Annotated in this window: 55 protein-coding genes and 1 tRNA gene (2 of these 56 running past the window's edge); 14 read left to right on the top strand and 42 right to left on the bottom strand. The window is 69.6% G+C overall.

The window, feature by feature from the left end:
• Positions 1 to 585: the final stretch of a SulP family inorganic anion transporter gene (locus HF024_RS02280; RefSeq protein ID WP_247597260.1), read on the top strand. Its footprint begins 1,053 nt before the window's first position; 585 of the gene's 1,638 nt are visible here — the last part of the coding sequence; the start codon falls outside the window, past its left edge; it ends in the stop codon at positions 583 to 585.
• On the opposite strand, the gene HF024_RS02275 is transcribed toward HF024_RS02280, so the two are convergent.
• The 4 genes from HF024_RS02275 to alr are packed head-to-tail and all read right to left on the bottom strand — an operon-like array spanning position 582 to position 4,607.
• A complete protein-coding gene (locus HF024_RS02275; RefSeq protein WP_168688494.1) occupies positions 582 to 1,283 on the bottom strand; it encodes a class I SAM-dependent methyltransferase in 702 nt (233 codons plus the stop codon). The two genes, HF024_RS02280 and HF024_RS02275, sit on opposite strands and share 4 nt — an antisense overlap.
• Before the next feature lie 43 nt (positions 1,284 to 1,326).
• On the bottom strand, positions 1,327 to 2,364 hold the full coding sequence (locus HF024_RS02270; protein WP_168688493.1) for an alpha/beta fold hydrolase: 1,038 nt from the start codon (positions 2,362 to 2,364) through the stop codon (positions 1,327 to 1,329).
• Between the two features lie 40 nt (positions 2,365 to 2,404).
• Positions 2,405 to 3,454, bottom strand: a complete 1,050-nt coding sequence (locus HF024_RS02265) for a D-alanine--D-alanine ligase family protein (protein WP_281727828.1) — start codon at positions 3,452 to 3,454, stop codon at positions 2,405 to 2,407.
• Positions 3,432 to 4,607, bottom strand: a complete 1,176-nt coding sequence (gene alr / locus HF024_RS02260) for an alanine racemase (protein WP_168688491.1) — start codon at positions 4,605 to 4,607, stop codon at positions 3,432 to 3,434. The genes HF024_RS02265 and alr overlap by 23 nt, the downstream gene beginning before the upstream one ends.
• A 121-nt stretch (positions 4,608 to 4,728) precedes the next feature.
• On the opposite strand from alr, the gene HF024_RS02255 reads away from it, so the two are divergent.
• Entirely contained in the window at positions 4,729 to 5,115 is a 387-nt protein-coding gene (locus tag HF024_RS02255; protein WP_168688490.1) for a hypothetical protein, read from the top strand.
• Here HF024_RS02255 and HF024_RS02250 read toward each other — a convergent pair.
• The 3 genes from HF024_RS02250 to HF024_RS02240 form a co-directional block, all read right to left on the bottom strand.
• A complete protein-coding gene (locus tag HF024_RS02250) occupies positions 5,057 to 6,712 on the bottom strand; it encodes a cytochrome b N-terminal domain-containing protein (RefSeq protein WP_168688489.1) in 1,656 nt (551 codons plus the stop codon). The two genes, HF024_RS02255 and HF024_RS02250, sit on opposite strands and share 59 nt — an antisense overlap.
• A 145-nt stretch (positions 6,713 to 6,857) precedes the next feature.
• Positions 6,858 to 7,625 carry an SDR family oxidoreductase gene (locus HF024_RS02245; RefSeq protein ID WP_168688488.1) on the bottom strand — a complete coding sequence of 256 codons (768 nt, stop codon included), beginning with the start codon at positions 7,623 to 7,625 and terminating at the stop codon, positions 6,858 to 6,860.
• Between the two features lie 98 nt (positions 7,626 to 7,723).
• Positions 7,724 to 8,965, bottom strand: coding sequence for an AI-2E family transporter (locus HF024_RS02240; RefSeq protein WP_247597259.1), 1,242 nt, complete (start codon positions 8,963 to 8,965; stop codon positions 7,724 to 7,726).
• Positions 8,966 to 9,404: 439 nt separating this feature from the next.
• Here HF024_RS02240 and HF024_RS02235 point away from each other — a divergent pair, with 439 nt between their 5' ends.
• Positions 9,405 to 10,550: a toll/interleukin-1 receptor domain-containing protein gene (locus HF024_RS02235; protein WP_168688486.1), complete on the top strand. Its 1,146-nt coding sequence runs from the start codon at positions 9,405 to 9,407 to the stop codon at positions 10,548 to 10,550.
• Positions 10,551 to 10,726: 176 nt separating this feature from the next.
• On the opposite strand, the gene HF024_RS02230 is transcribed toward HF024_RS02235, so the two are convergent.
• Genes HF024_RS02230 through HF024_RS02220 form a run of 3 tightly spaced genes read right to left on the bottom strand, consistent with a single transcriptional unit; the run spans position 10,727 to position 13,990 of the window.
• Positions 10,727 to 12,640: a potassium transporter Kup gene (locus HF024_RS02230; RefSeq protein ID WP_168688485.1), complete on the bottom strand. Its 1,914-nt coding sequence runs from the start codon at positions 12,638 to 12,640 to the stop codon at positions 10,727 to 10,729.
• A gap of 49 nt (positions 12,641 to 12,689) precedes the next feature.
• Entirely contained in the window at positions 12,690 to 13,106 is a 417-nt protein-coding gene (locus HF024_RS02225; RefSeq protein WP_168688484.1) for a siderophore-interacting protein, read from the bottom strand.
• Positions 13,103 to 13,990, bottom strand: a complete 888-nt coding sequence (locus tag HF024_RS02220; RefSeq protein WP_168688483.1) for an RNA polymerase sigma-70 factor — start codon at positions 13,988 to 13,990, stop codon at positions 13,103 to 13,105. The genes HF024_RS02225 and HF024_RS02220 overlap by 4 nt, the downstream gene beginning before the upstream one ends.
• A 168-nt stretch (positions 13,991 to 14,158) precedes the next feature.
• Here HF024_RS02220 and HF024_RS02215 point away from each other — a divergent pair, with 168 nt between their 5' ends.
• Complete coding sequence (locus HF024_RS02215; protein WP_168688482.1) at positions 14,159 to 15,250, top strand: hypothetical protein; 1,092 nt, start codon at positions 14,159 to 14,161, stop codon at positions 15,248 to 15,250.
• 13 nt (positions 15,251 to 15,263) lie between these two features.
• Here HF024_RS02215 and HF024_RS02210 read toward each other — a convergent pair whose 3' ends face one another.
• The 21 genes from HF024_RS02210 to HF024_RS02110 form a co-directional block, all read right to left on the bottom strand.
• Positions 15,264 to 16,160 carry a DUF3995 domain-containing protein gene (locus HF024_RS02210; RefSeq protein ID WP_168688481.1) on the bottom strand — a complete coding sequence of 299 codons (897 nt, stop codon included), beginning with the start codon at positions 16,158 to 16,160 and terminating at the stop codon, positions 15,264 to 15,266.
• 111 nt (positions 16,161 to 16,271) lie between these two features.
• A tRNA-Ser gene (locus tag HF024_RS02205) sits at positions 16,272 to 16,362 on the bottom strand.
• Between the two features lie 94 nt (positions 16,363 to 16,456).
• On the bottom strand, positions 16,457 to 17,179 hold the full coding sequence (locus HF024_RS02200) for a DUF2510 domain-containing protein (RefSeq protein ID WP_168688480.1): 723 nt from the start codon (positions 17,177 to 17,179) through the stop codon (positions 16,457 to 16,459).
• Between the two features lie 92 nt (positions 17,180 to 17,271).
• Positions 17,272 to 18,750, bottom strand: a complete 1,479-nt coding sequence (locus tag HF024_RS02195; RefSeq protein WP_247597258.1) for a sulfatase-like hydrolase/transferase — start codon at positions 18,748 to 18,750, stop codon at positions 17,272 to 17,274.
• Positions 18,747 to 19,088 (bottom strand): DUF202 domain-containing protein, encoded by a 342-nt coding sequence (locus HF024_RS02190; protein WP_168688479.1) that lies wholly within the window; start codon positions 19,086 to 19,088, stop codon positions 18,747 to 18,749. Before HF024_RS02190 ends, HF024_RS02195 begins: the two co-directional genes overlap by 4 nt.
• Complete coding sequence (locus tag HF024_RS02185) at positions 19,085 to 19,441, bottom strand: DUF202 domain-containing protein (protein ID WP_085369890.1); 357 nt, start codon at positions 19,439 to 19,441, stop codon at positions 19,085 to 19,087. The genes HF024_RS02190 and HF024_RS02185 overlap by 4 nt, the downstream gene beginning before the upstream one ends.
• A complete protein-coding gene (locus HF024_RS02180; protein ID WP_168688478.1) occupies positions 19,438 to 20,901 on the bottom strand; it encodes a sulfatase in 1,464 nt (487 codons plus the stop codon). Before HF024_RS02180 ends, HF024_RS02185 begins: the two co-directional genes overlap by 4 nt.
• A 91-nt stretch (positions 20,902 to 20,992) precedes the next feature.
• Positions 20,993 to 22,006 (bottom strand): aliphatic sulfonate ABC transporter substrate-binding protein, encoded by a 1,014-nt coding sequence (locus HF024_RS02175; protein WP_168688477.1) that lies wholly within the window; start codon positions 22,004 to 22,006, stop codon positions 20,993 to 20,995.
• A gap of 64 nt (positions 22,007 to 22,070) precedes the next feature.
• Positions 22,071 to 22,859, bottom strand: a complete 789-nt coding sequence (locus HF024_RS02170; protein ID WP_085369893.1) for an ABC transporter ATP-binding protein — start codon at positions 22,857 to 22,859, stop codon at positions 22,071 to 22,073.
• Positions 22,856 to 23,656, bottom strand: a complete 801-nt coding sequence (locus HF024_RS02165; RefSeq protein ID WP_085369937.1) for an ABC transporter permease — start codon at positions 23,654 to 23,656, stop codon at positions 22,856 to 22,858. The genes HF024_RS02170 and HF024_RS02165 overlap by 4 nt, the downstream gene beginning before the upstream one ends.
• A 49-nt stretch (positions 23,657 to 23,705) precedes the next feature.
• Complete coding sequence (locus tag HF024_RS02160; RefSeq protein WP_168688476.1) at positions 23,706 to 24,938, bottom strand: ROK family protein; 1,233 nt, start codon at positions 24,936 to 24,938, stop codon at positions 23,706 to 23,708.
• Between the two features lie 136 nt (positions 24,939 to 25,074).
• Positions 25,075 to 27,429, bottom strand: a complete 2,355-nt coding sequence (locus tag HF024_RS02155) for a family 20 glycosylhydrolase (protein WP_168688475.1) — start codon at positions 27,427 to 27,429, stop codon at positions 25,075 to 25,077.
• Positions 27,430 to 27,570: 141 nt separating this feature from the next.
• The gene (locus tag HF024_RS02150; protein WP_247597257.1) at positions 27,571 to 28,086 is read right to left on the bottom strand and encodes a gluconokinase; all 516 of its coding nucleotides are present in this window, start codon (positions 28,084 to 28,086) and stop codon (positions 27,571 to 27,573) included.
• Complete coding sequence (manD, locus tag HF024_RS02145) at positions 28,083 to 29,333, bottom strand: D-mannonate dehydratase ManD (protein ID WP_085369896.1); 1,251 nt, start codon at positions 29,331 to 29,333, stop codon at positions 28,083 to 28,085. Before manD ends, HF024_RS02150 begins: the two co-directional genes overlap by 4 nt.
• A 1-nt stretch (position 29,334) precedes the next feature.
• Positions 29,335 to 30,735 carry a mannitol dehydrogenase family protein gene (locus tag HF024_RS02140; RefSeq protein ID WP_168688474.1) on the bottom strand — a complete coding sequence of 467 codons (1,401 nt, stop codon included), beginning with the start codon at positions 30,733 to 30,735 and terminating at the stop codon, positions 29,335 to 29,337.
• Complete coding sequence (locus tag HF024_RS02135; protein ID WP_168688473.1) at positions 30,732 to 31,601, bottom strand: sugar phosphate isomerase/epimerase family protein; 870 nt, start codon at positions 31,599 to 31,601, stop codon at positions 30,732 to 30,734. The genes HF024_RS02140 and HF024_RS02135 overlap by 4 nt, the downstream gene beginning before the upstream one ends.
• Positions 31,602 to 31,604: 3 nt before the next feature.
• The gene (locus HF024_RS02130; RefSeq protein WP_168688472.1) at positions 31,605 to 32,747 is read right to left on the bottom strand and encodes a Gfo/Idh/MocA family oxidoreductase; all 1,143 of its coding nucleotides are present in this window, start codon (positions 32,745 to 32,747) and stop codon (positions 31,605 to 31,607) included.
• On the bottom strand, positions 32,744 to 33,577 hold the full coding sequence (locus tag HF024_RS02125) for a TIM barrel protein (RefSeq protein WP_168690727.1): 834 nt from the start codon (positions 33,575 to 33,577) through the stop codon (positions 32,744 to 32,746). Before HF024_RS02125 ends, HF024_RS02130 begins: the two co-directional genes overlap by 4 nt.
• Positions 33,578 to 33,597: 20 nt before the next feature.
• A complete protein-coding gene (locus HF024_RS02120; RefSeq protein ID WP_085369901.1) occupies positions 33,598 to 34,473 on the bottom strand; it encodes a carbohydrate ABC transporter permease in 876 nt (291 codons plus the stop codon).
• Positions 34,470 to 35,471: a sugar ABC transporter permease gene (locus HF024_RS02115; RefSeq protein ID WP_085369902.1), complete on the bottom strand. Its 1,002-nt coding sequence runs from the start codon at positions 35,469 to 35,471 to the stop codon at positions 34,470 to 34,472. The genes HF024_RS02120 and HF024_RS02115 overlap by 4 nt, the downstream gene beginning before the upstream one ends.
• 12 nt (positions 35,472 to 35,483) lie before the next feature.
• The gene (locus tag HF024_RS02110; protein WP_168688471.1) at positions 35,484 to 36,842 is read right to left on the bottom strand and encodes an extracellular solute-binding protein; all 1,359 of its coding nucleotides are present in this window, start codon (positions 36,840 to 36,842) and stop codon (positions 35,484 to 35,486) included.
• Between the two features lie 144 nt (positions 36,843 to 36,986).
• Between HF024_RS02110 and HF024_RS02105 the strand changes: the two genes are divergently transcribed.
• From HF024_RS02105 to HF024_RS02095, 3 genes are all read left to right on the top strand, one after another.
• Positions 36,987 to 38,021, top strand: coding sequence for a LacI family DNA-binding transcriptional regulator (locus tag HF024_RS02105; RefSeq protein WP_085369904.1), 1,035 nt, complete (start codon positions 36,987 to 36,989; stop codon positions 38,019 to 38,021).
• Entirely contained in the window at positions 38,018 to 39,433 is a 1,416-nt protein-coding gene (gene uxaC / locus HF024_RS02100; RefSeq protein WP_168688470.1) for a glucuronate isomerase, read from the top strand. The genes HF024_RS02105 and uxaC overlap by 4 nt, the downstream gene beginning before the upstream one ends.
• A 92-nt stretch (positions 39,434 to 39,525) precedes the next feature.
• Positions 39,526 to 40,518 (top strand): NADP-dependent oxidoreductase, encoded by a 993-nt coding sequence (locus tag HF024_RS02095; RefSeq protein ID WP_168688469.1) that lies wholly within the window; start codon positions 39,526 to 39,528, stop codon positions 40,516 to 40,518.
• A gap of 15 nt (positions 40,519 to 40,533) precedes the next feature.
• Here the strand turns inward: HF024_RS02095 and HF024_RS02090 are convergent, their stop codons facing one another.
• Entirely contained in the window at positions 40,534 to 41,091 is a 558-nt protein-coding gene (locus HF024_RS02090) for a DUF1697 domain-containing protein (RefSeq protein ID WP_168688468.1), read from the bottom strand.
• Positions 41,092 to 41,095: 4 nt separating this feature from the next.
• Complete coding sequence (locus tag HF024_RS02085) at positions 41,096 to 41,881, bottom strand: NAD(P)H-binding protein (RefSeq protein ID WP_168688467.1); 786 nt, start codon at positions 41,879 to 41,881, stop codon at positions 41,096 to 41,098.
• 77 nt (positions 41,882 to 41,958) lie between these two features.
• Between HF024_RS02085 and HF024_RS02080 the strand changes: the two genes are divergently transcribed.
• The 3 genes from HF024_RS02080 (at position 41,959) to HF024_RS02070 (ending at position 44,200) form a co-directional block, all read left to right on the top strand.
• Positions 41,959 to 42,831, top strand: coding sequence for a sigma-70 family RNA polymerase sigma factor (locus tag HF024_RS02080; RefSeq protein WP_168688466.1), 873 nt, complete (start codon positions 41,959 to 41,961; stop codon positions 42,829 to 42,831).
• A 61-nt stretch (positions 42,832 to 42,892) separates the two neighbouring features.
• A complete protein-coding gene (locus HF024_RS02075) occupies positions 42,893 to 43,093 on the top strand; it encodes a hypothetical protein (protein WP_085369910.1) in 201 nt (66 codons plus the stop codon).
• Between the two features lie 63 nt (positions 43,094 to 43,156).
• Positions 43,157 to 44,200, top strand: coding sequence for a glycoside hydrolase family 6 protein (locus tag HF024_RS02070; RefSeq protein ID WP_168688465.1), 1,044 nt, complete (start codon positions 43,157 to 43,159; stop codon positions 44,198 to 44,200).
• Here HF024_RS02070 and HF024_RS02065 read toward each other — a convergent pair.
• From HF024_RS02065 to melA, 7 genes are all read right to left on the bottom strand, one after another.
• The gene (locus HF024_RS02065) at positions 44,194 to 44,898 is read right to left on the bottom strand and encodes a HEAT repeat domain-containing protein (RefSeq protein ID WP_168688464.1); all 705 of its coding nucleotides are present in this window, start codon (positions 44,896 to 44,898) and stop codon (positions 44,194 to 44,196) included. The two genes, HF024_RS02070 and HF024_RS02065, sit on opposite strands and share 7 nt — an antisense overlap.
• A gap of 26 nt (positions 44,899 to 44,924) precedes the next feature.
• Positions 44,925 to 45,881, bottom strand: coding sequence for a carbohydrate kinase family protein (locus HF024_RS02060; RefSeq protein WP_210724002.1), 957 nt, complete (start codon positions 45,879 to 45,881; stop codon positions 44,925 to 44,927).
• Positions 45,878 to 46,765 (bottom strand): carbohydrate ABC transporter permease, encoded by an 888-nt coding sequence (locus HF024_RS02055; protein WP_168688463.1) that lies wholly within the window; start codon positions 46,763 to 46,765, stop codon positions 45,878 to 45,880. The genes HF024_RS02060 and HF024_RS02055 overlap by 4 nt, the downstream gene beginning before the upstream one ends.
• A complete protein-coding gene (locus tag HF024_RS02050) occupies positions 46,765 to 47,715 on the bottom strand; it encodes a sugar ABC transporter permease (protein WP_168688462.1) in 951 nt (316 codons plus the stop codon). Before HF024_RS02050 ends, HF024_RS02055 begins: the two co-directional genes overlap by 1 nt.
• A gap of 13 nt (positions 47,716 to 47,728) precedes the next feature.
• Positions 47,729 to 49,048: an ABC transporter substrate-binding protein gene (locus HF024_RS02045; RefSeq protein ID WP_168688461.1), complete on the bottom strand. Its 1,320-nt coding sequence runs from the start codon at positions 49,046 to 49,048 to the stop codon at positions 47,729 to 47,731.
• 58 nt (positions 49,049 to 49,106) lie between these two features.
• On the bottom strand, positions 49,107 to 49,988 hold the full coding sequence (locus tag HF024_RS02040; protein WP_085369917.1) for an SIS domain-containing protein: 882 nt from the start codon (positions 49,986 to 49,988) through the stop codon (positions 49,107 to 49,109).
• Between the two features lie 120 nt (positions 49,989 to 50,108).
• On the bottom strand, positions 50,109 to 51,422 hold the full coding sequence (gene melA, locus HF024_RS02035) for an alpha-galactosidase (RefSeq protein WP_168688460.1): 1,314 nt from the start codon (positions 51,420 to 51,422) through the stop codon (positions 50,109 to 50,111).
• 109 nt (positions 51,423 to 51,531) lie between these two features.
• On the opposite strand from melA, the gene HF024_RS02030 reads away from it, so the two are divergent.
• The gene (locus tag HF024_RS02030) at positions 51,532 to 52,347 is read left to right on the top strand and encodes a DeoR/GlpR family DNA-binding transcription regulator (protein WP_168688459.1); all 816 of its coding nucleotides are present in this window, start codon (positions 51,532 to 51,534) and stop codon (positions 52,345 to 52,347) included.
• A 5-nt stretch (positions 52,348 to 52,352) separates the two neighbouring features.
• Positions 52,353 to 52,988, top strand: a complete 636-nt coding sequence (locus tag HF024_RS02025) for an NAD(P)-binding domain-containing protein (protein WP_168688458.1) — start codon at positions 52,353 to 52,355, stop codon at positions 52,986 to 52,988.
• Between the two features lie 26 nt (positions 52,989 to 53,014).
• On the opposite strand, the gene HF024_RS02020 is transcribed toward HF024_RS02025, so the two are convergent.
• Positions 53,015 to 53,773 (bottom strand): SDR family NAD(P)-dependent oxidoreductase, encoded by a 759-nt coding sequence (locus HF024_RS02020; protein WP_168688457.1) that lies wholly within the window; start codon positions 53,771 to 53,773, stop codon positions 53,015 to 53,017.
• A gap of 86 nt (positions 53,774 to 53,859) precedes the next feature.
• Between HF024_RS02020 and HF024_RS02015 the strand changes: the two genes are divergently transcribed.
• A complete protein-coding gene (locus HF024_RS02015; RefSeq protein WP_168688456.1) occupies positions 53,860 to 54,456 on the top strand; it encodes a TetR family transcriptional regulator in 597 nt (198 codons plus the stop codon).
• Between the two features lie 15 nt (positions 54,457 to 54,471).
• Here the strand turns inward: HF024_RS02015 and HF024_RS02010 are convergent, their stop codons facing one another.
• Positions 54,472 to 55,392, bottom strand: coding sequence for an NADP-dependent oxidoreductase (locus HF024_RS02010; protein ID WP_210724001.1), 921 nt, complete (start codon positions 55,390 to 55,392; stop codon positions 54,472 to 54,474).
• A 112-nt stretch (positions 55,393 to 55,504) separates the two neighbouring features.
• Between HF024_RS02010 and HF024_RS02005 the strand changes: the two genes are divergently transcribed.
• Positions 55,505 to 55,707: the 5' portion of a MarR family winged helix-turn-helix transcriptional regulator gene (locus tag HF024_RS02005; RefSeq protein ID WP_168688455.1), read on the top strand. It continues 298 nt past the right edge of the window; 203 of the gene's 501 nt are visible here — the first part of the coding sequence; it begins with the start codon at positions 55,505 to 55,507; the stop codon falls past the right edge of the window.

Here is a 55,707-nt window from a genome sequence, read left to right as displayed (position 1 = left end):
CCGGTGGTGAGCCTTCTCCCCCAGGCCACGCTCGCCGCCCTGGTGTTCGTCGCGGTGTTCGGGCTGATCGACATCTCCTCCCTCCGCCGCCTCTGGCGGATCAGCCGCCGCGACTTCGCCGTCGCGATCGTGACGATGGCGGTCGGCCTGACCGCCGGGCTCCTGCAGGCAGTGCTGGTGGGAGTGGTGCTGACCCTGATCCTGCTGCTGTCCGCGCTGAACAAGCCGCGCATCCGGGTGGTGGGTGGTGACGGTGGCGGTGGTGAAGGTGGCAGCGGCGGTGGCGGTGGCGGCGAGCTTGTCGTGACACTGCTCGCGCCGCTGTACACGGCGAGCATGCTGGCGACGGAGCAGGCGGTGCTCGAAGCCGTCGACGCCGCCCCGGGCACCCGCCGTGTCACCGTCGACTGCTCGGTGATGCAAGACGTGTCCGTGACGGTGATCGAAGGCCTCCGCGACCTCGACCGCGAACTCACCGGCCGCGGCATCACCCTCGCCCTGACGGGGTTCGCGCCAGCGGTGCTCGCGATGCTGGAACGCACAGACTGGTTCCGGATGCTGCGCGAGGCCGGGCGGGCGGGTTAGGCCACCACCGAGGCCACCGCCACCCCCGCGATCTGCGTGTTGAACGGCAGCAGCGGCGTGTGCACCCGGTACCGCTCCACCTCCACGCTTCCGAAGCCGGCCGCGCGCACCGCGTGTTCGAGGTCGCGCTCGCACGAGCATCCTTCGAACGTCCACGCCCACGGCCGACGGAACAGCCGCTGGGCAGCTCGGGTGAGTGTTCCGTCGTCCGCCGCCACGTGCTCCACGAAGCGGAAGGTGCCGCCCGGTCGCAGGATGCGCCTGACCTCCGCGAGCACGGCCGCCGGGTCGTGAACGGTGCAGAGCACCAGGGAGGAGATGACGGTGTCCACACTGTCGTCGGGGAGGCCGGTCTGTTCCGCCGTGCGTTCGCGCAGGTCGAGGTGCACGTCGTGGCGACCGGCCGCATCCCGCAGCGCCGGGTGCATGTAGCGGTTGGGTTCGATGGCGATGAGGGTCGCGCCGGGCGAGAGGTAGCCGAGGTTGGCGCCGACGCCGGTGCCGAGTTCGACCACCTCGGCAGGGAGGTCGGCGAAGACGCGCTGCTTCTGGTGCCGGAGACTGCGTTCGAGGGTCGGGCCCATCGCGTGGAAGAACGCCGCGTTGAACCGGCCGCGCCCCGGGTGCAGGTCGAAGCCGGCCGGTGCAGGGGCCGGTGCCGGGGTCGGGGCCGGTGCTGTCGTGTCGCTGTCTGTCATGGCTCCAGCGTGCGCCGCCGCCGCCCCGCGGTCAGGCGTGGAACTACCTCAGTTCCCCCGGCCCTGCCTGCTCGTGGCGGGCGGCGTACCACGCGGCAATCTGGGCACGCGACCGGAAGCCGAGGCGCACCCGGATGCGCTCGACGTGGCCTTCCGCCGAGCGTTCGTCGATGCCGAGGCTGGCGGCGATCTCGCGGTTGGTGCGCCCTGCGCTGACCAGCGCCGCCACCTCGTCCTGCCTGGCCGTCAGCCGTCCTGCCGCGGTGCGGGGTGCGCGCAGGCCGATGAATCGGCGGATCGTCGCCACGAGCGCGTGCGTGTCCCCCGCCCACGGCAGGTGCGACCGGCCGGGCAGTACCACGAGCTGCGCGCCCGGGATGCCGTCGGCGAGCGCCACCGCCTGCGCGACGGGCGCGGCTCTGTCGTGCTCCCTGTGCACCACCAGGGTGGGCGCCTGCACCTGCCCGACCACGTCGCCGATGTCGAGCGCGTAGCTCAGTTCGAGCAACGACCGGGCCGTGGATGCGGTCGACGCCGCCCGCTGGTAGCGCGCGAACGCCGCACGGGAACCGGCAGGCGCATCCGGAGCGAAGATGTCGGTGAGCACGTCGGAGCCGAGCCCCCAGTGCGACTCGACCAGCCCGAGCACGCTGTCGCGCACCTCCGGCGTCGAGATGGCGGCACCGGACACCCAGCCGCCGTAGAGCACGAGTCGCCGCACGGACTCCGGATGCGCGGCCGCCCACGCCGCGGCGACGGGCGCGCCCATCGACGCGCCCATCAAGTCGAACGGCTGCGGTCCGAGGGTGGCGGCGAGCGCATCCAGCTGGGCGAGCTCCTGCTGGAGCGAGGGCGGGCGTCCGGACGGCGCAGACAGCCCGGTGCCCGGCCGGTCGTAGCGGACGAGCGTGCAGCCATTGGCCAGTCCTTCGTAGAAGGCGCGCTCCTCCGGCAGCTCCCAGCCGCGTTCGAGGTGGCTGAGCCAGCCGGAGACGTACAGCAGCGGGCGGCCGTCGCCGACCGTGGCGAACGCCATCCGGGCGTCGTCGTCGGTGGTCAGCCAGCCGATGCGTTGCTGCATGCCCCCATTGTGGTCCCGCCGGGCCGTCAGCGGGGTGCCGTCAGCGGGGCCCGAGCTCGACCGCCCGCTCCACCAGCGTTCCGAGCAGATCCGGGTAGCTCAGCCCCGCCTCCGCACAGAGCCGCGGGAAGTGCGAGCGCGCGGTGAGACCCGGCATCGTGTTGACCTCGTTGAGCAGCACCGTGCCGTCCTGCTGCACGAAGAAGTCGACGCGGGCGAGGCCGTCTGCGCCAATCGCCCGGAATGCATCTGCGGCGAGCTGCTGCAGTCGCGGGATGAGCGCCGGATCGACGCGGCCGGGAACCTCGATGGCCGGGCCGCGTCCGCTGTACTTGCCGTCGTAGTCGAAGAACGCGCCGTCGCCGGCGACCGTCACCCGCGACGGGCCGGTGGTGCGGGTCGCGCCGCCCGGCGTCCGGTAGACGCCGATGCTCACCTCGTCCGCGCGCACGGCGGGCTGCACCAGCGCGAGCGTGTCGTGGGCGAGCGCCGTCCGCACGGCGGGGGCGAGAGCATCCAGCTCGGAGACGAGGGATGCGCCGACGCTCGACCCTGCCCTGTTCGGCTTCACGAACAGCGGCAACGGCAGGCCGCGCACCGCATCCGGTAGCGTCCGCACCGCGTCGACCACGCGCGTCTCGACCATCGGCACCCCGGCGGCGGACGCGACCCGCCAGGTCATCGCCTTGTCCATCGCGAGCGCGCTGGCCAGCACGCCGGATCCGACGTACGGCAGCCCTGCGAGCTCGATCGCCCCCTGCACGGTCCCGTCCTCTCCGTAGCGGCCGTGCAGCAGCGGGAAGACGAGGTCGACACCGCGCCACAGCTCGGGGCGGACACCGCGCAGTTGCCGCAGCTGCCCCGGCTGCTGCCCCTGCCCCGGCGCGGCCACAGCGCCCAGCGCATCCACCTCCGCGGCGTGCCACACCCCGGCGCGGTCGATGCCGACCGGCCGCACCACGAACCCCAGCCCGCGCAACGCGGCCACCGCATCCCTGGCCGATCGCACAGACACCTCGTGCTCGGAGTTGGCGCCTCCGTACAGCACCGCGATCGTCGTGTGCGCCCTAAGCAACGCGCGCCGCCCCACGGTGCACCCGGTGGATGCGCCCGCCGAAGCCGGTCATGACCTCCTGCGGGATGGTGCCGGCCCACTGCCCCCACTCGGCCAGCACGGGCTCCCCCGCCTCCGGGTCGCCGAGCACGACCACCTCCTCGCCCTCGCGCACCTCGGCGCCCACCGGGGACGCATCCACGATCAGCTGGTCCATCGACACCCGGCCGACCACCCGGCAGCGTCGACCCAGGATGCTCACTTCCGCCCGGTCGCCCGCCGCGCGCGGGATGCCGTCGGCGTACCCGAGCGGCACGAGCGCCAGCACCGTCTCCGCCGGCGTGCGGTATTCGCCGCCGTACGAGACGGGCGTGCCGGGCGGCACCCTCCGCAGCTGCACGATGCGGGAGGTCAGCCGGACGACCGGCCGCAGGTCGTAGACGCGCCCGTCCACCGGCTGCACGCCGAACAGCGCCTGCCCGCAGCGCACCAGCGAGAACCGGGTCGCGGGATGCGCGAGCGCCGCCCCCGAGCTGGCCAGGTGCAGCACGTCGGGGGTGAGACCGGCGGCGACGGCCACCTCCACGGCCTCGCGGAAGGCGTCGACGGCGACAGCCGTGGCCGATGGATGCGGCTCGTTCGCCCTGGCGAGGTGGGACCACACCCCCACCACCCGCACCGTGCCGAACCGTTCCAGCTCGGCCGCCGCACCGCACAGGCCAGCCCAGTCCGTCGGCTCCGCACCGCCGCGCGACAGCCCGGTGTCGACTTCGAGGTGCACGCGCGCCGTGACGCCGATGGCCCTCGCCTGCGCGGCGACGGCGTCGAGCATCCGCTCGCTCGGCACCCCCAGCTCGACCCCGAGCCGGATCGCGGAGGCGAGGTCGGTGAGCGGGTCGGCGAGCCAGGCGAGCAGGCGCGCGGAGATCCCGGCCGAGCGCAGCTGCAGCGCCTCGTCGACCGTCGCGACGCCGAGCGCGGACGCTCCCGCGCGCAACGCGGTGCGCGCGACGGTCGCCATCCCGAGCCCGAAGCCGTCCGCCTTCACGACGGCGAGCACGGGCACCCCGGCGACCGCGCGCAGCACGCCGACGTTGTGGGCGATGGCGTCGTGGTCGACGGTGAGGGTGGCGAACGGGACGGCCGCGGCGACGGCGCCGGGCGGTGAAGCTGTCGTGACGGAGAGCATGCTCCGACGCTACGGACGCGCTGTGTGCCGCCGCGTCATCCGGTGGTCGCCGCAGCATCCGTCGCTCGATGTATTGCGGGATCGGTGGTCACATTCCGCACGCCCCGGCGGTCTTAAGGGTATGAACATCTCCGCGTTCCTCCCCCGCCCCCTGCACCACCGCGCCGTCCGCGAGCTGCGGCTGGCGGCCGTGTCCGGCGACGCCGACCGGCTGGAGTCGATGCTCGCCCCGGATGTGGCCGTCGTGGTCGATTCCGGCGACGACGAGCATCCAGCGCTGCGGATGGTGAACGGCACCTTCGACGCCGTCTCGCTGCTGCTGCACAGCATGGCGAGGAAGCCGGAGCTGGACGTGGTGGAGCGGCCGGTGAACGGTCAGGCCGGGCTGCTGCTCAGCGCCGGCGGTGAGACGACGGCCGCCATGACCGTCGACGTCACCGGGGCGCTGATCAGCGTGATCTGGGTGCGCCTGCACCCGCAGGCTCTGCGGCGCGGTCACCACGTGTGACCGGCTGCGGAGGCTCGACGCTCCGAGCGACCGGGCTGACCCTGTCTTCGAAGAAGAACCGGGAGATGCCCGCCCGCACCCTGCTGACCATCCCGAGATGCCCGCGCGCGTCCGGCCGTGCCTGATACGGTTCGCCGTCGCTGGTGTTCGCGAGCTTCCAGCGTTCGTGCTCGTCGAGCTGCTGGTGCACCTCGACGTACTCGCCGCCGGGCAGGCGCACGATCCGTCCGGTCTCGAAGCCGTGCAGCAGCAGTTCGCCGTCCTTCTTCTGCAGCGCGAGGCAGACCCGGCTGGTGACGGCGAACGCGACGAGCGGGCCGACGACGACCGCCGCCTGGTAGACGTGCACCACCGTCTCGATGCCGAGCTGGAAGTGCGTCGCGACCAGGTCGGCGCTGCCCGCACCCCACAGCGCGCCATAGAAGACGATCCCCGCCACCCCGATCCCGGTGCGTGCCGGGGTGTTGCGCGGACGATCCAGGATGTGGTGCTCGCGGGCGTCGCCGGTGATCCACTCCTCCACGAACGGGTAGAGCAGCACAGCGGCGAGGTACACCCCGACGACGGCCAGCGGCACGAGGATCGCGAGCGTCCAGGTGCGGCCGAGCCAGACGAACTCCCAGCCGGGAGGCACGAGCCGCAGCGCTCCGTCGAGGAATCCCGTGTACCAGTCCGGCTGGCTGCCCGCCGATGCGTCGCCGCCGGACGACGGGCCGTACAGCCAGATCGGGCTGACGGTCACGGTCGCAGCGACCAGGAACAGCAGCCCGGTCACGATCGCGAACAGCCCTCCGGCGCGCACGGCCGCGTTCGGCAGCACGGGGACGCCGACGACGGCGCGTTCCGTCGCACCCTCCCTGGCGAACTGCGGCGGCCGCTCCACGTACGCGATCCGGATGCGCCAGACCAGAAGCCCGACGAGTGCCGCCGGGACGACGAGCACGTGGACGGGGTACAGATGCTCGATGATCTGCCCGGGGAACTCGCCGCCGAACAGCAGAGCGGACGCCCACGTCCCGACCACCGGGATCCCGAGCACGATGCCCTCGACGATGCGCAGTCCGGTGCCCGAGAGCATGTCGTCGGGCAGCGCGTACCCGCTCCACCCTCCCGCCAGCGCCAGGATCAGGAGAAGGAACAGCAGCACCCAGCTGAGGCGTCTCGGCCGGCGGAACGCTCCGGTGAAGAACGTGGTCAGCAGCTGCAGGATGAGCGCGGCGGGCAGCAGCAGCGCCGCCCAGTGGTGCACCTGCCGCATCAGCAGCCCGCCCGGCACCTCGAACGAGATGGCGAGTGTCGACCGCATCGCCTTCGACATGGTCGCCCCACCGAGCGGGGCGTACGCACCGCCGTAGACGACCGGCGTGCTGGACGGCGCGTAGAAGAACATCAGGAAGACGCCGCTGACGAACACGACCACCACGCAGGCCAGCGAGACGACGCCGAACATGTTCGTCCAGTGCAGCGTGATGTGCCGCTGCCGGAGCTCGGCGGCGAGCGCGGTGAGCCGGCGCCCGAGCGCGGTCCGCGTGGCGAAGCCGGTCGCGGCCCTGTCGGTGATGGAGCGCCTGCGCGAGCGCCGGTCAGAGCGGGACATGATCGCTACCCACCACAAGAATCCTTTGCACGATGTCCTCCTGTCTCACTAGATAAGACAGCTGGGAGGGCGCGAATGTGACAGGTCGGGGCACACGAAGAACCCCCGCCCACCGGGATGGGCGAGGGTTCCGTGCGTGCGACGCTCAGTTCCCCCCGGCAGCGCCCAGCCACTCCTCGAAGCGGGTCGGCCCGATCCGCAGCGCTGTGATGGCCGGGTCGTTCCCCGGCACCAGGGATGTGTCGCTGACCACGCCGCCGTAGTAGCCCGCATCCGGGTCGGCCACCACGGTGCGGGTGTCGCCGCGCGCTTCGAGCACGCGGCGGCCGAGGTCGGCGAGGCGGAGCTGTTCCGGTCCGGCGAGTTCGGCGATGCCGTTGGTCGGCGGCCGGGTGGCGATGTCGGCGAGCGCCGCGGACACGTCGGCGGCGGCGATGGGCTGCATCATCACGGGCGAGAGCCGGATGGTGTCCCCGTCCGCCGCGCCTTCCGCGAGCCGTGGGATGAACTCGAAGAACTGGGTGGCGCGCACGATGCTGTACGGCACACCGCTGGCCGTGACGATGTTCTCCTGCGCGACCTTGGCTCGCATGTAGCCGATGTCGTGCATCCGGTCGGCGCCGACGATGGACAGCACGATGTGGTGCCCGACCCCCGCCGCCTTCTGCGCTTCGACCAGGTTGGTGGTGGACCGCTGGAAGAAGTCGAGCACGTCGTCGTCGGCGAACGACGGCGAGTTGGGGATGTCGAGGACGACGTCCGCTCCGGCGAGCGCGTCGGAGAGCCCCTCGCCGGTGACGCTGTTCACGCCCGTCGACGGCGACGCGGCGACCACGTCGTGCCCCGCCTGCCGCAGCAGGTCGACGAGCGGCCCCCCGATGAGTCCTGTACCGCCGATGACCACGATCTTCATGGCATTCCTTTCGCTGGATGGTTACACCAGCTCTGACCGGGCAGCGGGAACCGTTGTGACAGTTCCGCGCGATCGGGAGCACCTCGAAGAGCAACGCGTCAGGCGGGCGGCTCCTCCGCATCCGGGACGCCCCCTGCGCGCTTGGCGTCCTTCCTGTCCTTCGCCTCCGCGCGCATAATCGCGCGGGTCTCGCTCAGGTCGCCGATGGCCGCGCGCCAGACGCGGGCGCGCGGGTCGGCGTCGACGAGCACCGCGCGGACCAGCAGCGTCAGGGGGACTGCCAGGATCGCGCCGATCGCTCCGAGCACCAACGCCCAGAACAGCACGGAGAAGAAGGTGAGCGTCTGGCTCAGCGCCACAGCGTTGCCGACCACCTTCGGCTGCACGACCGACTGCACGACGGCGTTGATGAGCCCGTAGATCACGATGATCGCGATCACCGTCTCCCACCCGCCGGTGAGGTAGCCGAACACCAGCGGAGGCACGATGGCGATGAAGTAGCCGACGTTCGGGATGAAGCTGCACAGGAACGCGAGGATCGCCCAGAGCAGCGCGGCGGGCACGCCGAGCAGCCACAGCGCCAGACCGTTGATGACGCCCTGCACGATGCCGAGCCCCGTGGTGACGACCATGTACCTGCGCACGTTCGTCGCGAACGCCGAGATCGCGTACACGAGGTTCGGCTTTGTCGGCTTCAGCTGCCGCAACAGCGTCGGCGTGTACGCGGCGTCCGCCGGCATCAGGATGAGCATGGTCAGCACGATCACGCCGAACGACAGCAGGCCGAACGCGCCGCCGAGCAGACTGGTGAAGAAGTTGAGGAACTTGGACGGGTCGAAGCCGCCGGTGATCGCCTTCACGTCTTCCGACCCGATCCCGATGCTGTTCAGCCACGCCCCGACCTGCGCGCCGAACGCCTGCAGCTCCGCCTGATACTGGGGCAGCATCCCGACGAAGTCCGCCATCGCGAAGATCAGCAGCCCGGCGAACGCTGCCAGCAGCGCGAAGGTGGTCAGCGCGACCGCACCCGTCGCGATGCCGGCCGGTGTGCCGTGCCTGGTCAGCCACACCCGCACCGGCTGCGCGCAGATCGTGAGCACGAGCGCGAGCAGGGCGGGGGCGAGGATGCTGCCGATCGCGTGCATCCCGAACGCGGCGACCACGGCGCTGGCGAAACCGAGTAGGATGCGCACCCCGCGGCCGCCGCCCTGACCGGTCGCGCCTGCCCCGGCGTCTGCGTCCGCATCGGCGGGCGGTTGCGTCTGCTGCCGCGCGGCGCGGCGGTGGAACGGCCACCACCGCCGCCGCTTGCCGTCCGCCTGCTGGGAATGATTCGTCACGCGGCGCCTCCCTGCTGCCCGCTCGCGCTGTTTCAGCGCTTGCTGCGAGGGTATTGCGATCGCCGCCCGGCGTCTAGCGGGAGTTCTGCTCCGTGCTCTCGCTCGGCATCGCATGGGCCGCCGTCCGCGACGGCGAGCACATCTTGCAACGCTCGATCCCGCGACCAGCTAGGGTATTTCGCGCCCAACCTCGAACGGGATGCGTGGATATTACTGGCGGTGGAAGTGACGATTCGTTCACCAAGGCGCGGAAGGCGTCGGGCGGGACCCCGAGGCTCTTGAACGCGATTCGTTCGGTGTCCGGGATCGCGAGCCGATAAGTCTCACCGGTCGGAGTTGAACAGCCGGTCGGCAGCCGGGAACGGATGACCAAACAGCTCGGGATGGGCCCGGGAACCGTGGATCTCGAAACGGTCTCCGCCGCGTGTATGGTTCCCCTATGGCAGTAATCGACGGCTTCTGGTCCTATGTTCACGCTGACGACGATGCCGAAACCGGGAGAATCGCTCAACTGGCGCGAGATGTCGCAAGTCAGTTTGAAATGCTCACTGGAGAACCCGTACAACTGTTCCTTGACCGTGACAACCTCGTCTGGGGAGATGACTGGCGTCCAAGGATTGATGAAAGCTTGTCGTCTATCGCCTTCTTCATGCCAATTATCACACCTCGGTATTTCCAGAGCGCCGAGTGTAGGCGGGAACTCAATTTCTTCGCTCGCAATGCTGAGAAGTTGGGCATCAAAGAACTTGTTCTCCCCATTCTCTATGTCGACTTTGCCAACCTTCACAGCGAGCCGCAGACCGACGATCTCATGGCAATGGTCACCCGCTTTCAGTGGGTCAACTGGACAGACTTGCGATTCGCCGACCCGTCCTCGGGCGATTACAAGCGCGCAGTATCTGGGCTGGCGGAACGGCTGGTTGCAGCCAATGCCATGGCGGACAAGGCTGCGGCAGACGGAAGTGTATTGGCCGGAATCGAGGCGGCCGAGGACCTCGATGAATCGGGGACCCTGGACAAGCTTGGGCTCATGGAGGATGCCCTACCGGACCTGTCTGAGACGATCATCGCTGTAGGGCAGACAATCGAAGATATTGGCAACGCCATGGCGTCTGCCACCACGGACATTGAAGCTCAGAACGCCGCCGGAGCTGCAATAGCTGCGCGATTGACCGTAGCCCGACAGCTCGCGCAAAAGCTAAAGGCGCCTGCCGAGGAAATCAGGGACTATGGCAATCGATTTGCAAGTCGATTGCATGACGTTGACGAGGGCGTCCGTGTCATCATCCAACGGGCGCCAGTAGAGGTCAGCGAGAACCCCGAGGCTAGGGAGGAGTTCGTCCAATTCTTCTCGACGGTGCGCACCATGGTCGCTCAGTCCGAGATTGGCCTAGGTGCCGTCAAATCGATGGTCGATGCCCTCAGCCCGTTGGAGAAGAGTTCTCGAGACCTGCGCGCTCCGATTCGGACTCTTCGTGAGGGGCTGACCCTCCTAGTCGAAGGGCTTTCCGTCATGAAGGCTTGGATTGTCCTGATCGACGAAACTGGGCTAGAGAACATTCAAGAGGCCCAAATCAGCAGTTGAACAGCGTCACTACCACCGCGTCTCGTTAACCTATGCGCTGCGTAACTTTTGGTACGGCCGGGCCCTCCGCGCATACCATCCAGGCCGCGGTCGCGGATCCCGCGTCGCAGCCCGCCCTGCAGCCGCTGGCGGCGTACGTCCCCTGACGCTCGCTCCCGCGTCCGGAGTGGTCGGCGTCAGATCTCGACGTCACTGCCCATCGTCACCGTGCGCAACGCAGGCAGCCCGAACCGCGCGGCGGGGTCGGCGGCGTTGTGCGCGAGCGCGACGAACAGCGACCGGCGCCAGCGCACCATGCTGCTCTTCTTGGTGGTGCGGATCGCCCCGCGGGAGATGAAGTACGAGGCTTCCTTGAAGTCTCTGGCGTCGAGCGGGAGCACTCCTGCGTAACAGGCGGCACGGAGCGCGCGCGGGATGTCCGGCTTGTCCGAGAAGCCGAACCGGATCGTCAGGTGCTCGATACCGTCGTCGGTGTATCCGAGCTCGTCGTAGGTGAACGCCTCCAGCGGCGGCACGTGCGGCACGGACGCCGTGCTCATCGAGACGATAATGACGGACTCGTGCAGCACGTGGTTGTGTTCGACGTTCGCGCGGAGGGCGAGTGGCGTGCTGTCCTTGTTCGGGTGCGGGAACACCGCGATGCCGGGGACGCGAGGGAGGTTCTTCGCGCGGATGTCCTCGATGAACTGCTGGAGCGAACCCTCCTTCTTCTTCCTGTCCTCCTGCACAAGCAGCCTGCCGCGGCGCCAGGTCGTCATCACCAGGATGACCGCGCCGGCGATGAGGAGCGGCACCCAGCCGCCGTTGACGATCTTCGAGAGGTTGCCGGCGAGGAACGCCAGCTCGAGCCCGCCGAACACGATGGCGGCCGCCGCCATCTTCCACGGCCCCCAACCCCACAGCGGCCGGGCGACCAGCACGAGCAGCAGCGTGTCGACGACGAGGGCGCCGGTGACCGAGATCCCGTATGCGGTGGACAGCCGGTCGGACGACCCGAACGCGAGCATCACCGCCAGCACACCGATCAGCAGCAGCGCGTTGATGGCGGGCAGGTAGACCTGGCCGCCCTCGCGCCGGGAGGTCTGCCGCACGGTGAGCGGCGGAAGCAGCCCGAGCTGCACGGCCTGCCGGGACAGCGAGAACGCCCCGGAGATGACGGCCTGGCTGGCGATCACGGTCGCGGCGGTCGCGAGGATGACCACCGGCAGCCTGCCCCAATCCGGGATCAGCAGGAAGAACGGGTTGGCCTTCGCCGCCGGGTCGTGCAGCACCAGCGCGGCCTGCCCGAGGTAGTTGATCGTGAGGGCGGGGAAGACCAGGAAGAACCAGGCCCGCCGGATCGGCGAGCGCCCGAAGTGGCCCATGTCGGCGTAGAGCGCCTCGGCGCCGGTGATCACGAGGACCACGGCACCGAGCGCGATGAACGAGATCGCGGGATGGGAGAAGATGAAGACCACCGCGTAGCTGGGCGACAGGCCGAGTAGCACCGACGGGTACTGGATGACCATGCCGAGGCCGGCCGCGGCGAGCACCACGAACCACAGCACCATGATCGGTCCGAACAGCACACCGACCCGGCCGGTGCCGTAGCGCTGCACGAGGAACAGGCCGACGAGGATCACCGCGGCGATCGGGATGACCAGATGCGAGATCGCCGGCACCGTGACGTGCAGACCTTCGACGGCGGAGAGGACGCTGATCGCGGGGGTGATGATCGAGTCTCCGTAGAACAGCGAGACCCCCACGATGCCGATCACGAGCAGGATGCCCGCCTTGCCTGCGCGCTTCGCATACAGTCGCTGCGCCAGCGCGGCCAGGGCCATCACTCCGCCCTCGCCGTCGTTGTCTGCGCGCATCAGGATGCCGAGATACTTGATCGACACGATGATGGTGATGCTCCAGAACATCAGCGAGATGACGCCGAACACGTCGCCCTCGTTGGCGCGCACGGCCCCGCCGTCGAGCAGGAAGACCGTCTTCAGGGCGTAGAGCGGGCTCGTCCCGATATCGCCGAACACGACCCCCAGCGCTGCCACCGCGACGACCATCAGCGACCCGCGGCGGCCACCAGGATGACGGTGAGGCTGCATTGTCGTCACGTTACCCCTCCGCAGGCACGTGCGGAGGAATCTGCCATGCTCAGTTCCAGTGCCGCAGCTTGTCCGGATTGAGCACGACCCAGATCCGGTGCACGATGCGACGGTGGACGGCGACGCTGACGATCCCGATCACCCGGTCGCCTGCGTCGCGCAGGGCGAGCCCGGCCGAGCCGTTGATGGAGTGGATCGTCGTGGTCGCCACCTTCCGCGCATCCAGGATCAGTGCGAGCGTCTGCAGGGCGGAGGTGCGCCCGCAGGCGGACTCCGGCGCGGCGACCCTGCCGCCCGTGTCGACGATCAGGTGGGCGTCCTCGTGCAGCAGCGGGGCCAGCCCGGCGACCTCGCCGGACGTGCACGCATCCTGGATCGCCAGGATCGCGCCGATCGACCGGGCGTACACTCGCGCCGCCGACCGGGTGGGGACGTGCTGCCAGGATCCGGACGGGCCGCCCGTCATGCCCCCACCGGAGCGACGTGGCGCAGCTTGTCCGGGCTCATCACCCAGAGCAACTGCAGGATGCCCTCGCGCGACGCGGTCAGGGTAAGCACGGTGGTGATCGCGCCGTCCTCGGAGACGGTCACCGCCGGCTGGCCGTTGAGCGTGGTCCAGCCGATGCGCTTGCCCGTCCAGAAGTGGGTGGAGAACGCGGAGACGAACTTCGCCACCCGCGAGCGCCCCACCACCGGGATGCGGGCGGCCTGCTTCACGCCGTTGCCGTCGGTGTAGCTGACGATATCGGAGGCGAACAGCTGCTCGAGCTGCTCGACGTCCCCGGTGCGCGCGGCACTGAGGAACGCCTCCAGCAGTCGCCGCGACTCGCTGGCGGGAACCGTCTCGCCGCGACCGGACGCCAGATGCTTGCGGGCGCGGCTCACCAGCTGCCTGGCGTTCGCGGGCGACGAGTCGATGACCTCGGCGATGCGCTCGTACGGGTAGTCGAGCGCCTCCCGCAGCACGTATGCCGCCCGCTCGGTCGGCGACAGCGCCTCCAGGAGCAGGAGGCAGGCGAACTCGAGCGCCTCCGCGTTCTCGGCCCCGAGCGACGGGTCGGCCTCGGTGTTCACCGGCTCCGGCAGCCACGGCCCGATGTACGTCTCCCGCCGCGAGCGGGCGGACTGCAGCACGTTGATCGACAGCCGGGTGGCGATGGTGGTCAGGAACGCCCCGGGCTGGTCGACCTCGGCGGGGTCGACGGCCTGCCAGCGCAGCCAGGTGTCCTGCACGATGTCCTCGGCGTCGGAGACCGACCCGAGCATCCGGTATGCGGTGCCGAAGACCCGCCGCCGTTCGCGGCTGAAGATCTCCAGCGACTCGTCGGCCGCACGTGTTCTCCCGTTCATCCGTTCCCCGTCCCGTCTTCCGATTCTGGTCCGTCGAGCGCTCGGCGGGAACGCCAGGCACAGAACTCCTTCACCAGGGAGACCGGGGAGGGTGCCGGTTTGTGACACCGACGCGACGACATCCCCATTGATGAGTTTTTGTCAGTAGACTGTGCCGCGGACATCACGATGAGAGTCGTCAGCGCGCTGATCAAGACCGCGGCCGTCCTCGCAGTCGGGGGCGCGGGACTCGCGCTCGGCCTGGTGGCCCTCCGTTCACCGTCTGTCGACCTTGCGCGCGGCGACTACGAAGGCATCGTGGTCTGGACGAACGTTCGCGATGCGCCCGTGAAACTCAGAATCACCCTGCAGGAAGACGGCCGCCTCGATCTCTACGTCGTCTCGTCGTTCCCCCAGGTGCCGAGCATCGAGGATGGCCGCTGGACCGTCACCCGACCGGAGCAACAGGCGACCATGGACGGGCCACCCGTCTCCGCCATCGCGGACGTGGTGTACCTCCAGTTCACCTGCAGTTCGCAGCTCGACCCGTCCACCGTCCGGCTCGGGTTCACGCCCAAGGCCACGGTCACATTCACCGGCGGCGGTCGTTCGTGCACGAAACCCACGCAGTCCCAGACCGCGAAGGTGGAGCTCCAGGCCGACGGGCCACCACAGATCAACGCGGCCGGCGAGGAGTCGCGGACCTTCCTGAGCGGAGACAACCTCGCCTCCTTCTCGGCCGAACCGGTCGGTCGATGGACGGACGCGACGATCGACCAACGTGTCGCCCGCACGCCCCCGCTCCAATATGGCCAGTTCATCGACGGCTACGCACCACCCCCCGGAGCAGCCGTGCCCGGCCCGTTCTCCACCCTCGAAGCCTCCCTGGAGGGACGGACCTCCGACCTCGTCGACAAGACCATGCCGGACGAAGGCGTGGGAAACGCCCTCACCCAGTCCGTGACCTGGTCGCGGAGCTGGGCATCCACCGACCCGAAAGGCGCAGACCCCGCAACGCGCACCAGGCTCGACGCGACGATGGTGCGCTGGACCACCTCATCCGGAACCGCGTGGGTCCAGGGGCTCCTCCTCGCAGCGGGTGTCCTTCTCGGTGTCGCGACCTCACTGGCGATCGAGTTCATCCTGCCGAGCAGAACCGCAGCAAAGGCGGACCGTTCGCTCGACCAGGCGAGCGGCATCCTGGGAGACGCGAACGGAGTGATGAGGGAGGCGCGGAGCGTTCTGCGCAAGGCGCGACGCACGCCGAAGCCGCCGGGGTGATGTCATCCCTCAGCTACCGCTCGGCTGGCGCGGCCGCGGACAGGTGCGTCGGAGGCCACGTCGCGTTGCCCAGTGTCGCGTCGGGCAAGTCAGCCGGGTACGTCCAGGGCAATGCAGCCAGCCCGTACCTGCGACCCACTTTGGGTCGCGCGATTTTCACGGACACATCCCCTGTGGTGATGTCGTACTCGACGTCGAGCCGCTTGAGGATCGACGATGCATCCTTGGACGGATCACTGACCTTTGCTTGGAACTGTGTCTTCGGCGGCGTGAACGCGCCCATGCGAAGCCTCAGGACCAGCTCGTTGAGAATCGTCTCGCGAACGGTCTTACTGATCCAGTGGGCGGAGTCATCTGACACATCTATGAACTCGGTTTGAATGACGATTTCTGCGAGGTCGCCCCTCATCAGCGGCTGGCCGAGGTGGACGTAGTACCGTTGCCACCCGTCGATCCCCGGGATCTCGACAGGCAACAACGAGTGCCCGTCGCTGAGAATCGATTGCCGCGGCTTGATCGCGCCCGTCCACTGGATGAGGTCCTGGAAGATCTCGACGTTGTCCCGCCGCGCTTGGATCGTTATGTGCGAAACCATCCGCTGACGTCGAGGATTCACTTGGTCGAATTCGCGGGTCCGTTCAAGCCGAAGCCACCGGTAGCCCAGAGGAGCGTCTCGCTTTCGGAGGACCAAGAGGGCTACGAGAGCACCGGTGAGGGCTCCGAGAACGAAAACCAGGGCGATGAGCAGCGTCTGGAGAAGCCAGGTCGGCAGCCCTCTTCCCCACACCAGGAGCAGCGGAATCGCCGCAGCGCCGGTGACGATCAATGCAAGGAGGTTCCGCACCAGCGAGAGCCACGCGACCACCGACTGGAATGCCTTGCCCTCTGTCATCCGGACCTCCCCGGACATCCTTGCAGTCAAGGTGAGCATTTATCAATAAAATGCCGCAGGAGATCTGGGACGCTCGGACTCTCTGCGCGGAGACATGGCCGATCGCAGGATAGAACGAATTACTCAGTGCGGAGACGGTGGGATTTGAACCCACGGTGCCCTGTAAAGGGCACTCCACCTTAGCAGGGTGGTGCACTAGGCCGAACTATGCGACGTCTCCTGAGCGACCGTGAACGGACGCACGACAGCCATCATAACGGACGATTCAGGCGGGGTCGGACACCGACCTCTCAGGATGCGGGGCGCATCCGGGGTCAGGCGCCGAGGTTCTGCATCGGCAGGTCGTGGACCATCGTGGAGACGAGGGAGACGGTCCAGGCAATGGTGACGATGAGGGAGAGGACGTAGAGGCCGATGGTGACCCAGATCGGGGCGAGGCCTCGGCCGGGGGCGACGCGGCGGACGATGACGCTGCGGCCGATCACGTAGACGAGGGCGCTGAGAAAGGTCCAGGCCCAGTGGAACGGGCGGACGACGCCGATGCGTTCCAGTTCCCGGTAGTCGAGCCAGGAGAAGACGACGCTGAGGGCGTATGCGAGGAAGCCGATGCCGACGATCGCGAAGTACATCGGGCCGAACATCCCGAACGGGTTGCCATAGCTGGTGTAGCCGTGCTCGGTGGCGACGACGTCGAAATGGGGCTGGTAGAACGGCAGGAGGACGAGGCTCACGAACGGGAGCGCGACGACCAGCCAGATGTAGACGTTGTAGATGCGCGCGCCGTCGGCCAGGCGCGGGCGGACCGGGGCGTACGTCTGACCGTATGCGGGCTGCTGGGGGTAGCCGGGCTGCTGCGTGTATGCAGGCTGGGCGTAGACCGGCTGCGGCTGCACCGGCTGCTGCTGCTGTGCCTGCGCCGCGCCCGCCAGCGGCGCGAAGTGCGCCGTCCACTGCGTTCCGTCCCACCAGCGCAGCTGCTGGGCGCCGCTCGGGTCCGGGTACCATCCGGCTGGGACGTGTGCGTCGGTGTTCGTCATGCTCGCGGCTCCGCTCTGCGGCCCGTCGGCCGCCCGGCTCGTATGCTACCGCCGCGTCCTATGGATGCGCCGCATGGCACCCATGCAACCGCTCAGCCGATCCGCGCCTCCACCGCCGTCTCCGGCCGCACGCGCTCCGACTCCGGGATGCCACCGCGAAACGCCAGCCACTGGGCGAAGCGGTCGCCGCGGGCGACGAGTTCCCGGTAGAGGCGGAGGCGCAGGTCGCGGACCGTGGCCGCGTGCCGGGGCACGTCGATCGCGTTGTGAAGCTCGTGGGGGTCGGCGTCGAGGTCGTAGAACTCGTCGATGCCTTCGGGGTTGACGACCAGTTTGTGGTGGTCGGTGCGGAGCATCCGCTGGGCGTACGAGAAGTGGTGGCCGTGGAATTCGGCGATCAGCTCGTCCCGCCATCCGTGCGCAGGCTCGCCACTCAGCAGCGGGAGCAGCGACCGGCCCCGGCAGCCTGCCGTCGGCGCCCCTGCCAGGTCGAGGATCGTCGCGGTGAAGTCGAGCAGGTTGACGAACTCCGCACGCCGCCCCGGTTCTCCGCCCGGGATGCTGACGATGCCCGGGATGCGGTAGATGTCCTCGTACATCGCCGGGCCCTTGTCGTTCAGGCGGTGCGCCCCGGTGAACTCACCGTGGTCGGCTGTGGCGAACACGGCGGTCGTATCGGTGAGGCCGAGACGGTCGAGCTCGTCGAGGACGCGGCCGTACTGGTGGTCGATCATCGCCACGTATCCCCAGTACACCGCCGTCAGCTTGCGCCACTGAGCATCGTCGAAACTGTCAGCTCCCCAGTACGCGCTGTACGTGCGCTGCACCTCCGGCTTCCCCGCGAAGGTCTCCGACATGGATGCGGGGAGCACCACCTCCGACGGGTCGTAGCGGTCGTACCATTCGTCCGGGAGCAGGTACGGCAGGTGCGGGCCGAAGTAGTGCAGTGACAGCGAGAACGGGCGGCCGTCGTCGGCGAAGCGCCGGAGCATCTCGATGGCCCGGTCGGCGAGGTACGCCTCGAAGGTGGCCTCCGTCGGCTGCGCGAGCCTCGCAGCGATCAGGTGGCCCCTGCTGCCGTCGGCCGCGCTGGTGTACACCGGCTCGTGCGCGGCGAAGGGCGGGTATCCGTGTTCGTCGAGCCAGGCCGTGTAGTCCTCGTCGTCGTACGGGTTCAGTGCGCCGGGCAGGTGTCTGCCCTCGAAGCCGTACGCGTCAGGCCCGCGGTGGCGCCCGACGTGCCACTTCCCGACGTGGCCGAGCGCGTAGCCTTCGTCGCGCAGCGCTGCCGAGAACGTCGGCAGGCCGTCCGGCAGCTCTTCGCGGTGGCCGGAGTTCCATTCGTAGTTGCTGAGCAGCCCGTGCTCGAACGGGTGCAGGCCGGTGAGGAGGCTGGCGCGCGCCGGGGTGCAGATCGCGCTCGGCGTGTAGCAGCGCTCGAAGACCGTGCCCCTGGCGGCGATGCGGTCGATGGCGGGCGTCTGCACCGTGGGGTTACCGTAGGCGGGCAGGGTGTCGACGCGGTGCTGGTCCGCCATCAGGAACAGGATGTTCGGACGCGCCCCGCTCACGACGCCGCCCCCATCAGGATGCTGACGGCCCCGAGGATCGCCAGCGCGAGTGCCAGCGCCGCCGTCCCTGCAAGCACGGCGCCCCCGCCCGCGCGCGCCCCGGTGAGCTGCCGGTAATGCTGCAGATACCGCCGGTGCACAACAGCGAGCAGGGCCGCAGACAGCACGACCGCGAGCGCCGACGCGACATACCCCGCCATCCCCAGCTGCCCGGGGAGCACCCGGATGGATGCGCCAGACAGCACAAGAAACGCGAGGCACGTCCTCCGCCACGCCAGAGCCGTCCGCTCCGGCTGCAGGCCGGCGTCGTAGAGGACGCCGTCGCCCACGGCGGTCACCGCAGCACCACGCCGAGCAGCACGAGCACGCCGACCGCCGCGACCACGAGCGCCAGCGGCAGGGCGGAGACCGGGGCGGGCAGCGGCGTGCCGAGGCGGAGGGCACGCTCTGCGCGCATCCAGCCCAGCCACGCCTGGATCGGGACCACGAGCGCTGCGGCGATGAGGACGATGGATGCGGCCGTCCGCATCCCCTGCTGGAGGCCGAGTCCGAACGCTTCGAGCGCGACGCCTCCGGCGAGCAGGGCGAGCCCGGTGCGCACCCACGCGAGGAAGGTGCGCTCGTTGGCCAGGCTGAACCGCGCATCCGGCTCGCTGCCGTGCGCGAAGACCGCGGACGGGAAGCGGCTCACCGGCTCGCCTCTGCCGCGACCAGGCCCTCCCGGAGCAGCCGGGGTTCCGGCTGGCTCGGGTGCGGTTCGTCGCCGAGGTCGTGCTGCAGCCGCCACAGCTCGGCGGTCAGCTCGTCCCGGATCGTGGCGTATGCCGGGTCGCCCCACACGTTGCGGAGCTCCTCCGGGTCGGCGGCGAGGTCGTAGAGCTCCCACTCCGGCGGGTAGCTGAACCCGGACGAGCCGGGGTGGCCCATCCCGTCGTTGTAGAAGTAGATGAGCTTGTAGCGGTCGGTGCGGATGCCGTAGTGCGCGAGCGCGTGGTGGAACTGGTCGTCGTTCTCGTAGTAGCGGTAGTAGACGGCGTCGCGGGTGGGACGGTCCGGCTCTTCGGTCAGCTGCGGGAGGAAGCTGACGCCCTGCATCTCCGGCAGCGCAGGGGTGCCCGCCGCGTCGAGGATGGTCTGGGCGAAGTCGACGTTCGTCACGAGCTGCGTGAGCGGGGCGCCGGGGGCGATCCTGGCCGGGTAGCTCATCAGCAGCGGCATCCTGATGGACTCGTCGTACATGAAGCGTTTGTCGAACCAGCCGTGGTCCCCGAGGAAGAAGCCCTGGTCGGAGGTGTACATCAGGAGGGTGTCGTCGAACTCGCCCCGCTCCCGCAGACGGTCGATGACCCTGCCGACGTTGTCGTCGACCGACGCGACGCAGCGCAGATAGTCCTCCATGTATCGCTGGTACTTCCACAGCGCGGACTCCTCGTATGTGAGCCCTTCCGGCGGGCTGATCTTGAGGTCGTCTGTGGTGAGGTAGTCCGCGATCCGCATGGTGGCGTGGTGCGCGGCCATCGAGCGGGTGCTGTAGTCGTCGGTGAAGGTGCCGGGCACCGGGATGGGGTCGCTGTAGAGATCGGCGTGCTTCTCGTCGGGTTCCCAGGCGCGGTGCGGCGCCTTGTGGTGGATGAGCAGGCAGTACGGGCGGCCGTCGTCGGGGAGCGAGTCGACCCAGTTCAGCGCCAGATCCGTGATGATGTCGGTGGCGTAGCCCTGCACGATCTCGACGCCGTCCTCCGTGAGCACCTGCGGGTCGAAGTACTCTCCCTGGCCGCGCAGCACCGCCCAGTAGTCGAAGCCCTGCGGGTCGTGCCCCTCTCCCTCGCCGAGGTGCCACTTGCCGACGATCCCGGTGTGGTAGCCGGACTCCTTCAGCTGCGACACGAAGGTGGGGAGGGACGCATCCATCGGGGTGTCGAGGGTGGTGACGCCGTTGACGTGGCTGTACGTGCCGGTGAGGATGGTCGCTCTGCTCGGCGTGCACAGCGCGTTGGTGCAGAAACAGTTGTCGATGCGTCGTCCCGCCGCCGCGATCTCGTCGATGCGCGGCGTCTCGTTGACAACGGAGCCGTACGCCCCGACCGCGTGGGAGGCGTGGTCGTCGGTGAGGATGAGCACGATGTTGGGACGGCGAACGGATGGGCGCATGGGCGGAGGAACTCCCCTTCGATGGGTGCGGCGGGCGCGGAGACAGTGGATGCGCGGGAGGGGCACACGCGGCGCCCCTCCCGCCTGGCGGCTACTCGCCGGCCGTGGTGTAGAGGTCGGCGTCGTAGTAGGAGGAGACCTTCTCGGCTTTCTGCAGCTTGCCCGCCTTGACGAAGTAGTCGCTCATGCCGGTGAACCAGCTGTCGACGGTGCCGTCCTTGGTGAGCTTGTCGAGCTCGGCCGCGGTGAACACCTGGACGTTGGTGGCGTCGGCTTTCACGGTCGACTCGTCCACTTTGAGCTGGTCGGCGACGAGCTTGATCGTCTCGCTGCCGTTCTTCGCCCGGTAGTCCATCGCGTCGCGCAGCACGGCGTTGACCTTCTTGGCGGTCTCCGGGTGCTTGGTGACGAAGTCGACGCCGCCGACGATCGCGTTGGGGAAGCTGACCTCCTTGGCGAAGTCGGCGTCCTTGGCGAGCTCCTTCAGGTCGGGGACCTGCTTCTTGATGGTGTCGATCAGCGGGTACCAGAGCCCGGCAGCATCCACCTGCTTGGAGGAGAACGCGGAGACGATGGTGGACGGGTCCATGGTGACGATGTCGACGTCGGACTTGGACATGCCCGCCTTCTCGAGGGCGAGGGTGAGGATCATGTCGCCCGATGTACCTTCGGCGACGGCGACCTTCTTGCCCTTGAGCTGCTTCATGCTGGTGATGCCCGGCTGGGCGATCACGCGGTCCGCCTTGCCGACGCCGTCGACCGTCAGGATCTTGGCCTGGCCGGAGAACGGCATCCACAGGGCGCCGGGGCCGACGTATCCCACGTCGAGGTCGCCGGTCTTGAGTGCCTGCACCTGCAGGGGGCCGTTGGTGAAGGTGCTCAGTTCGGCCTTGAGGCCGTGCTTGGCCCACAGGTCTTCCTTGTCGGCGATGGCGACGAGGCTGGTGCCTGTGTAGTCGCCGATGTAACCGACCTTGACGGTCTCGACCGGGCCTGCGGCCGCTGTGCCGGAGCTCTCACCGGCGGAGGTCGGAGCCGAACAGCCGGCGAGGACGAGCGCCAGGGCGCCGGCGGCGATGCCGGCGAGAGTGCGTGAAATGCGCATAGTGGTACTCCTTCGGGTGGTGGGGAATGTGAGAAGTGGTGCGTCGTGCGTCTGGTGCTGCCGCTCAGTGAGCGACGGGCGTCGGCCTGTCCTGGTGATAGACCGAACGCCAGACCCGGTTGCGCAGGTCTTGGAACTCCGGGCTCAGCCGGACCTCCTCGGTGCGCGGATACGGGAGATCAATATCGACGATGTCGAAGATGCGGCCCGGTCGTGCGGCCATCACCACCACGCGGTTGCCGAGGAACACGGCCTCGTCCACATCGTGGGTGATGAAGACGACGGTCCTCTTCTCCTTCGACCAGGTGTCGAGGAGCTGCTCCTGAAGGTTCACTCTGGTCAGCGCGTCGAGGGCGCCGAACGGTTCGTCCATCAACAGGATGCTCGGGTCGACCGCGTACGCCCTGGCGATGGCGCAGCGCTGCCGCATCCCTCCGGAGAGCATCTTGGGCAGGGCGTCGGCGAACTGGGTGAGGCCGACGAGGTCGATGAAGTGCTGCGCCTTCTCACGCCGCTGGGCGGCCGGCATCCCGGCCGTGCGGAGGCCGAACTCGACGTTCTTCCGCACGGTCAGCCAGGGGAACAGCGCGTACTGCTGGAAGATCACGCCGCGGTCGGGGCTGGGGCCACGCACCTCGGCGCCGTTGACCAGCGCCCGTCCTCCTGTCGGCTGTTCGAGCCCGGCCAGGATGTTCATGAGCGTGCTCTTGCCGCAACCGGACGGTCCGACGATGGTGATGAACTCGTTGTCGGCGATGTCGATGGACACGTCGCCCAGGGCGACGAACTCCTCGCCCTTGAGGTCGAACGTCTTGCGGACGTGCTCGATGCGGATGGTGGGGTTGTCGCTCATCGTCGCTCCTGCCAGCTGGTCAACTTCTTCTCGACGGCCAGGAGGATGCGATCCATCGCCAGGCCGAGCACACCGATCACGATGAGGCCGACGAAGATCGTCGGGAGGTCGTAGTACAACTGCGCCTGCTGCATCCGGTGGCCGATGCCGTTCTGCGCGGCGATCAGCTCGGCGGCCACCAGGGTCGCCCAGGATGCGCCGAGGCCGATGCGCATCCCGACCAGGATGAACGGGAACGACGCGGGGACGACGATGCGGGCGAAGATCGTCCCGTCGCCGGCGCCGAGCACGCGGGCCGCGTTGATGAGGGTCTTGTCCACATTCACCACGCCCTGGAACGTGGAGACCACGCAGGAGAGGAACGCGGCGAGGAAGATCACCAGGATCTTCGGCTGCTCGCCGATGCCGAGGAGCACGATGGCCAGCGGGATGATCGCCAGCGGCGGGATCATCCGGAAGAACTGCACCCACGGCTCGATCAGCGAGCGCACGGTGGCGTACCAGCCCATCAGGAAGCCGACGGGGATGGCGAGCGCCGTGCCGAGCACGAAGCCGCTGAGCACGCGCAGCAGGCTGGCGCCGACATCCTGGAACAGGCTGCCGTCCGCCGCGAGCTGCCAGCCGCGGATAGCCACGGCGGGCGGGGTGGGCAGCTGGGGCGCGACGAGGGAGATCAGCCACCAGATCGCGATGCCGCCGACGAGCGAGACCACGGTGAGCACCAGGTTGCGATTCGAGCGCTTGCGGCCGGCACGTGCGGCGCTACGGCTGGCGATGGCGCCGGTGTTCTGGGTCATGGCGGTCACGTCGCCTCACCTCTCCGCCGGGGGGAACGGGGTGGATGGTTCATCGGATCTGTGCTCCTTTGCGGGATCGCGTACGAAGGGATGGTGCAGGTGCCGCCGTGGGAAGCAGCTGCGAGTTGTGGAAGGCGGCGACCAGGGCGCCGAGCGCTCCGGAGTCGTCGCCGAGGCGTGCCCGCCTCACCGAGGGGACGTGGCCGGGCAGACTGAGCGACTCGTGGTGGAACGCCTCTGTCGCGCGTTCCAGGAAGACCGGATGCAGGCCGACGACCTGGCCGCCGAGCACGACCTCGCTCGGGGAGAGCGCCGTGCCCAGGATCGCCAGCGTCCGTCCGACGACCGCGCCGACCCTGGCGAGCAGCCCGACCACGTCCGGATCGCCGCTCCGTGCACGCTGGGCGAGCTCGGCCGCCGAGGCCACCCCGAAGGGATGCGCGGCCGCCGTCAGCGCGCGGAGGGACGCGACCGTCTCGAGGCAGCCGCGCTTTCCGCACGAGCACGGCTCACCGTCCGGCTCGACCGTGACGTGCCCGATCTCGCCCGCGAAACCGGAGCGCCCGGACACGAGGGCGCCGTCGACGACGAGGCCGCCGCCGCAGCCGTCTGCCAGGCGCAGGTAGATGAGGTCTCTGGTGGGCTGGCCGAGCATCCACTCCGCCTCGGCCAGTGCGGCCAGCCTGGTGTTGTTGTCGATCAGGATGGGCGCGTCGAAGCGGGAGGTGAACGCGTCTTCGATCGTCGCCGTGATGAGCGGACCCCCGGCGAGCGTGCGGTGCTCTCCCGATCCCTCCTCCGGCCGCGAGACCGGGCTGGACACGCCGATGCCGATGCCCTGCAGCGCGTCGTAGTGGACACCGGTGCTGCGTTCGAGGTCGTCGAGCAGGGCGAGCGCCACCTCGACCCGCACCCGCCACTCCGCGCCGTGCGGGTACTCCATCGACCCGGAGGCGATGATCTCGTGCGACGCGTCGGCGACCGCCACATGCACGGCACGGTGGGTGAAGTCGGCGCCGAGGTGCTGCCCGGCCCGCGGGTCGAGCGCGAGCAGCTCGGCCGGCCGGCCCCTGCCCTCGCGCGAGACGGCATCGGTCTTGGTGACGACGATGGCCCGCGTGTCCAGCAGGCTTCCTGTGATCTCGGAGAGGGTCGTGCGAGAGAGCCCGACGAGCGGCGCGATCTGTGCGCGGCTCATCGCGCCCCTGTCGCGCAGCACGGCCAGCACCCTGTCTTCGTGGGTGCGTCGGATGAGTGCTTGCACTCCGACGGGCGATGTCATAGGTCGACCGTACGAAGCTCGATTTTTTCCGTCAACACTCCGACAGAATTCGGCGACAGAAAGTTTCGCAGCTGCGCCGCCCCGACCCAGGGCATCCGGAGTCGGGGCGGCGCATCAGTGCGACGTCAGGACAGCATCAGTGCAACACGCGTGTGACGACCTGATCGGAGCCTGCCCGGTGCACGACGATGGCGACATATCCCGAGCCGCTCGTCGCGTAACCGTGCGAGACCGTGGCGGTGAACGCAGAGTTCAGCGTCATCGCCGCGATGTCGGAGGTGCGCGCCGCCGTCAGCGTGACCGGAGTGCTGGTGCCGTCTCCCCAGTCGACGGTCGCGGTCAGGTCGGCCGCCGCCGCGCCGGGCGCGAGAACGGACACGTCGATGCTCGCGCTGCCTCCCGCGGCCGGGGAGAGCGCGGTTACGCGGGCGCCGATCTGCGTCTGCCAGGACACGTCGGCGGTCGGGAAGAAGTTGACGCCCTCGAGCGTCATCCGTCCGCCGAGCATCGAGACCCGGGCGAGGAAGTCGGCCTGGTCGCGGGCCGCCTGCGGGGTCCAGCCCACCTCCGCCGTGGCGAGCATTCGCGGGAAGGAGTAGTACTCGGCCTGGTCGGCTCCGCGGATGAACTCGCCCCAGAATGCGCCCTCGACACCGAGCACGCTCGCCTCTCCGATGCCGGACACGAACGTCGCAGGGTTCCACGAGTACGCGTTCTGCAGGGTGCACGGTCCGCCGCAGGCCCAGGTCGCCCCGAGCGGCTGCCGGGAGTCCTGCTTCTGCGGATAGTACGTCTTCGACGCCGGGGACATGATCACCTTCGCTCCGCGCTGGGCGACAGCGGTGCTCGCGGTCGCGCCGTTCCCCGTCCAGAGCTGGATGATCGAGCCGGTCGGCAGGTTCGTCGCGCTGGCCTCATTCCAGACGATCGGCGTCTTGCCGAGCGACGTCGCCGTCGAGGTCTCCGTGTCGACGAGATCGACGTATGCGGCCGTCGGCGTCGGCGCCTCGTCTCCGCCGACGTGGAGGTACGGGCCGGGGGTCATCGCCGCCAGCTGGGAGAGCACCTGCCCGATGAACTCATCGGTGGCGGGGTTCGCGTTGCCGAGCGAGGTGTTGCCGGTGTTCACGGGCAGCACGGTCTGGCCCGCTGTGAGCGCGGGCATCGACCCTCCGCCGTTCAGCTGCGGGATGGCGTGCAGCGCCGCCCCGGTGTGGCCGGGCATGTCCAGCTCGGGAACCACGACCATCCCGTTCTGCCCCGCGTACGCGACGATGCTCTGGTAGTCGGCTGCGGTGTAGTAGCCGGGAGTGCCGGGATTGCTGCCGGTCGCCGCCGTGCCGTCGAACTGCACGGCGGTGGCGCCGCTGACCCTGGTGAGCGCGGTGTAGTCGATGCCGGACGGGTTGCTCGCGGGGTTGGTCATCGCGATGCGCCATCCCTGATCGTCGGACAGGTGCAGGTGCAGCCTGTTGATCTTGAACTGAGAGGCGTGGTCGATGAGCCTCTTCACCTCGGCGACCGTGTAGAAGCTGCGGGCCACATCCACTTCGAGGCCGCGGTAGGCGAATCGCGGGTAGTCGCTGATGGTGACGGGGGGCACGGTCCAGGTCGCGGTGCGGACACTCGGCGCCTCGATCTCCGGCGGCAGCAGCTGCCGGAGCGTCTGGACGCCGTTGAGCGCCCCGGCCGCGGTGTCGGCGCCGATGGTCACCCCGGCCGATGTCGCGGCCAGCGTGTATCCCTCGGCGGCGTGGCCGGCCGGGGCGTTGCCTGCGGCGACCGCGACGGTGATCTTCGACGACGCGGTCGACGACGCGACCACCGGGAGCGCGAACCCGGTGGACCGTCGCAGCACCGTCGCGAGCTGGGTCGCAGGCGCGGTCCCCGAACCGGAAGCGACGATCACCGTACCCGCGGTGACGGCGAACGGCGCACCGCTCCCCCTGCTGACGCTCACCGGCTGCGGCACCAGCGCGAGCGCAGACCGGCCGGGAACCCCGTAGACCTCGAACTCGGAGATCGAGTACCCGTAGACGGACTTGCGAGTGATCCCCTGCATCCGGATGTACGACACGGCGCCCGCCGTGTTCAGCTGCACGGTGTCCGTGCGCGCGCAGGTGTCCTGCCCGGTGTAGCTGGCGGCGTTCGTCCAGGTGGCGCCGTCCGTCGAGACTTGCAGACGGTATGCCTTCGCGCACGCGTTCGGCCACGCGATGACGACATGGTCGACCACCGACGGCGTCTGCAGCCGCACTTGGAACCAGGCGTTGTCCTGATACCCGGAGGAGAAGCGCGTGTTCGGATTCCCGTCGATCGCCATCGACGGCTGGAAGTCGGCCCGGTCGAGCTCGACGCTCGATGCGGTGGCCGTGGCTGTCAACGCCAGGTTGGTCGGTTCGCTCGGTACGGCGTCGGCGGCCGGCGCCTGGGAGACCATCAGGGCCCCCAGCAGCACCAGCGCACCCGCCGCGGCGGTCAGCCGTTTCATGCGTCCTCTTTCGTCGGTGAAAGTCCGGGTCCTCAGCGGGACTCCGGATGCTTCGCGACCATAGGCACGCCGAAAACTTCCGGCAATCGGGCGGCAGAATACGGGTGCGAAATCGGTTCCGTCAGTGCGCCGTGCGATCGGTCAGACGAGCTCCCGCACTGCCACGACCGCCTGCTGAACCACCGCATCCACCGGCGCAGACACGTCAATCGTCACCCCGCGCTCGTCCGCCTCGAGCGGTTGCAGCGTCGCCAGCTGCGAGTCGAGCAGCGTGGTCGGCATGAAGTGGTCCGTGCGGCCTTCCATGCGCGCGGCCAGGACCTCGCGCGTGCCCGCCAGGTGCACGAAGACCGCGCCGGGGGCCTCAGAGGCGATGAGGTCGCGGTATGCGCGCTTCAGCGCTGAGCAGGCGATCACCAGGCCGTCGGGGGCGTCCACCAGGGCACGGCCGACCGCGCGCAGCCAGGGGGCTCGGTCGGCGTCGTCGAGGGGGGTGCCTCCGGCCATCTTTCGCACGTTCTCGATGGGATGCAGCGCGTCGCCGTCGAGGAAGGGGAGGCCGAGGTCGGCGGCGATGAGGGCGCCGATCGTGCTCTTGCCGGAGCCGGACACCCCCATCACGACGACGCGCGGGTGCTCCCCCAGTGAGCCGCTCACCAGTCGTGCATCGAACCGTCGAGGAGACGGTTGACAGGGAGGTATGCGGCCTCGTAGGGGAACGACTGCGCGACGATCTCGTCGTAGTCGACACCGATGCCGGGGGCGTCGCTGGGCTTCAGCATCCCGTCTTCGAAGCTGTACGTGGTGCGGAAGACCTCGTGGGTGGTCGGACTGTGCTGCATGTACTCCTGGATCCCGAAGTTGGGGATGGCGATGCCGAGGTGGATGGCGGCCGCGAGACCGACGGGTGAGACGTCGGTGGGTCCGTGGACGCCGGACTTGATCTGATACACGGAAGCGTAATCGAAGATGCGCCGCAGGCCCGTGATGCCGCCGGCGTGCGTGACAGGAGAGCGCACGTAGTCGATCAGCTGCTCCTCGAACAGCTCGCGGTAGTCCCAGATCGTGTTGAACACCTCGCCGATCGCCAGCGGCGTCGTGGTGTGCTCGCGCACCCGGCGGAGCGCCGCCTGGTTCTCGGCGGGGGTCACGTCTTCGAGCCAGAACAGGTCGTACGGTTCGAGGGATTTGCCGAGCTTGGCCGCCTGGATCGGCGTGAGCCGATGGTGCGCGTCGTGCAGCAGCGGCAGCTCGGCGCCGAACTCGTTGCGCACCGCCTCGAACACCGTCGGAGCGTGGCGCAGGTATGCGCGGGTGTCCCACGACTCCTCTACGGGCACGGCGCTGCGGCGGGCGGGCTCGTAGTCGTACCGCGCGTCCGAACCGGAGCCGGCACCGGCCGCCGCATTCTTGCTCGACGCCACCCCGTACACCGACGGCAGCCCCGGGATGCCCGTCTGCACGCGGACAGCGCGGTAGCCCTCCTCCAGGTGCTCGGTGATCGAGTCGAACAGTTCGGGCAACTCGGCACCGGATGCGTGACCGTAGACGAGCAGACCCTCGCGGCTGCGCCCGCCGAGCAGCTGATACAGCGGCATCCCGGCGACCTTGGCCTTGATGTCCCAGAGCGCGGTGTCCACGGCGGCGATGGACGCCATCGTCACCGGACCCCTGCGCCAGTACGCGCCGCGGTAGAGGTACTGCCAGGTGTCCTCGATCTGCTGCGCGTCCCGCCCGATCAGCAGCGGCACGACGTGCTCGCTCAGGTAGGCGGCGACCGCAAGCTCGCGGCCGTTCAGGGTCGCGTCGCCGAGGCCGGTGACGCCGTCCTCCGTCGTGATCCTGAGGGTGACGAAGTTGCGGCCGGGGCTCGAGACGAGGACCTCGGCGGAGGTGATTCGCATGTCAGTGTGCTCCTGTCGGTAGCGGTGGTTCGGTGATGGCTCCGGTGCGCAGCTGTGCGATCCGGTTCTGGATGAGGTCGGTCACGGCGCTCTCGCGCGCCAGGTCGGGTGCGAGTGCGGTGAGGACGCCGGCGGCGAGCGCCGCATCGTCGTCCGGAGTAGCGCGCAGGGTCTCCGCGAGTGCGGCGGCTCCCGGGTCGCGCACGTCGGGGCCGAGCAGGTGCAGTGCCCAGGCGGCAAGCGCGGTTGCCTGCGCCTCGCCGGGCGCGCGTCCCGCCGCCAGCCGCGACCGTAGCGGATCCAGGATGCGCGGGCCGAGCTTCTGCGAGCCGTCCGACGCGATCTGCGCGAGCGTGTGCTCGATGCGCGCGTTGCCGAAACGGTCGCGGAGGGCGGCGGTCGCCGCATCCAGCGTCTCGTCGTCGAAGGGCAGCTCGGTGCGCGCTTCCGCCCAGAGCCGTTCGAGGTCGGCGGCGATGTCGTCGTCGGCCATCGCCTCCGCGATGGTCTGGTGGCCGCGCAGCAGGCCGCGGTATGCGAGCAGCGAGTGCCCGGCGTTGAGCAGCCAGAGCTTGCGGCGCTCGTACGGCTCGATGTCGTCGACGAACTGCGCACCGACGGCCTCCCAGTCCGGCCGTCCGGCGGGGAACGCGCCGCTCAGCACCCACTCGCTGAACGGCTCGGTGACCACGGGGGCCGCGTCGTCGTACCCGGTGAGGGCGGCGGCGGCCGCGCGGTCGGCATCGGTGGTCGCCGGGGTGATCCTGTCCACCATCGACGAGACGAACGAGACCTCGGACGCGATCCAGTCGGCAAGGCCGGGGTCGACCTGGCCGGCGAGGCCGAGCACGGCATCCCGGGCCACCTCCCCGTTGCCCGGCAGGTTGTCGCAGCTGACGACGGCGACCCCGGCGACACCCGCGGCTCGGCGCGCCCGCAACCCGTCGACCAGGCGGCCGGGGGCAGTGGATGCGCCCTCCCCTGCCACCAGCGACGCCCGGTCGGCGTCCAGTGCCTCCGCCGACGGACGGTAGCCCGCCTCGGTGACCGTCAGGGTGACGACTGCCACGGCCGGGTCGGCCACGGCGGCACGCCAGCGCTCGGTGTCACCGCCGTCCGCGACGGTGCTCAGCGCATCCACGATGGTCGCAGTGTCGGAGGCGGGGCCGCGCTCGATCAGTGTGTAGACCGCATCCTGGGTCGCGAGCACGCGCGCAGCCTCCGGGCTGCGGCCGGTGAAGGCCGCGATCCCCCAGCCGTCGCCCTGCCCGCCGTTCCCGCCCTGCCCGCCGCGCTCGTTCGCACGCTGGGTGTACCAGGCCTGGTGCGCCCGGTGGAACGCGCCGAGGCCGAGGTGCACGATGCGGACGGGGTGACGCGCTGAGCGCGGCGGCGGCGTCATGCGGTCGCCGACGCCAGGGAGCCGGTGCGGGATTCGACCTCGCGCAGGTAGGCGAGGTTGTCGCGCGTGCGCTCCGCGAGGGGCAGCTCCGTGGAGAAGTCCTCCACGGTGACCCAGCCGTCGTAGCCGTAGGCGTGCAGCGCGGTGAAGTACGCCTCCACGTCGCCGGTGCCGGTGCGCAGCGGCGCCCACGCGTGGTGCCAGCGCACGGTGCCGTCCGCCTCCGGCTCGCCCGGCAGCCACGCCGCGTTCTTGACGTGCACGTGCGCGAGGTACGGGCCGAGCAGCTGGAAGGCGGACAGCGTCGCCTCCTGGCCCTCGATGATGAGGTTGCCGAGGTCGTGGATCACGCCGACGGTCTCCGGGTCGATGCCGTCGATCAGCCTGAACGCGGCCGACGCCGACGCGGTGATGGTCTCGTGGTGCAGCTCGACCAGCGCCTTCACGCCCAGCTCTCCCGCCCGGGCTGCCGCCCGCTCGACGTCGCGACGGGCGGAGGCGAACAGCTCCCGGTAGTCTCCGGATTCGGTACGCGGCATGGTGACGCGCACCTGCCGGGCGCCGAGCGCCGCGGTGGCTGCGAGCATCCTGTCGACGTTCGCGTGGTCGTCGCAGCGGGCGTAGCCGCCGATGCCGGAGAACTCGAGTCCGGCCTCCGCCGTCAGCCGCGCGATCTCCGGTACGGACTCCTCCAGGCCGGTGAGCGGCCAGGTGGAGCGGTTGCCCGCCCAGAAGCCGGCGGGGGTCGCGTCGTCCTGGTCGATGACGCGCCACTCGATCCCGTCCCAGCCCTGGGCGGCGAGCGTCTCCGCCGCCTCGGCGGGCGTCCAGTCCGGGGTGGATGCGGTGAACACCGAGAACTTCATGGCTCAGGCTCCTGTCGTGACGGTGATGTCGTCGAGCGCACCGGAGAGCACCTCGTCGAACGCGATGGGACGGCCGAGGGTGGCCGACAGGTAGATGGCACGCACGACAGCGAGCGACACGAACGCGTCCTCGACGGTGACGCCCGGCGCGCGGTGCTGCTCGATCGCCTCCACCACGTCCTCGTACTGCCGCAGGTGGCCGACGATGAAACGGTCTGCGCCGCGTTCGCCGCCGCGCACCTCGCTCGCGTCGACGAGCTCCGCCGCCCTGTTCACGACGCTCGCCCCTGTCGGGTCGAACGCCGCGGGGTCCGCGGTGCCGAAGTACTCCAGCTGGTCGTCCTCGATGACCGCCGACCCTCGGTCACCGAGCACCTGCAGGCGCACGGAACCGCCCGGATACGCGGCGGTCGTCGCATGCACGACCGCGAGCGCACCGGACTCGAACCGCACCGTCGCGACGGCGATGTCCTCCACCTCGACGCGCTCGTGGGCGAGCAGCGCCGTCTGCGCGACGATCTCGACAGGGCGGCCGAGGAACCAGACCAGCAGGTCGACGGTGTGGACGCCCTGATTCATCACGGCACCTCCGCCGTCGAGCTCCCAGGTGCCGCGCCACTGACCGGAGTCGTAGTAGTCCTGACTGCGCCACCAGGCCACGGACGCGATGCCGCTGGTCACGCGGCCGAATGCGCCGCTGTGGGCGGCGTCGGCGACCACCACGGAGGCCGGATCGAAGCGGTGCTGGCTGATCACCGAGACCACCAGTCCGTTCCGCTCCGCCTCGCGCGACAGCTCCAGGATGCGCCTGGCCCGCGCCATCGACACGTCCAGCGGCTTCTCGATCACCACGTGCTTGCCCGCGGCGAGCGCCTCCTCCGCGAGCTGCACGTGCAGTCCGCTGGGGGTGCAGATCACGACGATGTCGACCGGTGCTCCCGCCACGGCGGCGGGCAGGGTCTCGAACTCGGCAGGCCGCTGCACGCCGAACTCGGACACGATCTGGTCGGCGAGCGCACTCGCGGCGGCGGGGACCGCATCCACCAGGGCGGTGATCGCGAGGTCGGGGTGCCGGGCGATGGCCCTGGCGTGGTTGAGTCCGATGATGCCGCAGCCGACGATGGCCACGTTCAGGCGAGCGCTCATACGAGCTGCACTCCAATCTGGTCGGTGAGGCGGCGGAACGCGCGGCCCGCGCGGCCGAACGCCTCCGGTCCGGAGAAGCCGCCCATGTTGTTCACGTCGGCGAGGTGGGGTTCGAGCGAGGCGAAGCCGGTGTATCCGTCGTCGCGCAGGGCGGTGAGGGTGGCGAGGAGCTGGCCATCGCCCTCCCCGGCGGGGGTGACGTCTCCGGTGGCGCTGAGAGCGTCCTTCACCTGCAGGTACTCGAGGTGCGGCCGGAGCATGGCGTATCCGTCGTCGAACGGATGCGCGACGCCGACCTGCACGAAGTTCGCGCTGTCCCAGGCGAGCCGGAGGTTCGGAGATGCGACCGTCTCGACGATGTCGAGGCAGCGCTCCGGGGTGTCTCCGTAGATGTCCTTCTCGTTCTCGTGCAGCAGCACGACGTCCGCGGCCTCCGCCGCGTCCGCGAGGGCGCGCATCCGGAGCATCACGTCGTCGCGGATGCTCTCGACCGCGACGCCGTCGCCGTAATAGAAGGAGAACAGCCGGATGTAGCGCGTGCCGAGGCGGTGCGCCGCGGCGATGGCACGGCCGAGACGTTCGACCTCGTGCTCGACGGGGAGGGACACATCCACTTTGCCGATCGGGGATGCGATGGCCGAGACGCCCATCCCCCGCTCGGCGAAGACGCCGGCGAGCCGATCGAGCTGCTCGGCGTCGAGGTCCACGATGTTCACGCCCCAGGCGCTGCGCACCTCGATGTGGTTCGCGCCGAGCGCCTGCAGCACCGCGACCTGCACCAAAGGATCCTGGTCGATCTCGTCGCCGAACCCCGACAGGGCCCAGCTCACCGAATTCTGAGCGTTCTGGCTCACTTCACTCCTCCAGAGGTCAGGCCACCGACGAGGTAGCGCTGGAACACGAGGTACAGCACGACCACGGGCACGGCGCAGATGAGGGACGCCGCCATCATCTGCCCGTAGAGCGGGACCGCGCCACCCTCTTGCGTCGCCCCGAAAACCTGCAGCGCCACGGCGGCGGTGCGGGTCTCCGGGTTGGTCAGCACGGATGCGAACAGCACGTCGTTCCAGCCGAGCAGGAACGCGAAGATGCCGGAGACGACGATGCCCGGCCAGCTGAGCGGCACCACGATGCGGGTCAGAATGCGCCACGACGACGCCCCGTCGATGCGCGCCGCCTCCTCCAGCGCCTTGGGCAGGCCGCGCAGGTAGGTGACCATGACCCAGGTGGAGAACGGGAGCGCGAACGTCAGGTAGGTGATGAACACCGCCCAGCGCGTCCCGATGATCTGCACGCCGAGCAGGCTGGCGGTCGACGAGAACAGCACGAACACCGGGAGCAGCATCAGCGTTCCGGGGATCGACTGCAGGCCGAGGAGCCCACGCAGGAAGGTCAGGCGCCCGCGGAAGTCGTAGCGGACCAGCACGTACGCCGTCGCGACGGCGAGGAACGCGCAGACGATGGCGACCGCCACGCAGACGATCACACTGTTCATCAGCCCGGTGCCCAGATCCACCGTCGTCCACACCTTGAGGTAGTTGTCGAGGTGCAGCTCGGTCGGGAAGAACGCTCCCCCGGCGACGGAGACGTCGGAGTTGACCGACGCGAACAGCATGTAGAGCACGGGACCGAGCACGATCACCAGCAGCACCGTGATCACCACGACGAGCAGCGGCCGAGGGAGCAGGCGGGTGATGTCGGCCGAGGACGGCTTGACGGCGGTCATCGTTGTTCCTCTTCCCCAGAGTCGAGTTTCACGGCCCGCAGGTAGATGAACAGCGGGATCGCGATGAGCACGAGCGAGCAGATCGCCATGGCGGCGCTCAGGCCGAAGCGGAAGCTCTGGAAGCTGGTGACGTATGTGAGCACCGGCAGAACGTCCACATCCTGAGGGGCGGGGACGCCGAACAGCACGAACGGCAGCGTGAACGCGTTGATGTTGTGCAGGAACGCGATGATCAGCGCCAGCAGGATCGGACCGCGCAGGTACGGCAGGATCACCGAGCGCAGCTTGATCCACCAGGTCGCGCCGTCGATCGCCGCCGCCTCGTGCACCTCGTGGTCCACGGACTGCAGACCGGCGAGCACGAGCAGGTAGAAGAACGGCCACGACGTCCAGATCTGCACGACGATCAGCGACCAGTAGCTGAGAGGGCCGTTGAGGAACAGCCCGGTGTGGATGCCCATCCCGCCGAGAACGGAGTCGACGACGCCGCCCGGCTGCAGCATGGTGCGCCAGAGCGTGCCGACCACGAACGCGGGCAGCACGTACGGGATGAGGAAGAGCGAGCGGACCAGCGCACGGCCGCGGAACTTGTTCTGCGTCGCCAGGGCGGCGGCGAGGCCGATCGGCATGGTGACGACGGCCGCGATCAGGGCGAACGAGACGCTGATGCCGATGGAGCGCAGCAGCGACGACGACGTGATCGCCTCGACGTAGTTCTGCAGGCCGATGAACGGCGCCTGCAGCCAGCTCTGCAGCGTGTACTGGTCGAGGTCGAGGGAGGACATCACCGCGGCCACGATCAGCGGCACCACGATGATGATGAGCATGAGGATGCCGCCGGGCAGCAGCATCCAGAGCGGCCGGTTGCGCTCGTACTTGCGCTTGCGGCGGGGGCTCTCGGTTCGGCCGGGGCGGCCGCCCGCGGGGGTGGACCCCGCGGGCGAACCGCTCTCGTGGCCGGTCGCGCCTTCCGGCGCGGCCAGGGTGGAGTTGGACATGATCGGTCCCGGCTACTTGGCCTTGTTCAGCGAGCTCTGCGCGGCGTCCTGCGCCGTCTTGAGCTTGGCGTCGAGGTCGGAGGACGAGACGGAACCGCTCGACAGCGACGGGATGGACTGCACCACCACGTTCACCAGCGCGAGCTGGGTGTCTCCCCACGCGCCGCTGAACGGTGTTCCGTACGCCTTCGTGCCCGCTTCGAGGATCGGGGCGATGAGCTCGTTCCCGTTCTCGATCTGCTTGGCCGCGTCGGCGTTCGTCGGAAGATCCCCGAAGGTCTTGGTGTACTTCACCTGGTTGTCGGTGCTGGTCAGCATCTTGATCAGGGCGAAGGCCAGATCCTGGTTCTTCGAGTACTTGGCCACGACCATGTTGTCGCCCGAGATGATCGTCGCGGCGGCCTTGCCGTCGCTCGGCAGCTTGGTGGCTCCCGGCGGAATGGTCGGCATCACTGCGTACGCGTACTTGCCTGCGACGCCGGATTTGTCGAGCGAGACCTGCGAGGACGACGACACCATCGGCAGGAATGCGGCCTTGCCGTCGGCGAAGGCGGCGACGGCCTGGGCGTTCTTCCACCCGATCGAGGCGGGGTCGACCACCTTGTCCTTGGTGAGCCAGCCGAAGTACGTCTCGTACGCCTTCTTCACGGCGTCGTCGTCGATCGTCGCCTTCTTGCTCTTCAGATCCAGGATGGTGTTTCCCTGCTGCATCGACATCGCCCAGACGAACTTCCACGGGTCGAAGCTGTCCGCGTATGCAATCGCCATGCCGTGCACGTCACCCGTGGTCAGCTTCTTGGCCTGCTCGGCCAGTCCGTCCCAGGTGTCGGCCGGCTTGTCGATGCCCGCGGCCTTCAGCAGATCCTTGTTGTACGCCAGGACGAACGGGCGGCTGAGGAACGGGATGCCGACCTCGTTCTTCTCATCCGGTCCGGAGATGCCGAGGGTCGCGGGGACGAAGCGGTCCCGGCCGCCGACCTTCTTCCAGTCGTCGTCGGTGAGCTTCACGAACGCGCCGGTGGAGTACGCGGTGGGAGTGAAGGTGGTGCCGAGGTCGTAGATGTCCGGACCCTGGCCGCTCAGCACCGAGGTCTGGATCTTGGTCAGCTCGTCGTTCGCGGAGGCGAAGGTCTCGAACTTGACCGTGGCTCCCGTCTCCTTCTCGAACTGAGCCGAGACATCCTTGAACCACTGCTGCTGTTCGGTCGGATAGAGCGAGTTGGCGGCGATCATGACGTCGAGGGTCTTGCCCTTGCCGTCGACGGGGCCGGAGCTGGAGGAGTTGGTGCTCCCCGACGAGGAGCAGCCGCTCAGGGCCAGGCCGATGACGGCCAGCCCGGCGACCGCGCCGAGCGCGATGCGAGATCTCATTCGTGACTCTCCTTTGAGACAGGGACGTGAGTTGTCAGCACCCTCTGCTGGTGCACGGAGGATGGTTGCTGAGGACTCTAGGCACCACGGCAATGTTGCTGCAACCGATTGCCAAAAATTGCCATCGTGTGCTGAGATGGCGTCATGCAACCTCTCGCCGGAGCGGGGTCGGATCGCCCAGCCACCCTCGCAGACGTGGCCGCCGTCAGTGGCGTTGCCACCTCGACGGTCTCCCGCGCGCTCTCCAATCCCGGCCGCGTGAACGCTGCGACGCGCGAGCGCATCGAGGAGGCGGCGCGCGCGCTCAATTACGTGCCGAACTCCCAGGCCAGAGCGCTCACCAGCGGCAAGACCAGAGCCATCGCGGTGCTCGTCTCCGACGTGACCAACCCGTTCTACTTCGGCATCATCCGCGGAACGCAGCAGCAGCTCAAGGCCGCCGGATACACGCAGATCCTGGTGGACACCGAGGAGTCGGACGAGCTCGAGGACGGGATGCTGCACAAGCTCCGCCGCTCGTTCGACGGCGCCATCCTCGCTGCCTCCCGTCTCACCGACCGCCGGCTCACGGTGCTGGCCAACGACATCCCGCTGGTCGCGATCAACCGGCAGACGCGGGGCGTCCCGCACATCTTCATCGACACCCCGAGCGGCATCGAGCAGGCCGTCGGCCACCTCGTCTCCCTCGGGCACACGCAGCTCTGCTACGCGTCCGGACCGGAGACCTCCTGGTCGAACGAGGGCCGCTGGCGGGCGATGGTGCGCGCCGCGGAACGCTACGGCGTGACGGCCACCCGGCTCGGCCCGTTCTCGCCGCGGCAGTACGCGGGAGCAGCGGCGGCGGACGCCGTGCTGCACGCCGGCGTCACCGCGTGCATCGCCTTCAACGACCTCCTCGCCATCGGGATGCTCGCCCGGTTCCGCGAGCGCGGCGTCGACGTGCCGGGCGATGTCAGCATCGTCGGCTGCGACGACATCTTCGGCGCCGACTTCTGCAACCCGCCGCTCACCACCCTCACCGCACCCATCGAGCAGGCCGGCCGCACGGCCGTGTCGATGCTGCTCGCCCGTCTCGACGACCAGAGCACGATCGGGATGCGCCAGGGCGCGACGCTGCCCACCCACCTCACCGTGCGGTCGTCCACCGGACCTGCGCGGGAACCGAAAGGACGCCGATGACGACGCTCGCCCCCCATCCAGACCGCCTGTTCCCGGCCGATCCTGCCGAGCGCGACCTGGCACGACGCCTGCACGCCGCCGTCGCGGACGCGCCCATCGTCTCGCCGCACGGTCACGTCCCCGCTGCGATGCTCGCCGACGACACCCCGTTCGGCGACCCGTCGGCGCTGCTGATCACGCCCGACCACTATGTGACCAGGATGCTGCACGCCGTCGGCGTCCCCCTCGACGACCTCGGGCTCTCCCGCAACGGAGCGGCTACCACCGCATCCGGCCGCGAGATCTGGCGGAGGCTCTGCGAGAACTGGGATGCGTTCCTCGGCACGCCCGTTCGGTTCTGGTTCGAGTCGGAGTTCAGCGACGTGTTCGGCCTCACCGAGCATCCATCGGCCGCCACCGCCGACGCACTCTACGACCAGCTCGCCGAGACCCTGACGCGCCCGGAGTTCCGCCCGCGCGCGCTGTTCGACCGGTTCCGCATCTCGGTGCTGGCGACCACGGACGACCCGGCGGACGACCTGGCAGCGCACCAGCGCCTCCGCGACGACCCGACCTTCACCGGCCGCGTGGTCCCCACCTTCCGCGCCGACCGCTACATGCACCCGGACGAGCCGACCTGGCGCGGCCGCCTGGATGCGCTGGCCGCCCGCGCAGACATCGACACCTCCACGTACCCCGGCCTCCTCGCCGCGCTGCGCGCCCGCCGCGAGGCGTTCATCGCCGCCGGCGGCACCGCGACGGACACCGGCGTGATCGACGCGGGCAGCGAGCCGCTCTCCGAGGCGGAGGCGTCGCGCATCCACCTGGCGGCGCTCGACGGCAGCCTGACCGCCGCGGAGGCCGTCGCCTACCGCAGGAACATGCTCTACCGCCTGGCCGAGATGGCCGCGGAGGACGGCCTGGTGATGCAGCTGCACCCCGGCGTGATCCGCAACCACCACCGCCCGACGTTCGACGCGTACGGGCCGGACACCGGCCACGACCTGCCGGCCGTCGGCGGCTTCACCGCTCCGCTCACACCGATCCTGCGCGACTTCGGCACCAGCTCGACCTTCCGGATCGTGCTGTTCACGGTGGACGAGACGACGTTCTCCCGCGAGATCGCGCCGCTCGCCGGGTTCTACCCGACGGTCTACGCCGGTGCTCCGTGGTGGTTCCTCGACACCCCCGCCGCCATCCTCCGCTACCGCCAGGCCATCACGGACAGCGCGGGGTTCACCAAGACCAGCGGCTTCATCGACGACACCCGCGCGTTCTGCTCCATCCCGGCCAGGCACGACATGTCCCGCCGAGTGGATGCGTCGTTCCTGTCCTCCCTCGTGGTCACGCATCAGCTCAGCGAGGAGGACGCGTTCGCCATCGCGCACCGGCTGGTGGACGACATCCCGCGGGCGACGTTCCGGCTGGGCTGACCGGCTCGGCGCGCGCCCGCTCCTGCAATCGCCTCTCGCCATCGGGGAGTTATCTAGCTAAGCTAGTTAAAAGCCGATCTAGCGAGGCGATCATGTCGAAGAAGCACACGGAAGCGCTGGTCGTGGAGTACGACCGCAACGGCGACGCGAGCGAGCTGCAGCTGCGGAGGCGCCCGCTCTCGCCGCCCGGAACCGGGGAGGTGATGGTCGAAGTCATCGCATCCGGCATCAGCCACATCGACGGCTTCATCCGGAGCGGCACGGAGACCGAGTGGGACGAGCCGTTCCCGCGGAGATCGGGGAGCGACTTCGCCGGGATCGTGGTGGAGGCCGGACCGGACACCGCCGGGTTCCCCGTCGGGTCCGAAGTGATCGGGCACGTGCGGACGGGAGCGCACGCCACCCACCTGGTCGTGCCGGTCGCAGCCCTGGTCCCCAAGCCGAAGGGCGTCGGCTGGGAGGCGGCCGGCGGGCTGTACCTGTCCGGCGCGACGGCGCTGGACACCCTGGACGAACTCCGCGTCGGGCCCGGGGACGTGATCGTCATCTCGGCGGCGGCCGGAGCGGTCGGGAGCGTGGAGGCCCAGCTGGCCAAACATGCGGGCGCGCGCGTCATCGGGACCTGCGGTGACCGGAACTTCGACTACCTCCGTCAGCTCGGCATCACACCGGTGCGGTACGGACCAGACATCCAGGACCGCATCCACGAGGCGGCGCGCGGAGCGCAGGTCACCTGCTTCGTCGACAACTTCGGTCAGGACGGCCGCGACCTTGCGAACCTCCTCGGCGTCCCTGCCGCGCGCTACCGGTCGAGCGACGACCGGCGCGACACCGAGCTGCGGCTGCTCGGCGACGACCCGGAGGCGGTCGAGCACGGCACCCGCCAGCTGCAGCGGCTCGCGCAGTACGCGGCCGACCGCGCCTTCACCCTCCTCATCTCCGGGTTCTATCCGCTGGAGGCCATCGCGGACGCATACGCAGACCTGCAGCACCTGCACGCGAGAGGAAAGGTGGTGCTCGGCACGCATCCGGTGACGCGGTACACCTCCCTCAAAGCGCGCGACGTGCAGGAGTCCCGCGCGTGAGACAGTAAGCGTCGATCAGGAAGACGGGGCGTCCAGTAGGGTGAGCAGCCGGGTGGTCGTGCCCCAGGTGCGCACGGTCATCCGCTTGAACACCGGCATGGCCAGGAGCCGCTGGACGCGGGTCTTGGTCGCCTGCGCCTTGACGCGCGAGAAGTAGAGGACGCCGGAGCCGGGCGTCATGGTGTCGACGCCCGCCCGCAGTTCGGGTAGCTCCGCCATCACCTCGTCGGCGGTCAGTGGATGCTTGAGGAAGTAGACGTCGCTGCGCAGGTCGGCGGAGCCGTGCCCGGGAGGGGCATCGGCGACGATCGCCGCCAGCTCGTCCCTCGACCGGAGGATCACAGGGATCTCCGTGCCGAACCGCTCCTGCAGCATCGACTCCAGCGCCGCCTCGAGGGCAGGCCCACCAGACGCGGCGCTCACGTCGGTCGAGAACAGCACGTTGCCGCTCTGGATGTGCGTGCGCACGTCCTCGTATCCGGCCTCGCGGAAGCTCGCGGCGAGCGCATCCATCGCGACCGGGTTCGTGCCGCCGACGTTGATCCCGCGGAGCAGTGCGACGTATCCGGGCATGTGGTCATGATGGCACCGGCGCGGCCGTCGCGGCGAGCTCTTCCAGGTACTCACGCCAGGTGCGCCCTCCGCACAGCGCGCCGTCGCCCGCCAGGTTCTCGCCTGCCCGGTATGCGCGACCGACCGCCCCGGGGATGCGGATGGGCAGGCGCGCCCGGGTCTTCCGGCCGTTCGCCGCGGCGTACGCCTCCGCGAGCTGGCGGATGTCGAGCACCTCCGGTCCCGCGATGTCGGCGACGCGTCCGGCAGGCTCTGCGAGCGCGAGTTCGGCGAGGCGGACGGCGACCGCGTCGACGTCGACGGGCTCGAACCGCAGGCCGCCGGGGGAAGGGAGCAGCGGCAGCTTCGCCATCCCCCGCACCACAGGCAGCACGAAGTCGTGCAGTTGCGCCGCCCGCAGCACCGTCCACGGCACGCCGGAGCCGGCGATGATCCGCTCGGCCTCCGCCTTGGCGCGGAAGTATCCGATCGGCATCCGGTCGGCACCGACCACCGAGATGAGGAGCAAGTGCCGCACTCCCGCATCCCGGGCCGCGGTCGCCACGTTGCGCGCTGCGACGTCGTCGCCCTTCGCCCCTCCGGCGAGGTGCAGCACCACCTCGACGCCGTCGAACGCCGCGGCGAGTCCGGCGCCGCCGACGGTGTCCGCTTCGACATGCTGGACTCCTGGCTCGCCGGTGCGCGGGTGGCGGGAGAGCACCCGCACCTCGTGACCGGCGGCCTTGAGCAGGGGGACGACGCGGCTGCCGATGGTGCCGGTGCCGCCCGTCACGAGCAGGGGAGCATTCATGGTTGTCTGCCTTTCATGTCACATCCGAGGGCGATCCCTCGTCGACATACCGACGATCACGACCGAGGAGATGTGACATGGCCGACCAGAAATTCCTGGCGAGGCGATTCGAGACGGAGCGGCGGCGGCTGAAGGCCATCGCGATCCGCCTGCTCGGCTCCGACGCAGACGCCGACGATGCCGTGCAGGAGACCTGGCTCAGACTCGCACGCGCGGACGTCGCAGGCATCGACAATCTGGAGGCTTGGCTGACCACGGTGGTCTCCCGGGTGAGCCTCGACATGCTGCGCGCCCCGCGCCGCCTGCGCGAACGCTCCTGGCAGGTCGAACCGTGGCGGGACGAGCCCGTCGCCGTCGAGCTCGACCCCGCGGAGCTGGCGGAGGAGAGCGACCGCATCAGCACCGCACTGCTGGTTCTGCTGGAAACGCTGTCGCCCGCCGAGCGCATCGCCCTGGTGCTGCACGACGTCTTCGGCCAGTCGTTCCACGAGATCGCGACGGTGCTCGACAAGACGCCCGCCGCCGCGAGACAGCTCGCCTCCCGGGCACGGCGCCGGGTGCGCGGTGCGGAGGAGCCTGCGCATCCGGAACGCGGGCATACGCGGCAGGTGGTGGATGCGTGGCTCACGGCCGCCAGCACCGGCGACCTCACCGCGCTGCTCTCCCTGCTCGACACGGGAGCGGTGCTCCGCGCCGACTACGGAACCAGCACGCAGCTCGTCGAGGGCGCGCAGTCCATCGCGGAGCAGGCCGTGCTCTCCGGCCGCCTCGCCGCGCACTCCACGCCGATCGTGATCGGCGGCCGACCGGGCGTCGCCGCCGTGCTGAACGGCGTGGTCGCCTCGATCATGGCGTTCGACATCGTCGGGGACCACATCGTCGGCCTCGACGTGCTGGCCGACCCGGCCCGCCTGGCGGAACTGGATGTGCTGGGCGCGCTCGGCGGCTGAGCGGGACGGCGGACCGGGCGAGACCGCTGACACACGGTCTCGCCCGGTCTACAGTTGCCTCATGAAACGCAGTTGGCCGTTCGTCGTGCCTGGCGCGATCCTGGGCATCGTCGGACTGGTGTGGACACTGCAGGGGCTCAACGTGCTGCGCGGTTCGGCGATGAGCGGGTCGCCGCTCTGGGGAACCGTCGGCCCGATCCTGCTGGTCGTGGGGCTGGCCCTGATCGTGTTCGGCCTCGTCCGTCGCCGCCGGGCGCGGTGACCGATCCTGGCCCGTCAGCGGAAGAGTGTGACCGGTCGCGGGATGCGGCCGATAGTTCCCGGTATGCGCACAGCGATCGGGATCCTCCTCGGAGCCGTCGTCGCTGCGGCCGCGCTGGCGACGACACTCGCGACACCGTCGGCGCCCCGCGCGGCCACGGCGTCGACGGCATCGGCCTCTCCGTCGCCGACCGCTGCACCGACGCCGCCTCCCTCCCCGTCCGCCGCAGCCGCTGCGTTCGGGAAGCGGCTCTACCTCGACCCGTACAGCGACGCCCGCCGGGTGGCCGATCGGTTGACCGCATCCGGCGATACCGCCACCGCCGCCATGATCGAGCAGATCGCGAGCCAGCCGACGGCCGTCTGGCTGGGTGAGTGGTACAGCCCGGCCATGCTGGACACAGTGATCCAGCGGCATCTGAAGGCCGCAGCCGCGCAGGGGGCGACCCCAGTGTTCGTCACATACGCCGTGCCCGATCGCGACTGCGGAGGCTACTCCGCGGGTGGCCTCACGCCGGCGACCTATCTCGACTGGAATCGCCGGGTCGCTGCGGCACTCAGCGGAAGCAGGGCGGTCGTCCTGATCGAGCCGGACTCACTCTCCATGCTGCCGAGCGCGAAATGCGCCGGGGTCGCCGACGTGAGGCTGCCCCTCATCCGTTCGGCCGTCGGGATTCTGGCCGCTGCCGGGCTGAGCACCTACTTGGACGGCGGGAACGCCCGCTGGCTGACCCCGGATGTGCAGGCGGGATACCTCACCTCGGCCGGCATCGCGCAGGCGACCGGCTTCTTCACGAACGTCTCCAATTTCGACACGACGCAGTCCGAGCGCACGTATGCGGGCAAGCTGTCGTCGAGGGTCGGCTGGAAGCACTTCGTCATCGACGTCTCCCGGAACGGCAATGGCTGGACGGGCGGCTGGTGCAACCCTCCTGGCGCAGCCCTCGGCCAGAACCCGCAGATCACGCAATCCCCGACGTCCAAACTCGACGCCCTGCTCTGGGTGAAACATCCGGGCACGAGCGACGGCCAGTGCAACGGCGGCCCGGCGGCGGGCGCCTGGTTCGAGAGCGGCGCGGAGGCGTTGGTGCGCGGCCGCGGTCAGTGACCGGTCGAAGCGGACGACAGTAGGGACGCGAGCCGCTTCTTCTTCCGGTTCTCCGCCGCGATCCACGCGATGTCCGGCTGTGCGGTGTCCAGGGCGATGAAAGCGGGGATGCCCGCTCCGGGGTCGGCGGCGACCGCGACGCTCCAGCAGTAGCCGAGCGCCTGCCGCAGGGTCCGCGCATCCGGTTGCTTGCGACGGTCGTCCGGCAGGGCGGCGAGGCCGGCCGTCGCGGTGCGGCAGGCGTCGACGGCGGCGGCCGCCGCCTCCGGTGCGCGCAACAGCCTCGGCTCACACAGCGCTGCGACCGCTGCGCGCTGCACCAGCGGGTCACCGTCCTCCACCCACTGCCGCACGATCGCGATCAGCTCCGACAGGGCCCGGTCGCCCAGGTGCTGCAGCCCGATCGCGACGCCTTCGCGCACCCGCCACCGCTCGTCCGCCGCCAGCTCGCGCGCCGCCTTCTCGTCGGCCGGGTCGTCGGCGCGCGCGCCCAGCGCGGCGGCCGCGCACATCACGGGATACTCGCCGCCCGACGCGAGGAGCACCTCCACCGCCTCCCGGTCGGCGACCTTCGCGACCGCGTCCGCCAGCGGGAGGTTGGCGCGGGGACCGGGAAGACCCGAATGCTCCTCGAGATACCGGGGCCATTCCGGCTTCCCGAGTTCCTGCAGCTCCCCCACCCAATCCTCAGCGCGCATGGCCAGAGCATAGCGGTGGGGGTCTCTCAGCTGAGCGCCGCCCGTAGCTCCGCGGCGGTCGCCTGCGCGCCCGTCCCTCCGCGCCCGCGCACGGACAGCGATCCGGCAGCAGCGGCCCAGCGCAGTCGCTCCTCCTCGGTCGCCACGCCGCCGAGCATGGCCGCGAGGTAGCCGGCGTCGAAGCTGTCGCCCGCCCCCGTCGTGTCGGAGACCTCCACCACGAGTCCGGGGGCGGTCGCGGACTCCTCGCCGTCGTCGAACGCGATCCCGCCGTCCGCTCCGGCCTTCACCACCACCCGGCAGCCGAGCGCGGACAGCCCGGAGGCCGCGACGCCCAGGGCGGTGACCGGATGCCCGAGCACGGCCGAGCCGATCGCGAGCGCCTCCTCACGGTTGGGCAGGAACACTGCGACGCGGCTGAGCACGTCCGCGAGGCCGTTCCAGTCCTCCGCCGGGTCCCAGTTCGTGTCGATGCTGGCCGTGATGCCCTGCGCCGCGAGGTCGTCGAGCAGGGCAGGCAGCTGGGCGGCGAGGCCCGGCTGCAGGAAGTACGACGCGATGTGCACGTGGCGCGGGCGCAGCGTGGCGACCGCGGCAAGGACCGCCTCCGGAGTGAGCGACGGGATGGTGCCTGGCAGCGTCAGGATCGCCCGGTCGCCCGGCTCGGAGAGCACGACGGACAGCCCGGTCGGCACGGCGGGATCCGTCGCGACGGCCGTGTCGTCCACGCCGGCCTCGCGCAGCCGGTCGCGCACGAACGCGCCGAACTGGTCGTCGCCGACCACCGCGGCGAGCGCCGTGCGCATCCCGAGTCTCGCCAGCCCGCAGGCCACGATCGCCGCACTGCCGCCGAGCAGCAGGTCGGCGGAGTCGAGCAGCTGCTCCGCCTGGCCGAAGCGGGGAACGGTGTCGCCGGTGAGCAGCAGGTCGGGGTTGGCGTCCCCCACCACGAGCACATCGACCGGTGGATGCCCGGCGCTCACCCTTTCAGCCCGGAGAACGTCATGGTCGCGATGAACTGGCGCTGCGCGAACAGGAAGAACAGGATCAGCGGCAGCGTGGCGATCACGTTGCCCGCCATGATCAGGCTCCAGTCCGTCTGGTGCGCTCCCTGGAAGTTCGCGATGCCCAGCTGCAGGGTGAACGACGACTGGTTGTTGATCGCGATGAGCGGCCAGACCAGGTCGTTCCAGGCGCCCAGCAGGGTGAAGATCGCGAGCGTGGCGAGCGCTGGACGGGCGAGCGGCAGCACGATCCTGAAGAAGATCTGCCAGCGGTTGCAGCCGTCGATGGCTCCCGCCTCCTCCAGCTCGGCGGGCAGGCTGAGGAAGAACTGCCGCATCAGGAAGATCCCGAACGCGGTCGCCAGCCACGGCACGATCGCCGCGCCCAGCCCGTTCAGGAGTCCGAGCTTGGCGAAGAGGATGTACGTGGGGATCATCAGCAGCTGCGTCGGGATCATGATGGTCGCGAGGATCATCAGGAAGCCGAAGTTGCGCCCGGCGAACTTCAGCCGGGCGAACCCGTATCCCGCCAGCGAGCAGAGCACGATGTTGGAGACGATCGCGGTCGCGGACACGATCACCGTGTTGCCGAGCCAGAGCAGGATGTCCGTCTGGCCGAACAGCTTCACGTAGCCGTCGATGGTGAAGTGCGACGGCACGAACGGCGGAGGGAACGCCACCAGCTCCTTGGCCGGGGAGAACGACGCGAGCGCCATCTGCAGGAACGGCACCAGGAACAGGATCGCGATCGGGAACAGCACGAAGTGCCACCCGCTCATCTTGGTGCGCTTGCCTGCGCCGCGCGTGGTTTCCCTCGCCACCTGATCGGAGGCCTGGGAGACCTCGTCGAGAATCGTCGCCATCAGAACGCCTCCGAACCGCGGCGCCGCTGGAAGATCACGACGCCGATCGTGATGAGCAGGGTGGCCGCGAACAGCACGTACGCGGCGGCCGAGCCGTAGCCGAACTGCAGGGCGTGGAACGCCTTGTCGTAGAGGAAGTAGACGATCGTCCTCGTCGCATCCAGCGGCCCGCCGCGCGTGGTCGTGTACACCAGGTCGAACAGCTGGATGGCCTGGATGGTCTGCCAGATGCAGACGAACACCGTCACCGGAGCCAGCTGCGGCCAGACGATGCGCCAGAACGTCTGCCACGGGTTCGCGCCGTCGATGCGCGCCGCCTCGATGAGGTCGGCAGGCACATCCTGCAGCGCGGCCAGGTAGATCACGGTGGTGAACGCCGCCGAGCCCCAGAGCGACATGATCGCGATCACGAGCATGGCCTGGTGCGGGTCGTCGAGCCAGCCCTGCTGCGGCAGGTGCAGCACCCTCAGGATGTTGTTGACCAGTCCGAACTGCGGGCTGAACAGGTAGGTGGAGAGGATGCCGGTGGACGCCGCCGATGCGACGAACGGGACGAAGATCGCGGTGCGGTAGAACCCCATCCACCGGATTCGGCGGTTGAGCGCGACGGCGAGGAACAGGCCGAGCAGCACCGAGGCCGGCACGAACAGCAGCGTGAATCCGAGCGTGTTGAGGACGGAGTTGCCGAAGTCGGCGTCCGTCACCAGGTTCGCGTAGTTCTCGCCGCCGACCCAGGTGGCCTCGCTGAAGCCGTCCCAGCTCTGGAAGGACAGGACGAACGCCCACAGTGCGGGGAAGATGGAGAGGCCGAGGATGATGATCGTCGCGGGGGCGACGAACCCCCAGCCGGTGAGCGAGGCGGCGAATCCAGGGCGCTTGGCCCGGCGCGGCCGGGTCGCGTCGGAGGACGCGCCCGGCCGGCCGAGCGTTCGTGCGGTGCTGTCTGTCATGAACGAGACCCCGCTACTTCTTGTTCAGCGCCTGGTCGGCGGTCTTCGCAGCCTGTTCGAGGGCGCTCTTGGGTTCGCCGTCGCCCTGCAGCACGCTGGAGATCGACTTGCCGATGGCCACGGAGAGCGCCGCGTAGCCCGTGGAGGTGGGGCGCGTGTTCTTCACGTTCGCCGAGTTGGCGACGAAGACCTCGTAGCCGGGGAAGGCGGCCGCTTCCTTCTTCACGGCATCCGAGTCGGCCTCGGAGGAGCGGAGCGGCAGGTTGCCGAGGGCCACGTTGAAGCGCTCGTCCTGCTCGGCGGAGGTGAGCCACTGCGCGAACTGGGTCGCCCAGTATGCGCGGTTCTTGTCCTTGTGGTCGAACAGGGCCCAGATGTCCGGGCCGGACACCGTCTGGTGGTCGCCGTCCGTGCCGGGCAGCTGCACCACCCCGTACTTGGTGCCGCCGGTCTTCAGGTCGGAGAGCTGCCACGGGCCGGAGGTGATCATCCCGATGCGGTCGCTCGTGAAGAGCTGCCCGAACTTGGTGTCCGTCTGGTCGAGGTAGACGCTCTTGTCGTCGACGGCCATCGACTGCAGGAAGGTGAGCGCGTCGACACCGGCGGATGACGCGAACTCCGATTTCGTGCCCGCGTCGTTCAGGATGCTGCCGCCGTTCTGCCACAGGTGCGGCCAGAATTGCCAGGTCGTCTCCTCGCTGCCGGAGACGGAGTATCCGTAGCCGTAGACGTGGTTCGCGGGGTCGGTGAGCTTCTTCGCCGCGGCGCGGAAGTCGTCCCAGGTCCAGTCCTTGGTCGGATAGGCCATCCCCGCCTTGTCGAACAGGGTCTTGTTGTAGAGCAGCCCGATGTTGTCGACGACCGCGGGGAACCCGATGACCTTCTTGCCGCTGGGCTGCGCCGTGCCGCGAGCGGCCTCGGTGAACTCGTCCCACTTCACGTCCGGCTTCTTCACCTCGGCGGAGATGTCGAGCGTGCGCCCGGACGATTCGAGCTGGCCGGCCCACGAGCCGAACGCGTACGACATGTCCGGATACTGGTCGCCCGCGAATCCGGCGGACAGCTTCTGCAGCAGCTGGTCGGTCGACGACGCGCCGGGCGAGAGGTCCACGTTGACGTTCGGGTGGAGCTTCTCGAACTCCTTCGCCAGCGACTCGACGATCTTCTCCGCGGCGTCGGACTGACCGGACCACACCTGGATGGTCACCTTGGCCTTGGTGTCGAGAGTGGTCGCTCCCTGCGAGCCACTGCATCCGGCCAGAGCGGTCACCACTGCTGCCGCCGCCAGGATGCCGGTGGTGCGGAGTATCCGCTTCGTGAGTGGAGCAATCATCGTCGGTTCCTCTTCTCGAGTTCTGCTGTTCGGGATGTTCGGGTCTGGGGACGCTCTGTCAGCCCAGCACGATGGAGCGCGTCAGGAGGCGCGGGTTGTCCGGGTCGAGTCCGCGCTGCTCGGCGATCGCGACGGCGAGGCGCTGTGCGTCTGCGAGCTCGACGAGCGGGTCGCCCGTGGACGTGCGCACCAGGGCCCCGGTGCGCTCGATGTCGGCCACCAGGCTCGGCTCCGCATCCCCGAGGATCCAGACGATCGAGCGCTCGTCGGCCACCGCGAGCGGTCCGTGCCGGTAGTCGAGCGCCGGGTACGACTCCGACCAGGCCTGCGCGGCCTCCCTGATCTTCAGCGCTGCCTCCTGGGCGAGCCCGTACGTCCAGCCGCTGCCGAGGTAGACGAAGTGGGAGAGGGCGCCGGTCTCGATGCCGAGCGGGGCGGCGAGGCGCGCATCCACCTCGTCCGGCAGGCCGGACACGTCCTCGCCGAGCGCGTGCCGCGCGAGCAGGAGGAAGGTGGTGGGGAAGCGCGTCTGCACGACCGACTTCTCGTCGGCGAAGTCGAGCAGCAACACATCGTCGACCCTGGCCGCGAGGGGCGAGTCCGCCACGCCGGTCACGGCGATGGTGCGCACGCCCTCGGGGATGATGTCCAGCGCCTCGATCACCTCGGTGGTCGTGCCCGAGCGGCTGAGCAGCACGACGGCGTCGTAGTCGCGCCATGGCCACGGCTCCGACGCGTACGCGGCGTCCGTCACACCGAGTCCGGCGCGCTCACGCAGCGCGGCGTACGACTCCGCGAGGAAGGCGCTGGTGCCGCAGCCGAGCACGAGGACCCGCGAGCCCGGCAGGGCGAGCAGCTCGTCCGCGACGGCGGACCTGCTCTCGATGGCCTCCCGCCAGATGGCCGGCTGGCTGGCGATTTCGACGGACGTCAGTGACACGAGTTGCTCCTGTGGGTCATGGGTGGTGCTGCGCGACGGTGCGCGCTGGCTTCATCCTTGATGGCAAGTGAGCGATTGACAATCACAATGCGCATATCGCTCACTCGTTGTGATTGTTTGTTACAGGGAGGTTTCCAATGTGCCGCCGAGAGCGACAGGGAGGAAGGATGCGTGGCGCGCGGTGAGCTCGTCGCAGAGCTCCCAGATCTGCTCGGGGGTCAGCGACGACGACGCGTTCGGGTCGGTCAGCACGGCACGGCGGACCAGTTCGGGGTCGCCCGTCTTCGCCGCCTCGATCGCCAGCTCGGCGACGGAGAGGTATGTACGGTTGAGCGCTGCGCCCTGCACCGGGATGGCGCCGAACGGCAGGGGATGCACGCCGTCGGCATCCACGCGGCTCGGCACCTCGACCACCGCGCCTTCCGGCAGGTTGTCGATGAGACCGCGGTTCACGACGTTCGCATGGATGATGCGCTCGGTGCCCGTGAGGATCGAGTGGATGACCTGCGGCGCGTACTCCGCAGCACCCTCCTCGAGCTCCAGGTCGTCTCCGACGGCCAGCGCCGCCTTCGCGTGCTCGAACTCCGCGACGTTCTCCTCGGAGATGCCGATGTACTCGAGCGGGCGCAGCCGGAAGCGCTCGATCTGCTCCGGCGACCGCAGGAACCAGTCGAGGTACTCGGACGAGTGCTCGCTCGTCTCCGTCGGGTAGAAGCCGATGCGGCGGAAGATCTCGACGCGCACGCGGCGCAGCAGCTCCGGGTCCTTCTCGATCGCCGCGCGCAGCAGCGGGTAGAGGTCTTCCCCGTCGCGCGACCACTCGACGAGCCAGGCCTGGTGGTTCACGCCGGCCGCGCGGTAGTGGGTGCCCTCCATCGGCAGGCCGATCAGCTCGCAGAGGTCGTGGACCGTCCAGTAGACGCTGTGGCAGAGGCCGACGGTCTTGATGCCGGGGGCGACCACGGACATCCACCAGACGTTCATGGCCATCGGGTTGGTGTAGTTGAGGAACCAGGCGTCCGGGCACAGTTCCGTCATGTCGGCGGCGATGCCGGAGAGCACGGGGAACGTGCGCAGGCCACGGAAGACCCCGCCGACGCCGGTGGTGTCGCCGATCGTCTGCAGGAGTCCGGCCGCCGCGGGGACTTCGAGGTCGACGCGGGTGGCTGCGATGCCGCCCACCTGGATCATGTTGATCACGAAGTCCGCGCCGGCCAGCGCCGCACGGCGGTCCAGCGTGGCGACGATCTCCGTCTCGCGGCCGAAGCGGGCCGCGACCTGCTCTGCTGTGCCGCGGGCGACTTCGAGGCGTTCCTCGTCGATGTCGTGGAGCACGATGCGCAGGGTCGGAAGGTCGTCGAACCGGTAGAGGTCGGCGAGCAGCTGGCGGGTGAAGACGACGCTACCTGCGCCGAGGAAGACAATCTGTGGCATGGAGCGATCCTGCGGTACTGTGTCAACTCTGCGCAACAGAATGAGCGAATCGCGAATAAAGTGCTCAGAACGAGTGATCGTTTCACCGCCGACGCTGAAAGGGGCGACCATGCTCCCTCCGACCACCGAGTCACTGATCGCCCGCGTCACCACGGGACGGCGCGCCGAACGGCTGGTGGCCATCCTGGATCTGGTCACCGAGCACGGCACCATCGGCCTGACCGAACTCTCCGACACGCTCGGGATCTCCGCAGCCACCGCCCGCAGGGACCTCTCCGACCTCGCCGACCAGAACCTCCTGCTGCGCACCCACGGAGGAGCGTCAGCGCTGGAGCGCCGCAGGGAACTCCCCGTCGTGCTGCGGGACACCCGGTTCCAGGAGGCGAAGCGTGCCATCGCTCGCGCGATGCTGCGGCGCCTGCCGTCGGAGCGCCACGTGGTCGCGCTGGGCGGCGGCACGACGACGGCGAGCGTCGCCAGGGCCCTCGCCAACCACCGGGACATCACCGTAGTGACCAACTCGCTCACCATCGCGAACCTGCTCTCCGGCTACGCGGGCGTGCGGCTCGCCATGACCGGCGGGTTCCTGCGCCCCGAGTCCCTCGAACTCGTCGGAGCCCTTGCCGAGAGCACCTTCAACGCCGTCAACGTCGGCACCGCCATCCTCGGGGCGGACGGCGTCAGCGCCTCCGCCGGCGTCACCACGCACGACGAGACGGAGGCTCGGACCAACCGCGCGATGGTCGCGAAGGCCCAGCGCACGGTCGTCGTCGCCGACGGGTCGAAGATCGGCACCGTCGCACTCGCCCAGATCGCCGACGCCGCCGAGATGGAGCTGCTCATCACCGACAGCTCGGCCGACCCCGCCGAGCTGGAACGCCTGCGCACTGCCGGCGTGCAGATCGTCATCGCGGACGAGGAGTGACCGGGATGCGCGTCGGACTCCTCGGCACCGGCCCGATGACCAGAGCCATCGGCGCCCGCCTCGTGCAGGCAGGGCACACCGCCGTGATCGGCAGCAGGGACGCGCAGCGCGCAGCCGCCGTCGCGCGCGACATCGGCGGGGATGCGCACGGCACCGGATACCGGGATGCTGCGGCATGCGAGGTGGTCATCGTGGCCGTTCACGATCCCGTGGCGGTCGACGTGGTCGCCGGGCTCAGCGAGGTGCTCGACGGCGCCGTGCTGATCGACCTCGGCAACCCGCTCGATCCCCCGCACTGGGAGAGCCGATACGCCGGCGGCCCGTCCCTCGCCGAGCGGATCGCCGATGCCGCTCCCGGTGCGCGCGTGGTCAAGGCGTTCAACACCGTGTACGCCGAACTCCTCGCCCTCCCGTCCGCAGCGGGCTCAGAGCCGCCGCAGACGTTCATCGCGTCCGACGACGCAGAGGCCGCCGCCCTCGTCATCGCGCTCGCCCGCGAGCTGGGCACGGCCCCCGTGGATGTCGGTTCGCTGCGCATGGCCAGGCACCTGGAGGCCGTCGCCGGCTTCGAGGTGGCGATGGTCGCATCCGGGTTCGCTGCCGCTGTCGCGACACGGTTGTCGGCGGTGCCCCCGGCCTGACGGGGCCGTGCCGCCGGGGCCGTCGGCTACCAGGGCGCGCGGGTGCCGTCCCAGGACCAGAGCGCTCCCGTCGGGCCGTCGTCCGGGAGGAGTGCGAGCCGCACGGCTCCCGCGGCAGCCTCCGCCGGGTCTCCGCCGACCGACATCCCGGCGACGAGATTGGTACGGCGCAGCCCGGGCGCGAGGGCGTTCACCTTGACGCTCTCGCCGAGCGCCTGAGCCATGAGCAGCGTGACGGCGTTGACGGCCGTCTTCGAGCTCCGGTACGCGATCCCGCCGCCCTTGACCCGCTCCCAGTCGAACTGGGGGTTCTGGCCGCTGTTCCAGGTGAGCGATCCCGTTCCGCTGGACACGTTGACGATGCGCGGGTGCTCCGACCTCCGCAGCGCGGGGAGGAACGCCTGCGTAACGCCGATGAGGCCGAACACGTTCGTCTCGTACGCGACGCGGAACTGCTCGATGCTGGTGCCGTCGATGTCCTCCCCGCCGGGGTTCACGCCCGCGTTGTTGACCAGGATGTCCACTGACCCGACCTGGAGAACGGCCGCCTCGACCGATGACGGGTCCGTCACATCCAGCTGCACGGCGTGCGCGGACGAGCCCAGTTCGGCGGCGGCCGTCTGCCCTTTGCCGAGGTGGCGTGCTCCGACCCAGACGGTCACGCCGAGACCGATCAGGTGTCGCGCTGTTTCCAGTCCGATGCCGCTGTTCGCTCCGGTGACGAGTGCAATCAGGCCGGGTTCCGGCGGCCTGATCGCGTCGGGGAGACGGTCGATGTCTGTCATGATGCTTCCTTTCCAACTCCAACGGTGTGGTTGGATTCTAACCCCATTCGGCTCATCTCCAACCCACAAGTTGGTATTCTGTGAGGATGGCATGGGACACCGACGGCACGCAGCGCCGACTCCGCGACGCCGCTCTCGTCGAGTTCGCCGAACACGGCTTCGAGGGTACGACCGTGGCCGCCATCGCCTCCCGGTCCGGTGTCAACAAGGAGAGGCTCTACCGCTACTTCGGCGACAAGGAGGCCCTCTGGAACCTGGTGCTGACCACCGAGCTGGAGCGACTGTCCGCCGCCGTCACCCTCACCGGGGCCGGGCTGGACGACATCGGCGAGTTCGCCGGTGCGACCTACGACTACCACTCGGCGCATCCGGAGCTCGGCCGCCTGCTGCAGTGGGAGGGCCTGCAGTCCGGGCCGCCCGCCCACGCCGAGGTGCGCACGGAGCACTACCGCGAGAAGGTGGCTCGCTTCGCCGCCGCCCAGCGTGACGGCTTGATCGACCAGGCGATCGATCCCGCTCACCTCGTCTTCTCCCTGATCGCACTGGCGGCGTGGTGGCAGACGGTGCCTCAGCTGGCCGAGATGATCACCGGTGCAGGCCCGGACGACCAGGCTGAGCGCGCGGCACGGCGCGGCTTCGTGGTGGAGGCGGCGCGGCGGCTGGCGTCACCAGCCCGCCGCTGACCATCCGTTCTCCCGTCACTGCGGAACCACGACGACCTTCCCGCGAATCTCCCCGGCCGCGACCTCCGGCAGCTCGCTCAGCGGAACACGCTTGGCGACCTCGACGGCCAGCTCTCCGCTGTCGACGAGTGCCACCAGCTGCGCCAGCTGGTCCGCCCTGGCTTCGACGAAGACTCCGGCCGTGCGCACACCCCGGGTGTCGTCGCCCGGCGTCGTCATCCACGCGGTCGTCGCGACGACGATGCCGCCGTCGCGCACCAGGGGAACGAGCGCCTCGAACTGCTCCTCGCTGATCGGCGCGAGGTTCAGCAGCACGTCGACCGGCTCGCGGACCGACTCGACGATCCCGGATGCGGTGTGATCGATCACCTCGTCCGCTCCGGCCGCCAGCACACTCGCCCTGCTGCGCGGGCTGGCCGTGGCGATCACGTGTGCTCCCGCCCGCTTCGCGAGCTGGATGGCGTACCCGCCGACCGCTCCCCCGGCTCCGACGATCAGCAGGCGCTGACCACCCTGGAGGCCGGCGAGGTCGAACAGGGCCTGCCAGGCCGTGAGCGCCACCGACGGCAGCGCGGCCGCATCCGGAAGCGGGATCCGCGAGGGAGCCGCAGCGAGCACGGCCGCCGGCGCCACGACATACTCGGCCGCGGAGCCGTCCTCCCCCATCGGGAGGAACCCGACGACCGCGTCGCCGACCCGGAAACCGGTGACTCCGTCGCCCAGCTCCTCGACCGTCCCTGACACGTCGTAGCCGGGGACGTGCGGCAGCGTCACCGGGAAGGGCAGCGTGCCGCTCCGGATGCCGCTGTCCGCGGGGTTGACTGCGGAGCCGGCCACCCGGATGAGCACCTGCCCCTCTCCGGCAACGGGCCGGTCCGCCTCTTCGTAGCGGAGCACATCCGGTCCGCCGAACTCGTGGAAACGCACTGCCTTCATGGTGATCGTCCTCTCGTTGGGTGCTTCGAATCCGAAGCACATGAGGGACGATAGCACTGCTTCGAATTCGTAGCAACTACTTTGACTTCGTAGCAACTGTTACAGTTGCCGCATGTCCCAATCGCCCCGCTCCCTCGACCAGACCGAGCTGGGCGCCTACTTCGCGCTCATCGAGGTCAGCAGCCTGCTCCGGCACGCGGTCGAACAGCAGCTGCGCGAAGCCGGCGACCTCAGCTACGTGCAGTTCCAGCTGCTCGCACGCCTCGGCGACTCCCCGGCGGGCAGCCACCGGATGACCGACCTCGCCGACGGCGT

It is taken from the genome of Leifsonia sp. PS1209 (assembly GCF_012317045.1).
In the GTDB taxonomy this organism is placed as follows: domain Bacteria; phylum Actinomycetota; class Actinomycetes; order Actinomycetales; family Microbacteriaceae; genus Leifsonia.
Note: the sequence above shows the minus strand (reverse complement) of the source record. Positions and strands in the feature narration are given on the sequence as shown.

Bases quoted from the DNA above. Each gene is read 5' to 3' on its own strand.
- HF024_RS02275 (WP_168688494.1), bottom strand. From the start codon at position 1,283: ATGACAGACAGCGACACGACAGCACCGGCCCCGACCCCGGCACCGGCC.
- HF024_RS02270 (WP_168688493.1), bottom strand. From the start codon at position 2,364: ATGCAGCAACGCATCGGCTGGCTGACCACCGACGACGACGCCCGGATG.
- alr (WP_168688491.1), bottom strand. From the start codon at position 4,607: ATGCTCTCCGTCACGACAGCTTCACCGCCCGGCGCCGTCGCCGCGGCC.
- HF024_RS02255 (WP_168688490.1), top strand. From the start codon at position 4,729: ATGAACATCTCCGCGTTCCTCCCCCGCCCCCTGCACCACCGCGCCGTC.
- HF024_RS02250 (WP_168688489.1), bottom strand. From the start codon at position 6,712: ATGTCCCGCTCTGACCGGCGCTCGCGCAGGCGCTCCATCACCGACAGG.
- HF024_RS02245 (WP_168688488.1), bottom strand. From the start codon at position 7,625: ATGAAGATCGTGGTCATCGGCGGTACAGGACTCATCGGGGGGCCGCTC.
- HF024_RS02235 (WP_168688486.1), top strand. From the start codon at position 9,405: ATGGCAGTAATCGACGGCTTCTGGTCCTATGTTCACGCTGACGACGAT.
- HF024_RS02230 (WP_168688485.1), bottom strand. From the start codon at position 12,640: ATGCAGCCTCACCGTCATCCTGGTGGCCGCCGCGGGTCGCTGATGGTC.
- HF024_RS02225 (WP_168688484.1), bottom strand. From the start codon at position 13,106: ATGACGGGCGGCCCGTCCGGATCCTGGCAGCACGTCCCCACCCGGTCG.
- HF024_RS02220 (WP_168688483.1), bottom strand. From the start codon at position 13,990: ATGAACGGGAGAACACGTGCGGCCGACGAGTCGCTGGAGATCTTCAGC.
- HF024_RS02215 (WP_168688482.1), top strand. From the start codon at position 14,159: ATGAGAGTCGTCAGCGCGCTGATCAAGACCGCGGCCGTCCTCGCAGTC.
- HF024_RS02210 (WP_168688481.1), bottom strand. From the start codon at position 16,160: ATGTCCGGGGAGGTCCGGATGACAGAGGGCAAGGCATTCCAGTCGGTG.
- HF024_RS02200 (WP_168688480.1), bottom strand. From the start codon at position 17,179: ATGACGAACACCGACGCACACGTCCCAGCCGGATGGTACCCGGACCCG.
- HF024_RS02180 (WP_168688478.1), bottom strand. From the start codon at position 20,901: ATGCGCCCATCCGTTCGCCGTCCCAACATCGTGCTCATCCTCACCGAC.
- HF024_RS02175 (WP_168688477.1), bottom strand. From the start codon at position 22,006: ATGCGCATTTCACGCACTCTCGCCGGCATCGCCGCCGGCGCCCTGGCG.
- HF024_RS02170 (WP_085369893.1), bottom strand. From the start codon at position 22,859: ATGAGCGACAACCCCACCATCCGCATCGAGCACGTCCGCAAGACGTTC.
- HF024_RS02165 (WP_085369937.1), bottom strand. From the start codon at position 23,656: ATGACCCAGAACACCGGCGCCATCGCCAGCCGTAGCGCCGCACGTGCC.
- HF024_RS02160 (WP_168688476.1), bottom strand. From the start codon at position 24,938: ATGACATCGCCCGTCGGAGTGCAAGCACTCATCCGACGCACCCACGAA.
- HF024_RS02155 (WP_168688475.1), bottom strand. From the start codon at position 27,429: ATGAAACGGCTGACCGCCGCGGCGGGTGCGCTGGTGCTGCTGGGGGCC.
- manD (WP_085369896.1), bottom strand. From the start codon at position 29,333: ATGCGAATCACCTCCGCCGAGGTCCTCGTCTCGAGCCCCGGCCGCAAC.
- HF024_RS02140 (WP_168688474.1), bottom strand. From the start codon at position 30,735: ATGACGCCGCCGCCGCGCTCAGCGCGTCACCCCGTCCGCATCGTGCAC.
- HF024_RS02135 (WP_168688473.1), bottom strand. From the start codon at position 31,601: ATGAAGTTCTCGGTGTTCACCGCATCCACCCCGGACTGGACGCCCGCC.
- HF024_RS02130 (WP_168688472.1), bottom strand. From the start codon at position 32,747: ATGAGCGCTCGCCTGAACGTGGCCATCGTCGGCTGCGGCATCATCGGA.
- HF024_RS02120 (WP_085369901.1), bottom strand. From the start codon at position 34,473: ATGACCGCCGTCAAGCCGTCCTCGGCCGACATCACCCGCCTGCTCCCT.
- HF024_RS02115 (WP_085369902.1), bottom strand. From the start codon at position 35,471: ATGTCCAACTCCACCCTGGCCGCGCCGGAAGGCGCGACCGGCCACGAG.
- HF024_RS02110 (WP_168688471.1), bottom strand. From the start codon at position 36,842: ATGAGATCTCGCATCGCGCTCGGCGCGGTCGCCGGGCTGGCCGTCATC.
- HF024_RS02105 (WP_085369904.1), top strand. From the start codon at position 36,987: ATGCAACCTCTCGCCGGAGCGGGGTCGGATCGCCCAGCCACCCTCGCA.
- uxaC (WP_168688470.1), top strand. From the start codon at position 38,018: ATGACGACGCTCGCCCCCCATCCAGACCGCCTGTTCCCGGCCGATCCT.
- HF024_RS02095 (WP_168688469.1), top strand. From the start codon at position 39,526: ATGTCGAAGAAGCACACGGAAGCGCTGGTCGTGGAGTACGACCGCAAC.
- HF024_RS02090 (WP_168688468.1), bottom strand. From the start codon at position 41,091: ATGCCCGGATACGTCGCACTGCTCCGCGGGATCAACGTCGGCGGCACG.
- HF024_RS02085 (WP_168688467.1), bottom strand. From the start codon at position 41,881: ATGAATGCTCCCCTGCTCGTGACGGGCGGCACCGGCACCATCGGCAGC.
- HF024_RS02080 (WP_168688466.1), top strand. From the start codon at position 41,959: ATGGCCGACCAGAAATTCCTGGCGAGGCGATTCGAGACGGAGCGGCGG.
- HF024_RS02075 (WP_085369910.1), top strand. From the start codon at position 42,893: ATGAAACGCAGTTGGCCGTTCGTCGTGCCTGGCGCGATCCTGGGCATC.
- HF024_RS02070 (WP_168688465.1), top strand. From the start codon at position 43,157: ATGCGCACAGCGATCGGGATCCTCCTCGGAGCCGTCGTCGCTGCGGCC.
- HF024_RS02065 (WP_168688464.1), bottom strand. From the start codon at position 44,898: ATGCGCGCTGAGGATTGGGTGGGGGAGCTGCAGGAACTCGGGAAGCCG.
- HF024_RS02055 (WP_168688463.1), bottom strand. From the start codon at position 46,765: ATGGCGACGATTCTCGACGAGGTCTCCCAGGCCTCCGATCAGGTGGCG.
- HF024_RS02050 (WP_168688462.1), bottom strand. From the start codon at position 47,715: ATGACAGACAGCACCGCACGAACGCTCGGCCGGCCGGGCGCGTCCTCC.
- HF024_RS02045 (WP_168688461.1), bottom strand. From the start codon at position 49,048: ATGATTGCTCCACTCACGAAGCGGATACTCCGCACCACCGGCATCCTG.
- melA (WP_168688460.1), bottom strand. From the start codon at position 51,422: ATGCCACAGATTGTCTTCCTCGGCGCAGGTAGCGTCGTCTTCACCCGC.
- HF024_RS02030 (WP_168688459.1), top strand. From the start codon at position 51,532: ATGCTCCCTCCGACCACCGAGTCACTGATCGCCCGCGTCACCACGGGA.
- HF024_RS02025 (WP_168688458.1), top strand. From the start codon at position 52,353: ATGCGCGTCGGACTCCTCGGCACCGGCCCGATGACCAGAGCCATCGGC.
- HF024_RS02020 (WP_168688457.1), bottom strand. From the start codon at position 53,773: ATGACAGACATCGACCGTCTCCCCGACGCGATCAGGCCGCCGGAACCC.
- HF024_RS02015 (WP_168688456.1), top strand. From the start codon at position 53,860: ATGGCATGGGACACCGACGGCACGCAGCGCCGACTCCGCGACGCCGCT.
- HF024_RS02010 (WP_210724001.1), bottom strand. From the start codon at position 55,392: ATGAAGGCAGTGCGTTTCCACGAGTTCGGCGGACCGGATGTGCTCCGC.